Origin of the sequence: Marinobacter sp. (assembly GCF_041690615.1) — a bacterium.
Lineage (GTDB): Bacteria > Pseudomonadota > Gammaproteobacteria > Pseudomonadales > Oleiphilaceae > Marinobacter.
In genome coordinates, this window is record NZ_JAWLGY010000024.1 from 1 (window position 1) to 55,211 (window position 55,211).

A 55,211-nucleotide genomic window follows, 5' to 3' on the forward strand; every position below is an offset into this window, starting at 1 on the left:
AAAAGTGTTCATCTTCGACCAGAATGACTGTTCACGTTAAACCAGAACTGGTGTTCACGTTCGTCCGGAATGGGTGTTCATGATGGGCCGGAATATGCAATCGTTCAACCGCAGATGCGATTGAACAGCTGTTTGTGAATCTGGGGCGCCGTAACTCGGCCACCTGGGTTCTTGAGGGCGATATCAAGGGGTGTTTCGATAACATCAGTCACGACTGGCTCGTTGCCAATGTCCCTTTGGATAGGGCAGTTGTCAGGAAATGGCTGAAGGCAGGATACATGGAGTCCGGCCTGCTGAATCCGACTGAGGCGGGCACCCCGCAAGGGGGCATCATCTCGCCGGTGTTGGCCAATCTGGCTCTTGATGGATTGGAAGAGGTGTTGGAAACCCATTTTGGGAAGAAAAACACCAAAGCCAGCTACAAGACCAAGGTCAACTATGTGCGCTACGCGGATGACTTCGTCATCACTGGTATCTCGAAAGAGTTGCTAGAGGAAGAAGTTCTGCCGCTCGTTGAAGCCTTTATGGCTGAGAGGGGGCTGGAGCTTTCGACGGAGAAAACCGTCGTGACGCATATTGAGGACGGGTTCGACTTCTTGGGTCAGAACATCAGGAAGTACGGGGATAAGCTGCTAATAAAGCCGTCCCACGACAACCTGAGAAGCTTTCTTAAGAAGGTAAGGGGCGTGGTGAAAGGTAACAAAACGGTTCCGGCGTGGATGCTGGTGGATATGCTCAATCCGATAATTCGGGGCTGGGCGAACTACCACAGACACGTTGTGGCTAAGGAAACCTTCAACTACGTGGACTATCGTATCTGGAAGTTGCTATGGCAGTGGTGCAAGCGGCGGCATTTAAACCGTCGTAAGCGCTGGGTGCGGGAGAAGTACTTCAAGCGCGCTGGGAAGCGAAGCTGGGTATTTTCCGACGTATACCCCGGTGGCAAGATCGCCGCACTGCTTTATGCAAACGACACGACGATTCAGCGGCACACGAAGATCAGGGCCGAAGCCAATCCGTATGACCCATCGGATGAACAGTATTTCGAGAAACGCATGGACTACGCGTGGAAAATCTCGGAGTACGGTCGACGGAGAGTGCACAAGCTCTGGATTCGCCAGTTCAAGCGCTGCCCGATGTGTAATCAGCACATTACGTTCGAGACGGGGTGGGACACCCACCACGTTCACGAGCGACATAAAGGTGGCGATGACAAGCTGGAGAATCTCCTGCTGCTGCATCCAAACTGCCACAGGCAGTTACATCAACAAGGCCGCCGGCTCGCTCCTTGGAGTGAGCTTACAAAGGCTTGAGCCGTATGCGGGGAAACTCGCACGTACGGTTCTTAGGGGAGGGGTGGCCAGCAATGGCCATTCCTTACCCGACATTAGCCTGCCCGGCCCCCGAGCATTGCCTTCCTGCAAGGTGGTGCCGCCCCGAAACCCCGCCTGGGACCCTCCCGGCGGGGTTTTTTGTTGATCAGGTTTTCTCATCGTGTTGCAGTTCACGTAGAATGCATCGGGTGGCTTTCAACCTGTGAATCAATATTACAAAGTTGATGCAGGTTGCTGCCATAATTCAGGAAACAGGCAGTTGCCATGGCACCCGGACAACAATGACAGATTCTTCCCCCAGACCCTTCATCAGGCCCGCCAAGGTGATCCTGCTGGTGCTATTGCTGCTACTTGTCTACGCCGCGGCGCTGGTGGCCCTGCTGCCAGCGGGATGGGTGTGGGCCCGGGCTTCCTCCCATATTCAGCTGCCACCGGGCATGTCGGTGCAACAGGTGTCCGGCAAGCTCTGGAACGGAGCCGCCCGTGTCGATGTCCAGCGCAGGCCGGTCCGGGTGGAGTGGCAGTTATCCTGGCCTGACGTGGTGGCGCTACGCCAGCCCGTCGAGCTCACCCTCGAGACAGTTTCATCCCGTGTGGAAGGGAGTCTCATCCTGGACTGGCCCGGCTCGCTGAGGGCGGACCTGACCGGACGCCTGCATATTCCGGAGTTTGCTGACGTGATTCGTCAGAACGGTGGCGCCCTGCTCGAGGGCGATGTGATCATCGACCGGCTGCGGGTTGCGGTCACCGACCAGCAACTGGAGAGCGCCACGGGGCTCGCGCGCTGGCCGGGGGGGAATGTCAGCTGGCCCATGGGTGACCGTCGACAGACTGCGGTTTTCCCGCCCATGCAGGCGACCCTGACCGAGTCGACCAGCGGCTTTCTGCTTCGCATCAGTGAGCAGGGCCAGGCTGACCCTGCCGCTGAGGCCAGCCTGTCACTCACCGGCATGATGGAGATCCGCGTCTACAAGCGTATGGTGGACCTTACGGGTCAATCCTGGTCTGGCGGCGCCCGGCCGGGAGATGTGATCTTCCAGGTGCAGCAGCCGTTGCTGCCGGGGGGGCGTTTCTGATGGCCAGGGTCAGGCGTGACATTGTGCCGGCCTGGGTACCGAGGTGGCTGGGCAATCTGTTGCTGGTGGGGCTGGTGGCTCACCTCGCTATCTTTCTTGCCTGGCTGACCTGGCTGGTTCTTTGGAACGAGCAGCCGGTATCCCCCCTGTACCAGCCCGATGGGGCAGCCACAGGCGGCGGGACTGCGGTAAAGGCACCCCTGGCCAGCTTCGAGTTGTTCGGCCGTCCGGCCAGCGACCAGCCCGTGGCCAGGTCGGTGCGTCAGAGTGCCCCGGAAACCACTCTTCGACTGACGCTGGAGGGCGTGCTGGTGGCGGAGCGGCCGGAGAACTCCGGTGCTATAGTCACTAGCGGGGGTAACGTCACTGCCCATTATCGGGTGGGCGATGTCTTGCCAGGTAATGCCGAACTTGTGGAGGTAGAGCCCGGGCGTATACTGATCCGGCGCCAGGGAGCCTACGAGTCGCTGACATTCGACGATGATTATGACGGGCCAGCGCTGGCCTCGGAGGAGCCGGTGAGCTCTGCCGGTTCTTCCGAAGATTTCCTTGATCAGGCCCAGGCAAGGCTGGATAGCGAAGGTGCGAACGCGTTACTTGCATTCGGTCTTCGACCGGTGGACGATGGCGGCTCTCAGGGCTATGTGTTTGATGGTTCCAACGCCATGTTGAGAGCTGTCAATCTCCGGGAAGGCGATGTGATCACCGCCGTCAACGGCTACCCGCTCGGAGACCTGGAGCAGGACCGTCAACTGCTGGATACACTCCGTTCCGAGCGGCAGTTGCAGGTTGAAGTTGAACGGGATGGCGCCCGTTTCACGGTAACCTATGCGTTGCCGGATTCATGAGGCCGTCAGGGGCTTCACCAGGAAAGACCGGGGACGGCCGTTCCCGAGGATAATCAGAAAGCTGGATGGCTTCTGGATGCCGGACGGCAGGCGTGATTTTTCAGATGCCTTTCAAGGCTTCATCGATACAGGACGCGATCGTTGCATGATTAAGCTCACCACACCTCTCATGCGGGCCCTGGTTCTGGCCCTGTTGCTGCCATTGACGGCCATGGCCCAGGAGTCCGGCGAAGGTACCTGGCGGCTTAACCTGAAGGACGCGGATATCCGCGCCTTTGTGACCCAGGTGGCAGACATCACCGGCTACAGCTTTGTGGTAGACCCCCGGGTCAAGGGCAAGGTGACCGTGCTCTCCAGCGCCCCCATGAACAAGGACGAGATCTATGATCTGTTCCTGGCCGTCCTCCAGGTACATGGTTTTACGGCCATCCCCGGAGAAGAGGTGATCAAGGTTATCCAGCAGGTGGATGCCAAGCAGAATGCCGAGGACCTTACCCGCTTTGAACAGACTCCCAGTGAGCAGCTTGTTACCCGGGTTATCGCGGTCAACAACGCCAATGCCCTTGAGCTTGTACCCATCCTGCGTCCCCTGGTGGCCAAGTACGGACACCTCGCTGGTGTTGCCGCCGCCAACGCCCTGATCGTAAGTGACCATGAGAACAATATTCGCCGTATCGAGAATATTGTCCGTGACCTGGACAGCCCGTCGGAATACGAAGTGGAAGTTATTCAGCTCGACGAGGCCTGGGTGGGGGACATGGTTACCCTGCTGCAGGAGCTTGCACCGGACGAGCTGGGCAGGTCCGGTGGCGGCGGAGAGTCCCCGGCTCGCAAGTTCAGCGTCACCGCTGATGAGCGCAGTAACCGGCTGATTCTCCGGGGTGACAAGAATTTCCGTGACAAGATACGGAACCTGATTCGCCAACTGGATCAGCCATCGGCGTCAGGCGGCACCACCAAGGTCGTCCGGCTCAACCATGGTGACGCGAAGAACCTGACGGAAATCCTCGAAGGGGTGATGGGCGAGGTGGTCCGCGAGGCTGAAGGCGAGGGCGGCAGTGGCGGCGGAAACTCCCGCCGGAACAGCACGGGCTTCTCGGTGTTTGCTGACGAGGGCCTGAACGCGCTGGTACTGCGTGGCGAGCCGTCCATGATGCAGGAGGCGGAGATGATTATCTCCCAGCTGGATGTGCGCCGGGCACAGGTGATGATTGAGGCGGCCATTGTCGAGATCAGCGATCAGCTGGGAAGTGACCTTGGTGTACAGTTTGCCGTGGGGGACGAAGGTGGTTCATCAACACCGGTCATTGGCAGCAATTTCAACAACGTTGGCCGCAGCATCGGCGATGTGATCAGTGCCATTCTCTCGGACAGTGCAATTACACCTGCGGCTGGGGGCATCACCATAGGCGCCGGCCAGCGTGATCGTGATGGTATTACCTGGGGCGTCTTACTGCAGGCACTGTCCACCTCGGCAGCGGCCAATCTGCTGTCCACCCCCAGTATTATCACCCTGGATAACCAGGAATCGGAAATTATCGTGGGCCAGAACGTACCGTTCCGGACCGGCGAGCAGGCCACCGCCGGGGACGGTCTGAGTAACCCGTTTACCACTATTGAGCGCCGGGATATCGGTCTGACCCTGAAGGTGACCCCGAGCATCAGTGACGATGGCCTGGTTCGTCTGGTGGTGGAGCAGACCACCGAGGATGTGGCTGACAGCGTAGAGAATGCCTCGGACATTGTCACCAACAAACGGGAAATCAAGACCACGGTGCTGGCAGACGATGGCGAAACCATCGTACTGGGGGGGCTGATTAACGATAACCTCCGCATCAACAAGAGCAAGGTGCCGCTGCTGGGTGATATCCCGATCCTCGGCAAACTCTTCTCATCCGAGTCAGAGAGCCGGGAGAAACGTAACCTGCTGGTGTTCCTGCGGCCGACCATCATGCTCGACAAGGCCAAGTCCGCTGAGGTCACGGAAGAGAAATACCGGGGCCTGTGGGACATCAATCTCGGCGTCCGGGAGAAGCTCGGACTGCCGGATGAGAAGGACCCGCCTGCTATCGAGAGTATATTCAAGGGCAAGCAGGGAATGGTGGAGGACGACGCCGATGCCCTCGACGAGGCATCCTGAACCTGCTCCCGCCAAGGTGACAGTCTGCACAGAAACGCCATCAGCTTATGCTGATGGCGTTTTTTTTTGAGCGACGGCGATTAAGCGTCGCGTTTCCGAGGTTTTACTTGGCGGGCATGCCTCGCAGCAAGGGCAACGGCGTATCAAGCTGGTCTGCGACGATTCTCAGCAGCTCATACTCCCGGGCTTCTACCTGCCCGTCGTGCTGAACGCACTGGGCACAGGCTTCCAGGATGGCCGGTTTAAGCATGGGTGAGAGCTGGTTCAGGCGCTTGAGGCTGTCGCTCAGTGATGCCACCGTGGCGCGGGGAATCAGCACCGGTTCAGAGGTGCGCTGCCCCATGATGAAACTGCCAATGGCCTGCTGGTGAAGTCTGGCGGCTTCCCTGTTGTTGGCGGTTCCTGCCCGGGCCATGAGGCTGAACAGCAGATTCAGGTCTGTCCCCACCGCTTTGTAGTTACGGTAACGTACCGGCACGACCCTGCCAGCGTCCCATGCCAGGTGACGTTTGAGGAAGCTGTGGAGGGCAAATTCGAACAGGGTAACCCGGCTGTCGGTCTGGGCGAGTTCCCCCACGCGCTTAACCAGGGCCTTGCGTTCGTCGGGATCCAGCTTGCGCAGCGCCGGCATGGCCAGTTCCAGCGCAGGGAGACGTATGGCATCGCTCTCTCGAAGCAGCGTGGGCATGATCTTGCTGATCAGGTCGCTGCGCGGGCGCAGAACAATATGGTCGTCTGTAAAGCTCAGCATGGCGTCTGCGGTTTCCTGCGGCAGATCGCGGGTCAGCAGTGCATAGACCAGCTGTACGGCCCCTGCGCGGGTGTAGAGCAGTTCGCGTACGTTGGCGGGCAGGCGGGCCAGCAGTTGGCTGGCGTACTGTTCCGTCTCCGGTGCCACCGTCCCTGCGTTGGCGGTTATGGCTCCGTAGCCTTTGTCGGTGCTGGTGTCGCCAAACCCGCTGGCTCCCAGGGGGTTGGTTGCGCCCCCCGCGGGCTGGGGGGGGCTGTCGTCGGCAGGCAGGTCACGAAACCGGCTGCGCAGACGGGTAATCAGGCCAGGCTGGATGGCTTCGATACGGTCGTCGATAGGCGGGTGGGAGCCCAGCAGCCGGCTGAAGGCCATTTTGGTGGTTTCACCAAAGCACATGTGGTTCATGTCGTTGGCGTGGCTGGTGCTCTGGAAGTATCCGCTGGTGAGTCCGATCTTGTAGAGGGCTCCGCCGATGCCTTCGGGGTTGCGGGTAAACTGGACCGACGATGCGTCGGCCAGGCGTTCCCGTTCCCGGGAGACCGCAGCCTGGATCAGGCGGCCGAAGAACACCCCCACGTAGCCTATGATCGTTAGTGCAAGGGCCACAATGAGTATGACACCCTGGCCGTTGTTGCGGCCCCGGGAGGTACGAATGTGTGTGCGGCTGCCGGCGCTGTGGAGCAGGAAGGTGCCGATCTGGCCGATGGCGAGTATGCCGGCCAGCAGGGCGATCAGGCGGACGTTAATGCGCATGTCACCGTTAAGTATATGACTGAATTCATGGCCAATGACCCCCTGGAGTTCATCCCGGGTCAGTCGGGTGAGTGCGCCGTGGGTGACCACCATGACTGCTTCGTTGGGGCTATAGCCGGCGACGAAGGCGTTGATGCCGGTTTCATGGTCCATAACGTAGAGCTGGGGTACGGGTACACCGCTGGCGATGGCCATTTCTTCGACGACGTTGCGGTAGCGGCGTTCGTCGGGGTCCTGACTGGAGGGGTCGAGTAGCCGGGCGCCGACCATGTTGGCGACGCGGTCGCCGCCGCCGGCCAGGTCGATCCAGCGAATGGCGGAGGCGCCTGTGATGAGCAGGACGACGACGGTTGCCGTCATGACGCCATGGTAGCTCATCAGCCACTGGTGGAAGGGCAGGCTGGTGGTGTCGCTGCGGGTGACGAAGTAGCCGACGACGCAGACGGCCAGGGCGATGAGGGTGACGGCTATGGTGAACAGGAAGACCAACAATGCGGTGTTGCGTTTGGCGGTGGCCTGGCGTTCGAAGAATCCTTTTTTGGCCATTGATAAGCTCTTGAGTCGTGCGGATCCAGAATGGGAATTCGGGGGAAGGTTTGCGCCGGTGCATGGCCAGCGCCCCGGGCTGAGGTTCCCGGACACGCCGTAGATACGTCCATGTAGGCTCTTCAAAAACGTCCGTGTTTTTGAAGGTCCGGGAACCTCAGCCCGGGCCCCTGTCCTCGAACTTGTGAGTTACCTACTGTCAGAAGCTGACTTTTGGTGCGGTTCGCGCTTCCGGGGACTCCAGCTCCAGCTGGGCCGTGGGTTTGAACGCGAACAGACCCGCCACGATGTTGTTGGGAAACTTCTCCCGGTGGATGTTGTAGCTCATGACACTGTCGTTGTAGGCCTGGCGGGCGAAGGCGACGCGGTTTTCGGTGCTGGAGAGTTCTTCCATCAGCTGCTGGACGGTTTCGTTGGCCTTGAGGTCCGGGTAGTTCTCCGCCACCGCATAGAAGTTCGCCAAGGCCTTGTCCAGAAGGCCTTCAGCCATACCGAGTTTCTTCATCTTGCCCGCCTCGCCGGGGTCGGAGGCGGCGTCTTTCTGGGCGTTGACGGCGCCGTTGCGGGCTTCCATGACCTCTGTGAGGGTGCCCCGTTCGTGGCTCATGTAGGCCTTGGCGGACTCCACCAGGTTGGGGATAAGGTCGTGTCGGCGCTGTAACTGTACGTCGATCTGGGCGAAGCCGTTCTTGAACTGGTTACGGTAGGAGACGAGCTGGTTGTAGATGGCAATGATGTAGATAACTACAACGGCAATGACGGCGAGGCCGATGAGTGTTGAGGTCATAGTGGGTCCGTTCCTGGTTGGCGTCAGCGGTTATATTGCGGATTGTCCACGTTTTCCTCAAGTTTGCCATGGAATTGGGCCACAAATTCCTGAAAAGCTTCCGGTGTCAGCGGGCGGCTGAAATGGTAGCCCTGGGCGATCTGGCAGCCACGCTGGCGCAGGTAGAACTCCTGTTCGTGGGTTTCCACGCCCTCGGCGATCACTGACAGGTTGAGACTTCTACCCAGGTCGATGATGGTGTTGGCAATACGGGTGTCGTCGTCGTTGGTGAGCAGGTCCTGGACAAACTGTTTGTCAATCTTGATGTGCTGGACCGGCATTCGTTTGAGGTAGGTCAGGGAGGAGTAGCCCGTGCCAAAGTCATCGACGGCAATGTTGATACCAGCGCTGTTGAGCTGGCGGAGTTTCTCGACCGCATCTTCCAGGTTTTCCATAAAACCGGTTTCGGTAATTTCCAGTTCCAGTCGGCCTGGCGGAATTTCGTGGCGGCCCAGGGTTGCCAGGACGGTTCCGACGATGTCCGCCCGCCGGAGCTGGACGGCCGACAGGTTGACGGCAATGCGCAGAGGCAGGCCGGCGCCCGCCCAGGCGGCGGCCTGTCGGCAGGCTTCGTCCAGTACCCACTCGCCGATTTCAACGATGGTGCCGTTCAGTTCTGCGATGGGGATGAAATGGTCGGGTGGCACCATGCCCCGTTCCGGGTGGGTCCAGCGCAGCAGGGCCTCTGCGCCAATGATGCGGTTGGTCTGCAGGCTGATCTGCGGCTGATAGACCAGATGGAATTCGCCCCGGTGAAGGGCCTGGGACAGGTCTTTCTCCAGCTGTTTGCGGGCGCGGATTTGCTGGTCAACGCTGGCGATGTAGAAGCGGCTGTGGTTGCTCGCCTCGGCTTTGGCCAGGGTCATGGTATGTTCGGCATGCTGGAGCAGGTGCCCGGCCTCGTTGGCGTCGGCCGGGTACAGGGCAACGCCGATGGTAGCGGTGATATCGAATTTGCTACCTTCGAGTCGGACTGGTTCCCTGAACAGTTGCAGCAGACATTCGGCCAGTTCCGCCGCTTCGTACTGGTCCTCCACCGGGTTGGCGATCACGACAAACTGGTCACCGTTGAGACGGCCGGCCAGGACCCGCTGATGACTGGACTGCTGATTGAGCCGCTCTGCCAGTACCTGCAGAATCCGGTCGCCGGTTTCGTAACCGAGCTGTTCGTTGATGGACTTGAAATCATCGATGCCACAGCAGTAGACCGCCAGGCAGTCCCGGTTTCGGTGACATTCGTCGATGGCCGTGGTCAGGGATGACAGGATGGTTTCCCGGCTGGGCAACCCAGTGAGCTGGTCGTAACGGCTCAGGCGGTTGGCCCGGTTCTCGGCGTCCTGATGCTTGCGCCGGCTTTCCGCGATCGAGGTCAGCAGGTTATTGATAACCCGCACCAGTACGTCCAGTTCGTCCTTGTCATGGCCTTGTGGACGTTGCAGCAGGTTCCGGTCCGGATGCTCCGGGTCAACCCGGAGCAGAGAGTTTACAAGGTTCTGCAGGGGCTTGGTCATCAGCCAGTACATGACCAGGAACAGTATCAGGCCGACACTCGTGGCCCGGGCAACACCCACCAGGAAAGTGAGGGCGGAGCGCTCCACCCAGGCTCGGGCGGCTGGTGCCGTGTCATAGACGACTTCCAGTTCCCCATAGACCACCGGCTTGCTGGTCGGGGCCAGGTCGCTGCGCTGCAGGTCGGTGGTGTAGGTGCGGGTTTCCCCGAAAATCCAGTCGGTGACCGTGCGCCAGGGGGAGTCCGTCAGGGAACGTTGATGGCCCGCCAGGATATCCCCTTCCGGGTGGCGTATGGTGACGCGTTGCAGCTCATCCTGGCCGAACAGCCCGGAGACCACCTGGTCGCCCAGGGCCTCGTCCAGGCTGAAGATGGCCTGGGTGGCGGCGTCCCGGACCAGCTCAATGGTTTGCTGGGCATGGCGGTCAACCTCGGCGGATACCCGGCGTGCGTCCAGGATGACCTGGACCACGCTCAGCAGGATGCCTGCAATAATGGCCGCAGAGAGCACCCAGCGGAGCATACGGGAGCCCAGTCGTCGTTCCAGTTGGAAATCTTCTGTCATCGTCGTCGCATCAGGATGGGATTGCCTGGTTCCGGTGTGTTTTGACACAGCACCCTAATGATTCAGTATGGACCAGATCTCGTTGTTTGCACTGACCAGATAACCATTTTTTCAGAATACGATGGCAGGTGGTGTTTCAATTTGTAAGGCGTGGTGTCGGCTACACATCCCGGCTTCAGGCAAAGAAAAAGCCCGCACAGTGGCGGGCTTCCAAAGCGCCGGTATGGAGGCGCAGATGTGACGTAAACAGGGCCTGATCAGGCCAGGTTTTCGTTCACAAAGTCCCAGTTGACCAGGTTCCAGAAAGCTTCCAGGTAGTTGGGACGACTGTTGCGGTAGTCGATGTAATAGGCGTGCTCCCACACATCAACGGTCAGTACCGGCTTGTCCGGGCCGGTCAGTGGTGTTTCGGCGTTGCTGGTGTTGGCGATAGCAACAGAGCCGTCAGCCTTCTTCACCAGCCAGGTCCAGCCTGAACCGAAGTTGTTGGCGGCCTTGTCGTTGAATTCTTTCTTGAAGTCTTCGAAAGAGCCGAAGGCCTTCTCGATGGCTTCCTTGGCTGCACCGGTGGGCTCGCCACCGCCGTTGGGGCTCAGGCAGTGCCAGTAGAAGGTGTGGTTCCAGACCTGCGCGGCGTTGTTGAACAGCGGGCCGCTGGCACTCTTGATGATGTCTTCCAGGGACTTGTTGGCATCATCGGTACCTTCCACCAGGCCGTTGAGCTTGGTGACATAGGTGTTGTGGTGCTTGCCGTAATGGTATTCCAGAGTTTCTTCGGAGATGTGCGGTTCCAGTGCGTTCTTGGCATACGGAAGTGCGGGAAGTTCAAAAGCCATGAGGTCGTTCTCCCTGGTTTCTCTCAGTATTTCAGGGGTTGGTGATACCCCCGATGAACGTTTATAGCGCGTTGGTGCTGCAGCAATACTGCGTTACAACGGCACTCGTTTGTAACTCTGCAACCATCAAGTATCGGGTCTGCTTGATTTTTTTCAAGGGCAGCCGGGGTAAAACTTTACGCCGGGGTGGCTGCTCCGGATTAGCGATGGTTCAGGTTTCTCCGGCGTTGCGGGTCAGCGAGCAGTCCAGTTCAGGGCTGCCGGGCAGGAACTGGGCAAGGTTGCGCACCCGCCACTTGAGCTCTTCGTAACTGTCAGCCAGTACGTTGACGTGCCCCAGCTTGCGCCCCGGGCGTTCGTCCTTTGCGTACAGGTGCAGATGGGCATAGGGCAGCTCGAGTATGCGTTTGATATCGCCGTGCTCGCCGATGATGTTCACCATACAGCTGAGCCCCCGGGCAGCGGTGTTGCCCAGCGGATGGCCGGAGACTGCACGGATATGGTTCTCAAACTGGCTGGTCATGGCGCCTTCCATGGTCCAGTGGCCGGAATTGTGGACCCGGGGGGCCATTTCATTGGCTACCAGGCCGTCCGCGGTTTCGAAGAGCTCGAGGGCAAGTACGCCCACGTAGTCCAGTTCGTTGAGCAGCGCGCGGATATAACCGTCGGCCTTCTCTTCCAGTCTGGAGCTGAGCCGGGGCGCCGGGGCAATGGAGTACCGGAGAATGCCGTCGTGGTGGACGTTTTCCGCCATGGGATAGAAAGCGACGTCCCCGTCGGTGCCCCGCACGGCGATGATGGAAACCTCCCGGGTAAACTCGACAAACTTCTCCACCATCAGGCGATTATGGCCGATGGTGTTCCAGGCCTGTTCAGCGTCCTCCGGACTGCGCAATACGGCCTGGCCCTTGCCGTCGTAGCCTTCTGTATTGGACTTGGCGACAACCGGGCAGCCAAGCTCTTCGGCGGCCTTACGCAGCGACGCAGCACTATCGGCCATGCGCCACTGGGGAGTGGGGATGCCCAGGTTGCCGAACAGGGTCTTTTCAGCTTCGCGGTTCTGGCATACCTGGAGCGCCCGGGGTACCGGATGGACCGGTTTGCTCTCGGCGATTTTTTCGGCAATCGCCACGGGCAGGTGTTCGAATTCATAGGTGACGACGTCGACCCGGGAGAGGAAGTCGTCAAGGTTCTTGCCTTCCTTGTCGATGATAACGTCACCAACGCCGGCGCTTGGGTTGCCGGACATGTCGTAGAAGACAAAAGTCTTGGCCAGTGGGTAGCCAGCCAGGGCCAGCATTCTTCCCAGTTGGCCTGCGCCTAGTACGCCGATTCTCATTGGTTTCTCCTGGTTACGTTATCGCTTCGGAGTCCGGGCAGGTGGGGCAGGGTTTTCCAGGACACGCTCCTTCCGGCACTTCCATGTGTCGCCTGGGTTCCGCCATCCCTGGCGTGGCACAGTCCTGGAAAACCCTGCCCCACCTGCTCTGTCAACAGTGGAGGTGACGTCGTCAAGACCTTGGATCGGGGTTGTTGAGAACGGCATCCGTCTGGCCAGCCCTGAACGCATCCACCGCTTTACGCACATTCTCGTCAAAACTGCCAATGATCTGGGCAGCCAGCAGGCCGGCGTTGGTGGCGCCGGCATTGCCGATGGCCAGGGTGCCTACCGCGACGCCGCCGGGCATCTGGACGATGGAGAGCAGGGAGTCCAGGCCGTTCAGGGCCTTGGACTGTACCGGTACGCCCAGCACGGGCACCGAGGTCTGGGAGGCGACCATGCCGGGCAGGTGTGCGGCACCACCGGCGCCGGCGATGATGACTTTCAGGCCCCGATCTCCGGCGCTTTTGGCGTAGTCGAACAGCAGGTCCGGTGTGCGGTGGGCGGAAACCACCCGGGTCTCGTAGCTGACGCCCAGTTTGTCGAGCATCAGGGTGGCATGTTCCATGGTGGGCCAGTCCGATTTGGAGCCCATGATGATGCCTACCAGCGGTTGCATAGCGGTGTCCCCGGCGATGAAGGTGTCGGCAGCGGGCAAGCTGGCTGTGGTCCGGTGCGCAGGCTGAATGCGTTGCCGGAGGAAATCCAGGCCCGTCGTCTGGAAAGCCCGCCATTTTAGGATCTGACCGTTCGCCATGCAAACGGATCCGACGGGTTTTGCCGTTGTGGCCCGGTTGGTCAACCCGGCCGGGAGCGGATATGATCACTCGCCATTGACTTGATTTTCTTTTCAGTACCTTTGTAGTAACTGAATCAGGAGTGGTTATGGATTCGATTCGCCCCGATGAAGACGAGCTTCGCGCCCGGGAGCCCATTGCCGGCAAGGGTGGTAAACCGAAGGCAACAGCTCCGCAGGGGGAAGCCAGGCGCTCCGCTGCTGGCGGTGGGAGAAATCCGCCACCGCGGCGCAAGAGCGATGGAACCGGCGGTCCGGGCCGTGGGGTGATCTGGCTGCTGATCTTTCTGCTGGTTGTCGTTGCCGGGGTTGCCGGCTGGTTCGGCTGGCAGATGCAGCAGAAGGTTTCCGCCATGGAGAATCAGCTGGAAGAGGCCGATTACTGGAGCCGGCAAAGCAAGCTGGCGCTGGCAAGATTCGAGGGGGACCTTTCAGAGACCGGTGAAAGCCTGGAAGAAACGGGGTCGTCCATGGAAGAGCGGTTGACCGAGGTTGGCCAGACGCTGGAAGAGGCCAACGATGAGATTCGCAAGCTCTGGGTCCTGGCCAATGAGAAGAACCGGCCCCGGATCGAGTCACTGTCGGAACAGCAGGAAACATTGAGCGGACAGGTAGACACCTTGGCCACCGGCTTGTCCGATACGGAGGCGTCGGTTGCCGCATTGACGGAAGAACTCGATAGCCTCGGCGGCACCGTTGAGCAAACCGGGCAACGCCAGGCCGAGCTGACATCGTCGGTGGAAACCATGGAGCAGGCCATCAATGAGACGAACGAGCGGGTAGCCTCCCTGTCGAATGAGATGGAAGGCGTTGATGAAAAAGTGAGCCAGCAGTTGACCCGGTTCCGCCAGGAACAGTCTCTGACCATCGAGGGGCTGGAGAGTCGCATACAGTCCCTGGAGTCCGGAGATGGCCGGGTGGCTGAGCTCAGTCAGCAGTTGTCAGCCACTCGCAGCCGGCTCAGTGAGGCGGAGCAGACGCTGGAATCGGTGGATGCCTCCCGCGCTCAGCTGACCTCTCGCCTGATCCGCCTTCAGGAGCAGGTCGACCAGCTCAGGGCGCAATAACGGGCTTGGTGTAAATGACGGAATTGACTGGAAATTAAGCGGTTTTTGGGGTGGTTGAAAAATTTCAGGAAAATTTCCCGGAAACATTTGACACCGCGTCAGAAATACTTAAAATGCGCGTCTCACTTGGTTGATGAACACGGCAACGCGCCGCTGACATCAACCCGGTGTCCCGGAAATGGGTGGTTAGCTCAGCTGGGAGAGCATCGCCCTTACAAGGCGAGGGTCGCAGGTTCGATCCCTGCACCACCCACCATTTTCCGGACTGCTGGCTTACCCCGGTCAGCAGTGGTTGGCAAGAAGGCATCGGTCTTTTTGTTGACGATGCGGAGCGGTAGTTCAGCTGGTTAGAATACCGGCCTGTCACGCCGGGGGTCGCGGGTTCGAGTCCCGTCCGCTCCGCCATTTTCCTTCCCGGGTGGTTAGCTCAGCTGGGAGAGCATCGCCCTTACAAGGCGAGGGTCGCAGGTTCGATCCCTGCACCACCCACCATTTTTACCTTCATCGATTTTCCTTTATCTGGCTCCGGGCGGGTTGTCTCGTTCCATGCCAGGCTATTTCTGTTTTTAACGTTTTCTTACAAGATCTCACCATTTCCCTGTTATTAATGACCGAAAAGCGGGCTTTCTTCACAACTTGTCAGGCAAGGATTTTGTAAAATCCTGCAAAATCCCTGACAGGCCGGAGTTGAGTACATGCCGTTTTTCACCCCTGGAGTTTCACGATCCGCCATTGTCGTCGTTCTGGGTGCTTTTTTTCTGGCAGGCTGTGGTGGCTCGGACTCTGGTTCAGGCGCGACATCCGGCGGTAATGACGGGGCCCGTGTGGCTGAAGCAAATAGTTCCGGTGAGGCGGCTGTGTCCCTGAGCTGGCTCGCGCCGGGCCAGCGCGTGAATGGTGAGCAGATCAGTTACCAGACAGATATTGATGGCTACATCGTGCGGTATGGAAAGGACCCGTCGAACCTGAGTCAACAGGCCCAGGTGGACTGCAGGGTGCTCGAGTGCAGTTATAAGGTGGAAGGGCTTGCCTCCGGCACCTGGTACTTCGCTGTACAGACCGTTGATAGCACTGGCCTGATAAGTGCCCCCAGTGCGCCGGTATCCCGTGCCATCTGAGCAGGGCTCAGGTGCCTTCTGAGTGGTCTGCCACCGGCAGCTTGAGGGTAAAGGCCGAGCCTTCGCCCTCCCTGGATTCCACTGCAATCTCCCCCTTGTGTTTCTCGACCACTACGCTCACGAAGGACAGCCCGAGGCCAACGCCGTGCTTGCCTGCCAGCTCGCTGCTTTTTTGTCGCTGGAAGCGGTCGAAGAGCGTCGGCAGTTCCGAGGCTGCAATCCCCGGCCCCTCGTCGGTCACGGTCAGGCAGGCCTGGTGTCCGGCGCGGAACACCTGCATGGTCACTGATGTGCCGGGTTCGGAATACTGAACGGCGTTGGTGAGCAGGTTGATCACCGCCCGCTCCAGCAATTCCGCATTACCCCTCAGCCACAGGTCATCATTGCCCAGCAGCACCAGTTTTATGTTCTTCTCCAGGGCCTGTTCGCTGACGCTGTCGCGGGCGTTCTCCACAATGGCGAGGAACTCGCAGTCGTAGAAACGGGTTTCCGTGAGCTGTTCCGCCCGGGCCAGCTGGACGAATTCTTCCGCGAGATGGTAGCTGCGGCGTGCGAGCTTGCGCAGTTGGTCCAGCTGCTCCACCTGTACTTCCCCGGGACGACGTTTGAGCTGTTCAATCAGGGCCAGCTGGGAAACCAGCGGCGAACGCACGTCATGGGAGATAAAGTCGATGGCCTCGCGGTGCTGGCGTTGCTGCTCCCGCAACTCGGAAATGTCGGAAATGTTGGCAATTATGCCGTTCTGTTGACTGTCCGGCAGCAGGAAAGGGGCAAAGTGGATCAGAAAGTCCCGCCCGTGCAGGTGCAGGTCCACAGTGCGGCTTTGCTGCTGGGTCAGGGTGTCGGCCAGGGTCTCCGCCCAGCCCGGGCTGCGAGGGTCGTGGCCCTGTAGCAGCGTCGCCAGGGACATGCCCTGCAGGCTTGGTTGCGGTTCGTTGAACCAGCGGGGCACATGCCCATTGGCAAACAGGATCAGCCCCAGTGGGTCGGTCACAATGATGCCGTCAGGCATGTGCTCAAAGCTTCGCCAGATAAAGCCCTGGATGTGATTGAGCTTCTGGGTTGCTTCCTGTGCCCGGTTGATCCGGGTCGACAGGTTTTCCCGGGTGACAGCGATCGGCTCCTGTTCCGGTGCCTGCAGGGTCAGTCGTCCCAGGTATCGCTCGGCAGCGGCACCTGCCAGACCAGCGGGCAGGCGCAGGGCAAGGCGGTAACGGTTATCGCCCCGGACGAGGGTCACCCGGCTGATGCCCTGATCGTGGTGCCAGTGGCCTGGTGGGTAATGCCAGCCCGGGTGGTTATCTTCAGGAAGTAGTTTGTGTTGCTCGATAATGCAACCGTCTTCCATAAGCAGCCAGCCATCGGGGGTCAGAAGGGCCTGGAGGTTGGCCAGAATCTGGCGGGGGCTGCGGCTCCAGGTGGCGGGCAGGTGTAACAGGTTGCCCCGCTCAAGCTGATCGATTTGCTGATTCAGGAACCGGTTGGCCAGGGACAGGCGCCGGGCACTCCAAAGGGGAAAGGCTACCACCAGAACCAGCAGCGCATGGGCGATGGGCAGCCAAAGGTTGAACGCCAGTAAGGCCGTTACGGCACTGACCATGATGGCGGTGAACATCAGGCAGGAGAATATAAAGGTGCCACTGGGGCGCAGTCGTGGCAGCACCAGAACCACTACCAGAACCGTGAACAGGGCAAGTCCGGCCGGCCAGAAGCGGGGCGCGACAGCAATCAGTTCGCCCCGCTCGGCTGCTGCCAGGGCGTTGGCGTGGAACTCGACACCCGGCATGGGTTGGGCCAGCCCGGAAAAGGGGGTGGGCAGTACATCGCCAAAACCGGCAGCCGTGGCCCCTACCAGCACTGTCTTGCCATCGAGCCAGTCGTTGGCGGCCGGGTTGTTCAGCAGATCCGCATAGGAGAGTGTTGTATAGGCACCGCTGCGCCCCGCCAGGGGTACACGGCGAAATTCCCGGCGTACATTGATATAAGCCGGCACCTGTTGTTCAGTAAAGTCCTGGGCGGTCCGGGATGGTTTGTCGGCTCCGGCGGCCAGGGTCATGGCTGGCCATAGCCGGTTGCCCAGCCCGTTGAACAGATACAGGCCGCGGGCGATGCCGTCCGAGTCCAGTTCCACATGGGCGTGGCCCAGGGCGAAGGCTGCGTTGGCCAGTACCGGGGTGGGTACCTGCTCCCGGAAAAGGTCTGTCTGGCTGCCCGGGGCAATGTAAAGCGGCAAGGTGACGCCACCATGCTCCTCCATGGCATCGGCCAGTATCGGGTCGTCCGCCGTGGGTTCGGTAAACAGGATATCCATTACGATGCGGCCTGCGCCGGCTGCGGTGAGGTTGCGTATCAGCCGGGCGTGCACCTCCCTTGGCCAGGGCCAGGGGCCGATTTCAGCAAGGCTGTTTTCATCAATGGCGACAATCACCAGGTCGTCGGAGGCGTCTGGCGGGAAGGCTGTTACCAGTGTGTCGTACAGCCAGTTATCGAGCCGCTGGGGCAGCGTGCTCAACTGAAGCAGCAGCAGGATGCCGATGAGGGGCAGGGCCAGCGTCCAGGCTGAATGTCTGGTGGAAAACCAATCCCTCGTCATGGGCCCTGCTGTGGTGCGTGGTGGATTCTGGCACTGCCAGAACCGGGACGTACCCGTCTGACAGTAGGCTTATTCTACATATAATTCTCGGCCAGGGCCCCACCGGCCCGCCATTGGACCTTCGGACACTGCCCGCAGCCGGACAAAATACCTCCTTCCGGGAATCAGGCGCAAGGCAGCGGTAGTGTCATCCACCGTGGCTTCCTTGATCACATCTTCAAAGGAAGGGTCCTCGGACAGCTGCAGCAGATAGCCGGATGCTTGGTCTATGGTCTCCCAGAAGAGGCGTACCTGGCGGTCCACATAGTTGGCGCTGAGAATGCGAACCGGGTCCAGGGTACCGTTGATGGTCAGTTCCCGGGCTTCGCTGGTGGCTACCGAATTTCCGCCAGCCTCTGTTACCACGCGCCAGTAATAACGACCGGCGTCCAGGGGGCGGTTCGGTGTGGCGCTTTCCTCTCGACTCCATTCGCTGCTGGCTGCCAGGTCAGTGAATTCCTGGCTCCTGGCAATTTCTACCCGGGCACGCTCGCTGTCCCCCTGGTAGCGCCAGCGGAACCTGGGGCGATCGGTATCCAGTTTCGCCTCTGTGGCTGGCTCAACCAGCTCGGCGGCCCGGGCGGAAAGGTCTACCTGCAGGGGAACGCTGGCAGGCATGCCCTGGGTGCCGTCGGTCGCAAGGGAGGCAATTTCCAGGTGGTACTCGCCGTTGGCCAGGTCATCCAGTGACAACTCGCTGGCGCTGGTCTGCTCCCTGCGAACCCAGCGTCCCGATTCGGCTTCCACAATGTCGACCTGGTAGCGGTCAGCACCATTGGCCTCCCACTGGACCTTGCCCGGCAGACTGGTCAGGGTTCCGGGCGTACCGCCAACGTCCGGCATTGGTGGAAGCTGGCGAATTCTCAGTTCATTGGAGCCGGTTGTGGCCAGGGTTGCAGCATAGCCTGCCGGAATCTCCCGGGTAGCTCCCGGGCGACCGAAGTCCACACGGCCTTCGGTTACTTGCAGGTGGCTGCCCCTGCTGTCTGTCTGCAAGGCAAAGGCAGTGCCCCTCACCGCGGCAATGGCGGACGGGGTTTCGATCTCGAACCTGGCTCCTTCCTCGATCATGGGGCGCACACGGTTACTGAGGCCTCCCCGCTCCAGCCGCATGCGGGTATCGGTCATGCCGGTGCGCCCGTAACGGGTAAGCCGGTTGAATACCACCGAACTGGAGGGGTTGATACGCACACTTGATCCGTCCGCCAGTTCAACGGAAACCGTGCCGTCACGGGTAATCACGGTATCGCCGGCCCGAATCCGGTCGTCGCTGGTCAGTCGCTGTAGCGGGCCGCCGTCAGAAGGGCGAAGCTGGGCATGGCCGTTGACACCGGTGACCCGGGCCGGTTCCGGTTGCTGACGTAACCAGGCTACCGGGATACGGATGCGATCACCGCTACGCAAATCGCCGGGGGAGGAAACCCCGTTATAACTTGCCAGCTGCCGGCTCGACAGGTTGCGCCGGAGCAGTTCCCGGGCAACCAGGTGGAAGCTTTCCCCATCTTTCAGGGTGTAGTGCCAGTCACTGCGGGCACCGTTCACAGCTGCTGGACTGTGCGTGAGCGAGCCTCGCGCGACGGTCATTTCAGCATGTGCAGAAGCCGGTGCCATTGCCGCCAGCAGTGAGATGGCACACAACAGGGCCAGGACTCGACGAATCGTTTCGGCTACGGAGTGCAACAGCAGCGTCCTGTATCAGGCGGTGGTGGGTTCTTCACCGGCGGTGGCTTCGGTCATGGACTCAAGCCGGTAGCCGCGCTGATAAATGGTCTTGATCCGGAAACCGTTGTCCGGGTTCAGGCCCAGCCTGCGGCGGAGTCGGCTCATATGGGTATCGACCGTGCGGGTGTTGATGTCCCGGGTCAGCCCCCAGACCCGTTCCAGCAACATTTCCCGGGTCAACAGGCGGCCCTGGTTCTGGAACAGGAACAGGGTCAGGTCAAAGTCCTTGTCGGTCAGAGTCAGCAACTCGCCATGCAGGGTGATGGTGCGGCGGCTGGTGTTGATCACGAACGGGCCGTAGTGCAACTCTTCCTTGTCCGCATCCGGGTTGGAGCGGCGGGCGAGGGCGTTGATCCGGGCGATCAGCTCGGCCGGCCGTGCGGGCTTGGCCAGGTAGTCATCGGCGCCGGCATCCAGTGCCTGCACAATATCCTGCTCGCTGTCCCGCTGGGTCAGAAACACCACGGGAACCGGCCAGTTGAGCTGGGCACGGATATCACGAAGCACGTCCAGGCCGGTCATGTCGGGAATCTGCCAGTCAAGAATCATCAGATCGTAGCTGCGGTGCAGTACGGCGCTGATAAAGGCCTGACCGGTGGGGAAACTGTCACAGGGATGACCCTGGTCCGCCAGAATCTGTTGTACATGCTGAGCCTGTTCGTGCTCGTCTTCAAGCAGGGCTATACGCATGGGCTCTCTCCTGGGGTGATGCCAAGCCGCAAGGCGCGGGTGTCATTTAAACGGCCGTTTATGTCACATTATTGTGTCAAATCTTTGCACACACGTCAGTGTCATTGTGTTTGATTTAGGTAACTCTGACGCCGGGTTCCCGGTGGGGTGGGGCAATTACCGGGCCGGTGGCCGCCTGACATCCATCGGGTTGCCGTTGTCGTCATTCACTGTTTGTCGGCAGGAAGGGAAATTACTGCAGCCCCAGAACCATCCGCGATGGCTTTTTCTGCGCACGAGCGGAGCGTAGCAGGCGGGACAGGGCCAGGGTCGCTGGCTGGTGCCGTCCTGGGGTGCGGTGTCTTCCAGGGCGCGGGTGCCGTTGCAGTCCGGGAAGCGGGTACAGGCATGGAAGCGGCCAAACTTGCCCTCGCGTATACGCATGGGCGCACGGCACTTCGGGCAGTGGATGGCATCTGAATCCCCCGAGTGGCTGTTATCCGCGCTGCTTCCGGTGGCCGCCTCCACCGGGCTGCTGGCCGGCTGCCGGATAAACCCGCTGATCTGGCCCTTGAGCTCCTCCAGAAACCGGCGAGGGTCGCCGTCTCCCGCACGGATCTGCTCGAGGGTGGCCTCCCACAGGGCCGTCATGTCCGGCTGGCTGATGGCTTCCGGCAATGCGTGGATCAGGCTCCGGCCTTTCTCTGTGGCACGAATGTGACGCCCTTCCCGGAACAGGTAATCGCGGCGGAAGAGGGTTTCAATGATGGCAGCCCGGGTGGCTTCGGTGCCCAGTCCATCCGTCTCCCGGAGGGTTTTGCGCAGCTGGGGATCGTTGACGAAGCGGGCAATGTTGGTCATGGCCGCCAGCAGCGTGGCATCGGTGAAATGCTGGGGTGGCTGGGTCAGTCGCTCTTTTATGGCACTGTCGATGCAGGTGACATCGTCACCCGGCTCAAGCCGGGGCAGGGGCTTTTTCGGGGCCTCGGCGGAGGTTTTTGAGGCGCGTTGCCGTGGTTCCAGTAGCTTCCAGCCGGGGTCCAGCAGGGCAGTTTCCGTAGCCCGGAAACGATGGTCGCTGATGGCCAGGTCCAGTTTGCCCTCCCGGTGAATCGCTTCGGGCATGAACTGCATCAGGTAGTAGCGGGCTACCAGGTTGTAGACGTTCTGCTCCTGCTGGCTAAGCTGTCCGGCCGGTCTCGACCGCAGGGTGGGGATAATGGCGTGGTGGGCGTCCACTTTGCGATCGTTCCACGCTGCCGAGCGGCGGTTCAGGTCAGCCTCCCCGGCGGCACCGGCCAGGCTGTCGTCCACTTTGCCGATGGCCTGGCAGACTGCGGCGGCCTGCTCCAGGTGCCCTTCCGGCAGATAACGGGAATCGGACCGCGGATAGGTGATCAACTGGTGCTTTTCGTACAGGCTTTGGGCGGTGTCCAGTACCGCCTTGGCACCCATGCCAAGCGCCTTGCCTGCCTCGATCTGCAGGGCAGACAGTGACAGGGGCAGGGGCGCGGTTTCCTTCCGGTCCCGGAAACGGGCGGCGGTAATACGACCAGGCCGGCCTTTCACTGCGTTGGCAATGTCTTCAGCCACCTCACGGTCCAGTAGCCGGTCTTCATCGTCCAGGTATTGCTGGTGGCTTTCCGATGGCAGCCAGCGGGCCTCGAAATCCTGGTCGGGAGGGCCGTCGCCAGCGGGGCGAGCGGTGATCGTCAGCCGGTACCAGGGTTTGGGCTCGAAGTTCGCGATGGTGTCGTCCCGGTGCACCATCAGCCCGAGGACCGGGGTCTGTACCCGGCCCACTGAATAGACTCCGTCAGCGCCCTGCTGGCGGTAACTCAGGGTGTAATAACGGGTAAGGTTGATGCCGTAGAGCCAGTCCGCTCGCTGCCGGGCCAGGGCAGAGTGGGACAGTCGCCGGAATTCCCGGTTGTCCCGTGGTGATGCCAGGGCCTTGCGTACCGCATCCCGGTTCAGGTCGTTGATCAGCACCCGCTGCACCGGGCAACGAACACTGAAATACCGCAGCACTTCATCCACCAGCAGCTGGCCTTCCCGGTCCGGGTCGCCTGCGTGGTAAATGACCTCAGCCTTGCGAACAAGGCTTTCCAGCACCCCGAGCTGTTTCGTCACACTGTCCCTGGGTGCCAGTTGCCACTGGTCCGGAAACACGGGCAGATCCCCCATGCGCCAGGCTTTCCAGCGCGGGTCGTAGCTGGCCGGTTCGGCGGGCTCCAGCAGGTGGCCAATGCACCAACTGACGGTTACCGCCTGTTCGCCCTCGCCACACTTCAGCCAGCCGGGCCCCTTCTGTAAAGGGCCGGGAAGGGCATCGGCAATGGCGCGGCCCAGGCTGGGCTTTTCGGCAATATAGAGGCGCATGGTGTGTGATCGTGTCCGGGTCCGTCAGGGAGAGGCAAGATGGCGCCTGACGGGCCCCCTGTCAAGACGGCATACAGGGTGTAAACTGATGTCAGGTCACAATGATGATTTCATCAACAGGAACAGGCAATTCCAACCGAAAAGGCACCGATATGCGGATACAGCAGTCCATTGAACAGAAACTGGGCGAACGTTTTGAAGGCGGTCACCTGACCGTGGAAAACGAAAGCCATATGCACAGTGTGCCGCCGAACTCCGAAACCCACTTCAAGGTAACGCTTATTTCGGACCAGTTTGAAGGCCAGTCGAAGGTGCGTCGTCACCAGGCGGTCTACCAGGCGCTGGCTGAAGAGATGCGAGGTGGCGTCCATGCCCTGGCCTTGCATCTCTTTACGCCAAAGGAATGGGAAGCCAATGGCGGCCAGGTACCCTCGTCACCCAACTGTATGGGCGGTTCGAAAAGGGAGCAGGCATCATGAGCCAGTTTTTCCAGATTCACCCGGAAAACCCGCAAAAGCGGCTGATCAAGCAGGCGGTAGATATTCTCCGCCAGGGGGGTGTGATCGTCTATCCCACCGACTCCGGCTACGCCATCGGCTGTCATCTGGGGGACAAGCAGGCGGCCGATCGCATCAAACGCATCCGTAAACTGGATGACAAGCACAACTTCACACTGGTATGCCGTGACCTGTCCGATGTGGGTGTTTACGCCAAGGTGGATAACACCCAGTACCGGTTGCTGAAGACGTTCACCCCCGGCCCCTACACCTTCATTCTTGATGCCACCAGTGAGGTGCCGCGCCGACTGCTACACCCCAAGCGCCGCACCATTGGCCTGCGGGTGCCGGACAATGCCATCGTCCAGGCTCTGCTGGGGGAACTGGGCGAACCGATTATGAGCAGCACACTGATCCTGCCGGGCGAAGAAAACCCCATGACCGATCCGGAAGAGATCCGGGATGCGCTGGAACACGAGCTGGACCTGATTATCGACGGTGGCTTCTGTGGCATGGACGCCACCACCGTGGTCAACATGACCGGCCCTGTTCCCGAAGTGACGCGGGTGGGCAAAGGGGACCCGGAACCCTTCCAGGCAGGCTGATCCGGTCTTGCCTCAGGCCCGGGCGTTCAGACGGAAAGCATAATCCCGGGCCGCCTCTGGGGTGCCACCGTCATTACTGCTGAAGGTCTTGCGAATACTGTCGTAGCGGTGCACCAGGTCCTGAAGGCCGTTGAACTGCTGGTTGTCGCTGACCAGGGTATCCAGCACGGTGTTGCTGGTGCCATAGGCGTGGTTCAGTTTCAGGGCGGTGTCTACAAACGCCAGGGTCGGTTCGTTGACGCTAAGGCGCTTTAGTGTGTCCCGGAACTCCCGGCTATTGTTGAGATCCTGCTCGATACGCTGGCGGGGTTGCTCTGGCATGCGTCCCTGTATGCTCACTTCGCCCGTTGCTGTGCGCGACGCAGCGATCTGTGTGGTGGGCTGCATGCCGTATTCGGCAAGCTTGTGCCGCAAGGTTTCCCGCACATAGGCAATATCCTGCCCGACCTGCTGCCGGTAATCTGTCACCGACAGCCGCCCCGTCTTGCTGCGGGGCTGTCCCCCGGTGAGGGTAAAACGGTCGTCATTCTTTCCGCTCTGATCAGCCCCCTGGGGCTTCTCCGTCTTGCCAGAGGCGGCGGGCCGGGCGTCCTCGCTGCGACGGGTCGCCGCCTGCTGGAACTGGGTACCTGCCTTGATCAGGGATGTCAGCAAAGACATGGGAACTTACCTCCGGTCTGAACCGGCCAGAAAATGACGCGGTGCTTTCTCTCTCGTGGCATTAAGCAGGAACCGGGCCAACGGAGTTTCAGATGGCGAATTTCAGGGCTGGCTTTTTTGCGTATCCCATGTTTTGCTTTAGGCGATCCCAATAAAAACAACCCCATAAAAGGCAGTAATACCATGTCATTATTCGATTTGAGTGGGAAGGTCAGCCTGGTCACCGGGGCCGGGCGCGGCATTGGTCGCAGCATCGCCCTGGGGCTGGCAGAAGCCGGCAGTCACCTGGTGTTGTGCAGTCGCAGCCGCGATGAACTGGAAGCGGTTGCGAAAGAAGCCGAGGCCCTTGGTGTGCGCACCCTGGTGGCGCCCTGTGACGTCAGCGACCCGGGCCAGATCTCCGCCACAGTAGACGCCGCCATTGATGAGTTCGGCCAGATTGATGTGCTGATCAACAATGCCGGCCTCACCATCAAGAAGCCAGCCGAAGAACTGCCCCTGGAAGACTGGCAGACCATCATCAACATCAACCTGACCGGGGTTTTCCTGATGGCCCAGGCGGTCGGCCGCCATATGCTCAGCCAGCGCAGCGGCAGTATCATCAATATCTCTTCCATTGCCGGCAAGACCGGGCTAACCGGTTCTTCCGCCTATTGCGCCAGCAAGGGTGGTGTGGACATGCTGACCAAGACCCTGGCCGTGGAGTGGGCGGAACGGGGAGTACGGGTGAATGCCCTGGCACCGGCCTACACGGAAACACCGCTGGTAAAGGCCATCACCGATACCCGGGCAGACTTCGCGGAGCGGGTGGCAGCCCGGACCCCCATGAAGCGTATGGCCCGCCCGGAGGAAATGGTGGGTACGGCTATTTTCCTGGCGGCGGAAGCTTCGTCCTATATTACCGGCGAAACCATCATGGTGGACGGTGGCTGGACCGCCTTCGGCGCCTGACCCGTCTGCCACCAATAACACCGCCTTACAATTACAATCGATTTCAGGAGTCCCCATGAACAACAACCCTGTCGCCCCCGACGCTCCCTGGTTTGCCAGCTATCCCCCCGAGATCCCCCATCAGCCTGAGTTATCCGGCCGTGCTGTCCATCAGATGCTGGCCGATGCCACGAAACAATGGCCCGAGCGGGTCGCGGTCAATTTTATGGGACGGGATCTGTCCTATACCGAGCTGGACAAGCTGGTTTCCCGCATGGCCGCTGGCCTGCAAAAGCTGGGCGTGGGCCCGGGGGTCCATGTTGGTCTGTACCTGCCCAATACTCCCCACGGCATTATCGGTTTTCTGGGTGTGTTGCGGGCGGGCGGCGTGGTGGTGAACTATTCGCCGCTGGATGCCGACCGCATCCTCGAGCACAAGATCGCCGACAGTGAAACTGACATCATGGTGACCCTGGACCTGCAGGCCCTACTGCCCAGAATGACCGGGTTCCTCGGCAATTCCCGGTTGCAGAAACTGGTGGTGGGCTCAGTTGAGGACTTTGCACTGCAGCCGGAGGCACTTCGTGACCATCTGCGCCAGGCCGGTGAACTGGCCGAGCGGCCTGCGGATGAGCGGGTGATGGGCTTTGGTGAACTGCTGGAAAATGACGGTACCTGGCAACGCCACCCGGAGTCGGAGGACCTGGAAGCTCTGGCTGTGCTGCAATATACCGGCGGCACCACCGGTGCACCGAAAGGGGCCATGCTGACCCACGGCAACATTGCCGCTGCGGCGGACCAGCTGGGCACGGCATTGAAAACCACCGTCGCCTCCGGCGAAGAGCGGGTGCTGGCGGTCTTGCCGCCATTCCATATCTATTCCATCGTGGTGAACATGCTGTTCGGCCTGCGCAACGGCGCCACGCTGTATCAGCACCTCAAGTTTGACCCCCATGCCGCACTGGAAACCATCCAGAAAGAGAAAATCACTGTGTTCCCGGCGGTGCCCACCATGCTCTCCGCACTGCTGGCCAGTCCGGAACTGGGCAATTACCGGCTGGATTCCCTCAAGCTGTGTAACTCCGGTGGCGCGCCGCTACCCGTCGAGCTGCAGCAGCGTTTCCAGAAGGCCGCAAGCTGCTCCGTCAAGGAGGGCTGGGGCATGACGGAAACTGCCGCCCTGGGCACGTTCACGCCGGAGGGTATGGTTCCGCCGGCGGGCGCCTGTGGCGTGCCGGTTCCCGGTATTGACCTGAAAATCATTGCCATGGACGGCAGCGACCAGGAAATGCCCCAGGGGGAACGGGGTGAGCTCTGTATAGCAGGCCCCAACGTGATGAAAGGCTACTGGAAGCGGGACGATGCCACAGCCGAATCCATGACCGGCCAGGGTTACTTCCGCACCGGTGATGTGGCCTGGATGGACGAAAAGGGTTTTGTCTACATTGTTGACCGCACCAAGGACATGATCATCTGCAGCGGGTATAACGTGTACCCGCGCAATATTGAAGAAGCCATCTACGAACACCCGGCGGTAGCCGAGGTATCGGTGATCGGGGTACCCGATGAGTACCGGGGCCAGAGCCCCCGGGCCTATATCACGGTGCGGGACGGCGAACCGGAACCCACCCTGGATGAGATGAAGGCATTCCTGAAGCCCCGCCTGGGCAAGCACGAGATGATCCACAGTATGGAAATCCGTGACGAACTGCCGAAAACCCCGGTTGGCAAGCTTTCCAAGAAAGAGCTCTATGCCGAGGTAGGGCGCTAGCGGTATTCGAGGGGGTCCAGGCGGTAGAAATCACAGAGTGCCCGGTATACGCCGGGCTGCTGTTCCTTCAGGTACCCCGGCTGCTGGTAGAACGTCTCCGTGAGGACGGCAAAAAACTCAGCGGGTTCGGTGGCCCCGTATGGGTCCAGCCAGCTTTCCTGATGCTGTTCAATGGATTGTTGCAGTTGCCCGTAGGCCTCGCTCATGGTTTTCTGCCAGCGACGGGCCTGCTCTCCGGATAGTGGCGGAGCACCATCGGCGCTGCCGTCCAGGTAGTCCAGCTGGTGGGCGAATTCATGCAATATCACGTTGTGGTCACTGTTCGGTGCCCGAACAGCATGCTCACAATCGTCCCAGGACAGAACAACCTGGCCGAATGACGAGGCCTCGCCAGCCCGCACCTGTTGTTCCATATCCACCACCATGCCGTTCTGTCGGGGTTCGCTTACATAATAGGCCCCGGGGTAGACCAGGATACTGCGGACCTCGTCGTAGTCGCTGTAGGAACGGGCGAGCACAAGCAGGCAGGCGTGTCCGGCGATGGTGAGCCGCACCCGGTCGTCCACCTCGAACCCGTCGCAGCCGTAGAAGTTCTTCTCGGACAGGAACAATTGCACCCGCTGTTCCAACTCTCGTTTAAGCGGTGCAGGCAAGCGTCGATAGAGGGGCACCTGTGATTTGAGCAGCTTGCGCCAGGCCCGGGGAAACGGCCGTTTCAGTTCCCGCTGCCGCCGCCAGTTCCGGTAGAAAAACAGGTAGAACACCGCCAGTGCAACGGCTGCGACTGAAAACAGGGCAAAGGCGAGGGCAGGGGTCATGGATTCTGGCGGTTCCTTGCATGGCGTCGGTCAGGCTGTTGCTATAGTACAGTAATGTTACCCGGGCGGCCGATACCGGCCGCCAACACTGTAACCCGGAGGTTCCATGAACAAGACCGCACTGGTACCCATTGCAGATGGCAGTGAAGAGATCGAGTCCGTCACTATCATTGATGTGCTCCGGCGCGCGAATGTGGAGGTCACCGTGGCCAGCGTCCATGAGCACAAGACCATCACAGCGTCCCGCCGTACGCGCATTACGGCTGATGCCCTGCTACAGGATTGCGTCGATCACGACTACGACCTGATCGCCTTGCCCGGCGGCATGCCCGGCGCCCAGAATCTGTCGGACTGTGCCTTGCTGATTGACCGCCTGCGCAAGCAGCGGGACGCAGGGTTCTGGTACGCCGCCATCTGTGCAGCCCCGGCGGTGGCACTGGCGCCCCACGGCCTGCTGGACGGGATTGCCGCTACTGGACATGCACGCTTCCGCGAGGCCTTGCCAGACCAGTCACGGGTTGAGGACCGGGTGGTGGTGGATCGCAACTGCATCACCAGTCAGGGCCCGGGCTCTGCCCTGGAGTTTGCCCTGGAACTGGTGGCCCGTGTATGTGGCGAGGATGTCCGTGACCAGGTCGCGGCACCCATGATGCTGCCCTGAGGGGAAGCGCCGCTGCCACAATAAGATTCGGTAATCTTTGCCTCGATTTGCGGCTGTGAATGCTACATTTCCGGGATGACTTCGTAGCACTGATGGCGACGTCAAACGGACGCAACTTCACTTCTCCAAAACGGAGGCAAAGCGATGTCTGACACCTATCAAACCGTCAACCCGGCAACTGAAGAGGTACTGGAAACCTACCAGCTGATGTCCCAGGACGAGGCTGCAAGGGTCATCCAGCAATGTCACGAAGCCTTCGGAACCTGGCGCAAGACCAGTTTCGACCAGCGGGCTGAAGCCTTCCAAAAGGCCGCGAAGCTTATCCGCGAACGCAAGAACGACTACGCCGAACTGATGACCCGGGAAATGGGCAAGACCCTGGCCCAGGGTAAACAGGAGTGCGAGCTGTGTGCCGCCATCTGTGAGTACACCGCCGAGCAGGGCCCCAGGGAACTGGCAGACCAGGAACGGGAACTGAACGGAGGCCGTGCACTGGTGACCTTCCGGCCGGAAGGGGTGATCTATGGCATCCAGCCCTGGAACTTCCCGTTGTATCAGGTAATCCGTTACAGCGCCGCCAACCTGATGGCCGGTAATACCGTGCTCCTCAAACACGCCCCCAACGTCTGGGGCATGGCCCTGGAGGTAGAAAAGCTCTACCGTGACGCCGGCTTCCCCGAGCACGCCTTCCGCACGCTGCTGATTGATCACGACGTGTCCAACCATGTAATCGAGAATCCGCTGGTGCGCGGTGTAACGCTCACCGGCAGCCCCAACGCAGGCCGTGCCGTGGCCCAGCGGGCAGCCAAGGTGCTCAAGAAAACCGTGCTGGAGCTGGGCAGTAATGACGCCTACCTGATCCTTGCGGATGCGGACCTGAAAAAGGCCGTGCAGTACTGCGTGCAGGGCCGGGTCTACAACACCGGCCAGACCTGCGTTGCGGCCAAGCGGTTTATTGTGGAGGACGCCATCTACGATCAGTTCCGGGATGCTTACCTGGAGCAGATGAAGCAGATTACTTTTGGTGACCCCACCCAGAAAGAAACTGTCATGGGACCAATGGCGAGGAAAGATCTGCGTGATGGCCTGCATGAGCAGGTCCGCAAGTCCATTGATAACGGAGCTACCTGCCTGCTTGGTGGTGAGATTCCGGAGGGCAAGGGCTGCTTCTACCCGGCCACGGTGCTGGAAAATGTCGCCCCCGGCCAGCCCGCCTACGACGAGGAATTGTTCGGCCCGGTGGCGTCACTCATTCGCGTGAAAGACGCCGAGGAAGCCATGAAAGTGGCCAACGATTCGCCCTACGGCCTCGGTGGCGGCATCTTCAGCCAGAACGAAGCACGTGCCATTGAAATGGCCCGGGAAGAGTTCGACACCGGCATGGTCAATATCAATGGCTACAACCTGGCCCAGCCAAACCTGCCGTTTGGTGGCGTGAAGGAAAGCGGCTATGGCCGGGAGCATGGCGGCTTCGGCATGCATGAGTTTGTGAATGTGAAGTCGGTGATGATTACCGGGTCCTGATACGGAGCACCGGCCGACACGGTGGGTTTCGCCAGGCGTCGGCCGGTTTCCCGGTTCAGTACTGTGTCATTTGCGGGTGGCGCTTGTGCCACTCGGTAACCTGCTGGAAGGCATGGCCGGCACGCACCAGCATTGCTTCATCCAGGTGTCGGCCAACCAGTTGAAAGCCCACCGGCAGACCTGCATCGGTAAAGCCTCCCGGCAGGGTGATGGAGGGGCTGCCCGACATATTGTAGGGCGCGGTATAGCGCAATGATTCGTTCATGGTCTGAGGGTTACGCAGCAGGCTGTTGTAGCGTTCAATCGTGGGATTGCTGAACGGGTGGACCGGAACCAACAGTAAATCGAATCTCCCGAAGAGTTTGCGAAGATCCCCGGCGAACATGAGCCGGGTGTGATGCATTTTCATCAGGTCGGTGGCGCCCAGGTGCCGGCCAGCCTCGATCAGTCCCGCAAGCACGGGTCCGTATTCGTCCTTGCGTGACGGGTAAGTGGCCTCATGGGCGACAGCCGTCTCCACCGCACAATACCGACCCCAGATGTGCCGCATGGCCGACGTTGTGGCCGGTACCTCGTATTCAGTGAGCTCCGCACCAAGATCGGTCAGAACCTGCCGTGCCTCGCGGATCACCCTGAGTGTTGCGGGGTCACATATTTCATCCATATCCGCAGGGGCTATGCCAATCTTCAGTCCCCGGATACCCTTGTCGATATCCGCCAGGTAATCCGGCACCGGAGCGGGAAGGCTTGTGGGATCCTGGGGATCTTCCCCGGCCATGGCGCCCAGCATGGCGCCGGCATCGGCGGCTGAGCGGGTCATGGGGCCGATATGGTCCAGAGAGTCTGCCAGCGCCAGCACTCCATGGCGGCTGACCCGCCCCCAGGTGGGTTTCAGGCCCGTCAATCCGTTGGCACCGGAAGGGTAGCGGATGGAGCCGCCGGTATCCGTGCCAATGGCCCCGTAGCAAAGCCCTGCTGCCGTAGCGACTCCTGAACCACTGGACGACACGCCGGACCAATACTGCTCGCCCCAGGGATTGAGGGGGGCGGGTATGTCCGGGTGGTGGGCCCCGAAGGCCCCCTCGGTCATCTGCAGTTTGCCAAGCATTACCGCGCCGGCGTCCGCCAGTCGGCGCACGACCGTTGCGTCTTCATCAGGTACATAATCGGAGAGCACCTTTGTGCCCCAGGTGGTACGGATACCTGCCGTCCTGCACAGGTCCTTCAGGCCTACCGGAACGCCGTGCATCGGCCCCCGGAATTCACCTCTGGCCATCTCCTGCTCCGCCTGCCGGGCCTGCGCCAGCGCGTTGTCGGCTGTCACAGTGACAAAGCTGCGCAGCTGAGGGTCCAGCGTCTCGATCCGTTTCAGCATCAGCTCGGTGACCTCAACAGGTGTAATCTCGCGTAACCGGTAAGCTCGTGCCAGCTCGGTAATGGTGGCGAACTCGGGACTGTTCAGGGGCATTGTCTGACCTTCTGCTTGTTGGATTAATGCCGGTCCGGACGGGTCCGGGAGGCGCAAATGTAAATCTTCGTCAAACCGGCTTGAAGGTTACTAACTATCTGCTGATACTCGCGCCCTTTCGAATATCCACAACCTTAAAGGGATGTACACGTGAAAACCAGAAAGCTGTTGATTACTGCCACAACACTGCTGGCCTTTGCCGGGCAGGCGCACGCCGCTGGGGCCGGCAACGGGTATTTTGGACTCTCGTTCGGTCAGGCAAAGGTGAAGGACTTCTGCGACAGTGCGCTCGATTCCTGCGACGATACCGCTTTTACTGGTCGTATCCATGGGGGTATCCAGCTGAACGGTTACACGGATTTTGAGCTTGGTTATCGTTATATGGATGATGTGGATGCCTCTGTCAGCGCTGCCGGAATTACCGTAGCCGCCGAGGCAAAGGGGCATTTTGTGGACGCTACCATGCAGTTGGGCGTTCCCGGTTCAGGCCCGTTCCAGGTTTTCGCCAAGGCTGGCGCCATGTATTGGTTGATTGATTACAGGGTCAGCGCTACCGATGGCTTTTCCCGGATCTCGGATTCCGACAAAGAGGATGGTGTAGCTCTGCGCACGGGTATCGGTGCCCGTTACCACCTCAATGAAGACATCAGCCTCCGGGCAGACTGGGATTATCTCGTTGATGTAGGTAACGATGACATCGGCGAGACCGATATTCAGGTATTCAGTTTTGGGCCTGAAGTCCGCTTCTGATTTGTCCGGTATATCGGCATCGAAAGCAGCGCGGAGGAACCCGTCCGGGAGTTTGCCGGACGGTTAAGGCGCACCGGGCTCGCCCACTGGCAATTTGCGGCGACCCGGCGCGAGGCGGTATCATTAACTCCACAAACTGCTCCCGGCATTTTAAAAAGAAAAGCAGATCAGTAACCGCTGATCTGCTTTTCTTTTTTTGTTTCAGGGGCAGGCTATCCTGATGGTGGGCAAGCGGCCGATGCGTTTCCCTGAATTCCTCCACCGACGTGCTGTTCACAGCCGCCGCCTGCCGCGCGACCGAGCGCAAAGAGGGGAAAGGTTAATGGCACGCAACTTGGTCTTTATCGGCATGCCCGGCAGCGGCAAGAGTACCGTCGGCGTACTTGTCGCCAAGCGACTGGGGATGGGCTTCGTGGATACCGATCTGCTGATACAGCAGGAGGCGGGACGCACCCTGCAGGAAATCGTCGACCAGGACGGCTACCAGGCTTTGCGGAAGATTGAAGAGCAGGTGTTGCTGAACCTCACAGTCGAGAACCACGTCATCAGCACCGGCGGCAGTGCCGTATACAGTGACGCCGCCATGAAACACCTCAAAGCAAGTGGGACGGTGGTCTTCCTGGACATTCCCCTGGATGTTGTCATCGAGCGTATCGGCGACTACAGCCTGCGAGGCATTTCCCGTAGGCCTGATCAATCCCTGTCCGGGCTGTTCGAGGAGCGCTTTGCGCTGTACACCCGCTACGCGGATGTAACCGTCAATGGGGCGGGCCTCACTCACGATGAGGTGTGTGAGACGGTGCTTTCAGCAATAAGCTGAGAGAGTCTTTTCGGAACTGACCCAGATCAGTAAAAAGTTGACGCAAATCTATAAAGTTATCCGCCAAACGGCCGTCAATCTTTACAGTTGCTCACTGATCCCGGGACCCCATGAAAAAACACTATTCCATCCGCTTCCTGTTGCTTGCCGCCCTGGCCCTGGCTTTTACCATCATCCTGGTATTTACCCTGGCTTACAGCTCCTGGTCCCAGCAGGCGCATCTGGAGGAGTTCAGCCACAAGTATGTGGACAACCTGGCGAAGTCCTATTTTGATGGGCTGAACACCATGATGGTGACCGGCACAATCGGCAACAGGGAGGTGCTCCGTAACAAGGTGACGGCTCCCGACGATGTGCTGGATGTTCGGGTGATCCGCAGTGACCAGCTGAACGCCATGTACGGTGCCGGCAACTCCGACGAGCAACGGCGGGAGCCGGAGGATCTGCGGGCGCTGGACGGTGAAAAGGTCGAATTGTACAGCGAGAACGAGCAGGGCCGTGTTTACACCATGATCGAGCCTGTGGTCGCCAGCGAGAACTATCAGGGCGTCAATTGCCTCGGTTGCCACCAGGCGCAGGAAGGGGATGTGCTGGGCGCTATTCGTGTGGACTATTCCCTGGCGGCCAGTGACGCACGCCTGCAGCAGCAGTTGATGGTTAACGGTGGCATCCAGATACTGATCTTTGTAGCGATCTTCCTGCTGACGACGGTTTTTCTCGGGCGGCTGGTGTTTTCCAGGCTTCGAAACCTGCATGACCGCATGGAAGAGATCTCCCGTAACGCCGATCTATCGCTGGAACTGGACGTCACCCGCAACGACGAAATCGGCTCCGTGTCCCGCGCCTTCAACCGCATGGTGAGCAGGATTCGCGAGAGCATGAATACGGTCATGGACAACGCCGCCCGGGTGGAAACCGCTGCCCGCACCATTGCGGCCAAGGCAGAAACCACGGAGCGCGAGGTGCTGGCCCAGAAGGACAACACCGACCAGGTGGCCAGTGCCACCACCGAGATGGCGGCTTCGGCAGTTCAGGTCCGGGAGAATGCGGTTTCGACTGCACGCAAGTCCGCTGATACCACTCGTTCTGCGGAGAATGGCGAGGGCCTGGCGCGCAAGGCCGTGGAAGGTATCGAGTTGCTCAACACAGAAGTCCAGGAAGGCGCCCATCGTATCGGGCAACTGGACCAGCGGACCACGGAAATGGCATCCCGCCTGGAACTGATCTCCGAGATTGCTGATCAGACCAACCTGCTGGCCCTGAACGCGGCCATTGAAGCAGCCAGAGCAGGAGAGCAGGGACGTGGCTTCTCGGTCGTGGCCGATGAAGTGCGAGCGCTGGCCTCGCGTACCCAGGATTCCACCGAGGAAATCCGTCACACCATTGATGGCCTGAAAAAAGAAGTCGTGGAGTGTGTGGGCACCATGCGCCACGCCTCGGAAATGGCTCAGCACCAGGTGGATGCCATTCTGAAGGTGGAAAAGGAACTTCAGACCATCGCCAGTGAGGTGCGGGAGATTACCGGCCTGAATGAACAGATGGAAAATGCCGCCAACGAGCAGAGCGAGGTCTCGGACTCCATCAACCAGAACGTCATCGAGATCAGCCGCTCGGCCGAGCTGACCTCCAGCGATGCCCAGGAAACCGCCCGTATCGCTGGGGACCTGCTGGCCATGGCGGAAACCCTGCGCAAGACCATAGAGCAGTTCCGGTTGTCGCAGTCCTGACGTCTGGCCCGGTCATGCCTCCTGCGTGGCCGGGGCCCCCGGAATCTCTGATCAGAAAGCTGTAGTGGCCAGGTAACCGGTATAACCGATAAAGACGGCCAGGAGCACGGCCCCCTCAAACCGGTTAATCCGGCCAGGTCCACGAAAGCCATACCCCAGCACGAACAACCCGATGGTCAGCAGCGCCATGACCGGCAGATCCCGGGTCAATACTTCGTCGGCGACGGCCATGGGTGAAATCAATCCGGCGATACCCACCACCGCCAGCGTATTGAACAGGTTGGAACCCAGGATATTGCCCAGAGCCAGGTCGTGCTCACCCTTGCGGGCCGCGATGATCGACGACGCCAACTCCGGCAGGGACGTGCCCACGGCCACAATGGTCAGGCCAATGATCAGGTCGCTCACGTCAAAGGCGGTGGCCAGGTCAACCGCCCCCCACACCAGGATCCGGGAGCTGATGATCAGCAACACCAGCCCGGCCACCAGCCAGAACAGCGCCTTGCGGATGGACATGGTATGGGTTTCCAGTTCGGCTGAGACGTCCGTTGCCATGGCATCGGAAGGGGTCCGAAGGCCAGCCCAGATACTCCAGCCCATAAGCACAAAAAATACCCCGATCAAGGCAGCGGCATCCATGCGGCTGAGCTCGCCATCAAGCAATTGCCAGGCAGCAAACAGCGTCACCACCGAAAGGATGGGCAGTTCCTTCCGCATCACCTGGGAGTGCACGGCAATAGGCGCCATCAGCGCAGTGATACCCAGGATCAGCGCAATGTTGGTGATGTTTGAGCCATAGGCGTTACCAAGGGCCAGCCCCGGATTACCCTGCGATGCAGCAAGGGCAGACACCACCATCTCCGGCGCGGATGTGCCAAAGCCCACAACCACCATACCAATCAACAACGGCGGCATGCCGAAATGAGAGGCCGTGGCAGAAGCGCCGCCGACGAAACGGCCGGCACTCCACACCAGCAATGCCAGTCCGGCAATAATAGCAATTAGCGCAATCAGCATGGCTCGGAACTCCTGTGTCCAGTGATGTGGATTGCACGGCATTGCCCGGGTAGATGCAATTACAAAGTTTTACCTATGCCGTACGAGGGCAAGGTTGCAGCCGCCAACCGAGCAGAGGTGATTTCGAGTTGAAGCCCCTGGATAAGGTAGTTCGACAACAATCCGGGCGATATGCAGGAAGCATAGTCAACAGTTGTTGTGATGAGGGACTTGATAGGAGGGATGGTACCCCCGGCAGGACTCGAACCTGCTACCTTCCCCTTAGGAGGGGGACGCTCTATCCAGATGAGCTACGGGGGCGTTTCGCCGGAAAGGCCGGTATAATAACGGGCTGATGCCCATGTCTCAAGGCGGGTACGTTGATCCGCCCGTTCCATTCACGTTTTTTTGCGTCGGAGCACGCAGTGCCACGGTCGCCCACTGTCAGCATTATTATTCCCGTTCTGAACGAGTCTGTCGCCATTGTGCCAACGCTTCAGCGCCTTGCTGCCTTGCGTGAGCAGGGTGCAGAGGTCATTGTGGTGGATGGTGAAAGCACCGACGATACTCGCACTCTGGCGGAGCCTCTTTGCGATCGGCTCATGGTGTCAGAGCGGGGGCGTGGGGCGCAGATGAACCGTGGGGCCGCCGAGGCAACGGGTGAAGTGCTGTTGTTCCTGCATGGCGACACGGTGTTGCCCCCGGAGGCTGGCCGGGCCTTGCAGGCCTTCCTGGCCAGTGACCGGGCCTGGGGGCGCTTTGATGTGCGTCTCAGCGGCAAGCGTCCCGTGTTCCGGGTCGTGGCTTTCATGATGAACCTGCGCTCCCGGCTCACGGGTATTGCGACGGGGGATCAGGGCATCTTCGTGCGCCGTAGGGTATTTGAAGCCCAAGGTGGTTATCGTCTGATACCGCTGATGGAAGATATCGAGCTGTGCGGCCGCCTCAGAGAGGTCTCTCGCCCTTTCTGTATATCGAAGCCCGTAATGACTGACAGCCGCCGCTGGGAGCAACATGGTGCCTGGCGGACCATATGGTTGATGTGGCGGTTGCGGTGGCGGTACTGGCGCGGCGCTGACCCTGCCGAGCTGGCGCTGGCCTATCGCGCCGATGTAAGGCGTAACACACCATCATCCTCGGAGGTCGGGCAGCCATGAAAGCTTCTGTACAGCTGGTTCAGTTCGCCAAGTGGCCGCGGGAAGGGTGGGTGAAGACCCGTCTTGAACCTGCACTGGGTCGCCAGGGTGCCCTGAAAGCCCATATCCAGCTGACGACCACGGTTCTTGAGCAGCTCCAGGCCAGCGGTCATCCGCTGGTGCTGGCGTGGGATGAGGATCTGGAAGCGGCCCCGCCAGAGGCTGGCCCTGTGCAGGCTGTGATGGAAAAGTACCGGGTGCCTTCGACCATTCAGCAGGGGGGCGACCTTGGTGAACGGATGACCCACGCTTTGAGTGAGGGGCTCAGAAGCGCCGGTTCGGCCATGGTGATCGGCAGCGATTGCCCGTCCGTGGATGCGGGGTACATTGAGCAGGCCAGGCAGGCGCTCGACCGTGCCGATGTGGTATTCGGGCCATCGGATGACGGCGGCTATGTGCTTGTGGGCGCCCGTCGCATTCGGTTGGGCATGCTGGCCGGGGTGGCCTGGGGAACAGACCAGGCCCTGGAGCAGAGCATGGCGGCGGTGCAACGGGCCGGCCTGTCGGTGGCGACTCTGGAACCTCGCTGGGACGTGGATGAACCGGCCGACTGGGACCGGTTCATCGCGATGACCGGTCAGTCTTCCACCGGAGCCTGATTGCGCAGCTTTTCGAGGGTCCCTTCCGAGGTTTCCAGTTCTGCACCGGTCGTCACAAGCAAGCTGGCATCACCATCGGCCAGGGCACGGTCGAAGGTCGCCAGCAATTCTTCCTTGCTGACCTCGGCTACAGCGGCAGCAAGCTGGTCCCGGCTGTCAAAGTCCGTGGCCTGACGGTCGATTTCCCGCCAGTAGCGCTCTGATACCGATGACAGGGTGCGCTCCTGTTCCTTCAGCTTGCTGACGACCGCCTGCCGCTCCCGCTCAAGCGCGTCTTCATCCATATCGGCCAGGCGCTCACGGAAGCCGCTGGCGAACTCGGATACAGCCTGGTCGATCTCTTCGGCGCTGGCCTCGGGGGATTGCACCACAAGACCGATGGCCGGGGTTTCCAGCATCTCAAACGGGGTTGCGTAAACCACATAACCAAGCTGCCGGGTGGTCCGCAACTCTTCGTAGAAGGCACCACTGATCACCTGACCCAGAAGCCGGTAACGGGCGCGCTCGGCAAAACTGGTGTCGCTACCCTGGCTGTAACGCAGGTAGCCCGTGTCCGGGTGCGGTACCTGTAACCGTATTTCGGTCTGGCCGTCGGGGAGGTCCCGCACCTGGCTGCGGCTGACCGTCACCGCCTGTGACTCCTGCAGCAGTGTGGTCTTCGCCTGTTGGGCAGTGTTTAAGGCAAAGGCCCGGGTGGCATTACCATGAACCAGCATGACCGCATCGACCTCTCTGGTGAACGCTTCGGCAAACGTCCGGAGATCATCCACGGACATGGCCTCGGCCGCTGCAAGCTTCTCTTCGGTGGTCCAGGCCCCCTGAATCAGCGCATCCTGCACCAGTGAGGCGGCCTGGGACACGGGCTTGTCCTGCAGTCGGTTGCGCAGGCTATCGATCAGTTGCTGACGGGCAATGCGGAAGCGTTGCTCGCTGATGTTCGGGGCGGCCAGGGTCGACATCACCCGGTTCATCAGTACGGGCAGGCGGTCGTGATACCCCCCGGTGCGGATTGTCAGGCCGCGAAGGTGGGGGTAGATGCGGTAGTCCAGGCCGGCCATCTGCGCCGGATAGGCCCAGGGGTTGAGGTCGACTGACACCGCATCCGCCAGCAGGTGGGTCAGCACCTGGCCCCGGGCTGACTCGGTGGTCAGCGGGGAGCGCAGGCTCAGGTATATGTTCGCTTCCGGCCGGCCGAAGCGGGTGTCTTTTGCGTGCCAGAGCTCAAGGTTGTCCAGGGTGGCCAGCTTCTCAGGGTGCTCCATGGACGGCCCTTCCAGCATGCTGAGGTCTTCCGGTATAAACGGATTCTCCTCGGGGAGACCCAGCTGCTGTGCGAGGGCTGCCACCGGTTGACGACCGGAGGGCACCTTGATGTTCTTTTCCAGTCGATAAGGCGTATCGTACCAGGGCGTCCTGGTGGCCTCTTCCGGCAGGGCTTCGCTGCTGCGCAGGGTGATGAGTACGTTATCCGGTGTCAACTCGCTGAGCAGTTCTCGATACTGATCCGGCGTGTATTCTGTCATCATCCAGCGGGCCCTGAGCACGTCTTCTGGTGCCACTTTTTGCATTTCCATGGACAGGCGCATGACCAGGTGAAGCGGTTCGGGACGCTCCTGGTAACGGAAGTCCATCTCCGAAAGCTGCTGGTCTTCCTCAAAGCGGAACCGGTCAATGCCCTGTTGCCGGACCAGTTCGATGTACTCGAAGGTCAGGGCAATGATTTCGTCCTGATGCTTGAGACCATCATCGGTCAGGGTCATGCTGAGTTCCAGGCTGGAATGGTGGCCGGTATCAGTGCCGCTCCCCGCAGACAGGCTTTCCACCCAGCCTTCCCGTTTGAGCACTTCAAACAGGCTGCCCGGGCCCTCGTGACCCAGCAAGCTGGCCACGTAGTGGAGCGGTTTGGTGCGGTAGTGTTCCTGCTGGGACGCAATGGGAAAGATCAGCTGCAGTTTCTTGATATCCTTGATTGTCTGAACCTGAAGATGGGCCGGCATGGCGTCTTTGTCGAACAACGGCTCCGGGTGTGCTTTCACCTCCAGGTTGCGGTTTTCCACCTCGCTGAAGCGGGGGCGGACCATGGCCTCCAGCTTGTCCAGGCTCTGGGGGCCATAAACCACCAGGGTCATCAGGTTGGCGGAGTATTCGTTTTTCCAGAACTCGACCAGGTCTTCCCGCAAAGGGCGCGCTTCGGTGTTGTCGAGGGTGATCAGGTTACCCACGGAGAACTGACTGAAGGCATGGTCGGGGTTGCTGATGGCCTTGCGGACTGAAAAGTAGCGACGCCCATCTTCTTTCAGGGAGGCGCTGTATTCCGAGTGCACCGCGTTGCGCTCCCGGTCCACCAGTTCGGCGGTGAACAGGGGAGCCGCGAACTGCTGGGCGAACCGGTCCAGGGCGGGCTCCAGGTGTGGGGCCTGGATATCGAAGAAATAGTTGGTGTCCTGGAAGGCTGTGAAGGCGTTGTGCGTGCCCCCATGGCTGCGAATGAACTGCTGGTATTCACCCGGGTCCGGATATTTCTCGGTGCCCAGGAACAGCATGTGCTCAAGAAAGTGCGCCAGCCCTTCGCGACCCGCCGGGTCATTACCGCTGCCCACTGCCACGTTGAGCGAAGCTGCGGCCTTGTCCGCATCCGGATCCGAAATCAGCAAAACCTCCAGACCGTTTTCCAGGCTCAGGTATCGGTATTCATTGCTGTCCGCCGGGCTTTTGATCGGCTCCACCCGGTCCGGGGTGGCGGCCTGGGCCGTTGAAATCGCCAGCAGGGCCAGCAGTGCGGCCATCCAGGTGAACATCAGGCGTGCAACAGAATGATTACCCATGCATTGGTTCCTTTACCGGTTTAAACGGGAGTGGCGATGGTACCTGATCAGTGCATCTGACCCTGGTCGCTTGTATTAGGATGCTGGTCCAGGGTGATTCTGGAGAGGGTGGCGGCTTCATCAGCACTGAGTTTGCCTGAGGCAATACGCTCCAGTACCGAGGCCATTACCGCAACGGCCTGGCGCTGCTCGGCGAACTCGGCCTGGAAAGCATCATCGATGGCCTGGTAGACGGCCTGGATCTTGTCTTCCCGGCTGCCGCTCTCAGTGGCGGTGTCGTTGATTGCCCTGAGGCAGGCGCGCGCAATGGAAATGTAGCGATCAGCGTTGTCCTGGCTGGACATTCGTGGTTCTCCTGGCTGAATGACTTTCCGGAGGGATCCGGCGTTTATGGGACCGGGATTATCGCACCTGGTTCCCCCGGTTGCATTGTGCGGGAGTACTGAGACAGGTCAAATCTTTGGTGTGTTCGCGTTTCGCGATGCCGGATGTTGGCATAGAGTAAGGTTGAGGAACGCAATCATTACAACAACGCAGGGCAGGATGATCATGAACTATTTTCTGACGGGAGCTACCGGTTTTATTGGCCGCTTTCTGGTGGCCCGGCTGCTGGCCCGGGGCGGTAAGGTCCATGTGCTGGTGCGGCAGGAGTCCCTCGGCAAGCTGGAGGCACTGCGTGAGCGCTGGGGCGACGGTGCTGAACGGGTTCACCCGGTGGTGGGGGACCTGTCAAAGCCGGGTCTGGGGATTGACGCCCGTACCCGCAAGGCCCTGGCGGCCAAGGTAGACCACTTTTTTCACCTGGCAGCGGTGTATGACATGGCATCCGACGCCGAAGCCCAGCAGCAGGCCAACGTGGACGGTACCCGCCACGCACTGGAGGCGGCGCAAGGCCTCAAGGCCGGTTGCTTCCACCACGTGTCCTCTATTGCCGCTGCAGGCCTGTTCAAGGGCACCTTCCGGGAGGACATGTTTGATGAGGCGACGAACCTGGATCACCCTTATCTGAAGAGCAAACATGACGCCGAGGCTGTGGTGCGTCATGAATGCCAGATTCCGTTTCGGGTCTATCGCCCCGGTATGGTCATCGGCCACTCCCGTACCGGTGAAATGGACAAGGTGGATGGCCCCTACTATTTCTTCAAGATGATCCAGAAGGTGCGCCACGCCCTGCCACAATGGGTGCCCACCATCGGTGTGGAAGGCGGCCGTCTCAATATCGTTCCGGTGGATTATGTCACAGATGCCCTGGATTACCTGGCCCATAAGGAGGGCGAAGATGGCCAGTGTTTTCATCTGGTTGATCCGGACCCTTACAAGGTGGGGGAAATTCTCAACATTTTCTGCGAGGCCGGCCATGCACCCCGGATGGCCATGCGGGTGGACTCGCGTCTGTTCGGGTTCGTGCCGCCGTTTATTCGTCAGTCACTGAAAGGCCTGCCCCCGGTGAAGCGTCTGACCTCGGCGGTGCTCGATGACCTGGGCATTCCCGAGTCTGTGCTCTCGTTTATCAACTATCCGACCCGGTTCGACAACCGGGAAACCGAGCGGGCTCTCAGGGGGAGTGGTATCGAGGTGCCCCGACTGCCGGACTATGCCCCGGTTATCTGGGACTACTGGGAACGGCACCTGGATCCGGACCTTTTTCGGGACCGCAGCCTGCGTGGTGCCGTGGAAGGCAAGGTCTGTGTGGTAACCGGCGCAACCTCCGGCATTGGCCTGTCTACAGCGGAAAAGCTGGCGGACGCTGGTGCCATACTGGTGATCGGGGCGCGAAAGCCGGAAAGGCTGAAGGAGGTGGCTGAGGCACTGCGGGAGCGGGGTGCGGAGGTCCATGCCTACCAGTGTGACTTTGCTGATATGGAAGCCTGTGAACGGTTCGTGGCGGACGTTCTGGCCAACCATGGCGGTGTGGATGTACTGGTAAACAACGCCGGTCGATCCATCCGCCGGTCACTGTCCCATTCCTTTGATCGCTTCCACGACTTCGAGCGCACCATGCAGCTTAACTACTTCGGCGCTGTGCGGCTGATAATGGGGTTCGCACCCGAAATGCTGAAGCGCAAGCGGGGCCATGTGGTGAATATCTCGTCCATTGGCGTACTGACCAACGCGCCCCGTTTCTCCGCCTACGTAGCCTCAAAGTCCGCCCTGGATGCCTTCAGTCGGTGCGCCGCGGCAGAGTGGTCCGACCGCAATGTCACGTTTACCACCATCAACATGCCGCTGGTGAAAACGCCCATGATCGCGCCCACGAAGATCTATGATTCGGTACCCACCCTGACACCGGATGAGGCGGCCGATATGGTTGCCGAAGCTATTATCCATCGGCCAAAGCGCATCGCGACCCGCCTGGGAGTCTTTGCCCAGGTGACTCACGCCGTGGCCCCGAAGCTCGGCGAGATCGTGATGAACACCGGTTATCGCATGTTCCCGGACTCGCCGGCCGCCTCGGGACGCAAGGGTGAGCAGGCGAAGGTGACATCGGAGCAGGTAGCCTTTGCCGCACTGATGCGGGGTATTCACTGGTAAACAGCGGAAGCCGTCTGAGGCTCAGGCGTTGGCGGTGCCGTTCGCTTGCTGGCTGGCGGGTTCCGGTAACGGAAAGCCACCCAGAGCCTTCCAGCGGTTAACGATGCCACAGAACAGATCAGCGGTTTTTTCCGCGTCATAGGCGGCGGAGTGGGCCTCACGGTTGCTGAACTCTATTCCCGCCCTCTTGCAGGCTTCTGCCAGCACCGTGTGGCCGTACGCCAGGCCTGCCAGGGTAGCGGTGTCAAAGGTAGAGAAGGGGTGGAAGGGGTTGCGCTTGATGTCGGCCCGCTCCGCTGCTGCGAACACAAAATTATGGTCAAAGGTGGCATTGTGGCCCACCAGCACGGCCCGCTTGCAGCCATAGGCCTTCACCGCCTTGCGGATGGGCAGGAACACCTCTCGCAGGGCCTCTTTCTCGTGGACAGCTCCGCGGTCTTCTGCCCAGGGGTCGATGCCAGTGAAGTCCAGGGCGGATTGCTCCAGGTTGGCGCCCTCGAACGGGTGCACATGCCGGGCGATGGTCTCACCCCGGTGCAGCCAGCCCTCTTCATCCATAGTGACCAGCACTGCGGCCACTTCCAGCAGGGCATCGGTACGCGGATTGAACCCCCCGGTTTCCACGTCCACCACAACCGGCAGAAAGCCCCGAAAGCGTCGGGCCATGGGGTGGGGTGTCCTGGTTTCTTCAGTCACAAGGTCTCCTGGTCGGAAAAGATTTGATGGAGTGCTCAGGCCAGGCGCCAGCGCAGGGTTTCACCGGCTTTCAGGGGCACGATCCGGCCGTCTGCCAGGGGCAGTGAATCCGGTACCGTCCAGGGCTCCCGGATCAGCGTGATGGTATCAGTGTTGCGCGGCAGGCCGTAAAAATCGGCGCCGTTGAAACTGGCGAAAGCTTCCAGCTTGTCGAGAATGCCCAGGTCTTCAAATATTTCCGCATACAGCTCAATGGCGGCAAAGGCGGAATAACAGCCGGCACAGCCGCATGCGGTTTCCTTGCGGTCCTGGGCGTGGGGTGCCGAGTCGGTGCCAAGGAAGAAACGACGATTACCGCTGATCACAGCGTCCTGCAGGGCCTGCTGATGCAGGTTCCGCTTCAGGACCGGCAGGCAGTACAGGTGGGGCCGGATGCCCCCAACCAGCATATGGTTGCGGTTGTACATAAGGTGCTGGGGGGTGATGGTGGCAGCCAGCCGGTCTTCACTGTGTTCCTTTACGAAGGTGGCGGCGTCCCGTGTGGTGATGTGTTCCATGACCACCCGCAGGTTCCGGTGTTTCTCCATGACCGGGGCAAGCACCTGGTCAATGAACTGTTTCTCCCGATCGAAGATATCCACCTCATCGTGGGTGACTTCGCCATGGACCAGCAGGAGCATGCCGCACTCGGCCATGGCCGCCAGCGCGTCGTCGATCTCGCTGATATCCCGAACCCCTGAGGCGGAGTTGGTGGTCGCTCCTGCCGGATAAAGCTTGGCAGCGGGAATGCCGGCCTGTTTTGCCTCCCGGATGTCGGCGGGGGTGGTTGTTCCGGTGAGGTACAGGGTCATCAGGGGGCTGAACCCGGTGTGCTCACCCCGGGCGGCAAGGATCCGTTCCCTGTATTCAGCCGCATGGCTGGCGGTGGTTACCGGTGGCACCAGGTTGGGCATGATAATGGCACGGCCAAAACGCCGGGCCGTTGCCGGCACCACATCCGCCAGTACATCGCCATCCCGCACATGCAGGTGCCAGTCATCAGGGCGGGTAAGGGTGATCTGATCAGTCATGGTGGCAGCGACTCCTGGCTCGTAAAAACGCCGCGAGTATACCAGACTCCCGGCCTAAAGAATCTGCCCGGCCGGCCGACAACCTTTCTAGGTACTTTCAATCGGACATCCGGAAACGGTTATGGCGACACAGCAGCGGGCAGGGCAAGCCCTGCGATCGATATCAACGGGCAGGCATTTCCGGCGGTCGATACTGGCACTGATGGTCGGTGGTGGACTGCTGTGGGCCAGCGCTGCTGACGCCCGCAATTTTGGCGCCGGTATCGAAAACAGTGACTGGTACCTGTCCGACTCCGTCTTCAGCTGCACCCTCAGCCACGAGGTGCCGGGTTATGGACGTGCCGTATTCAGCCACAAGGCCGGCGAGCAACTGACGTTCTACCTGGAGTCGGACCTGCCCCTGATGCGCCCAGGGCGGGGTCTGCTGGTTGTGGAAGCGCCCACATGGCGCCCCGGGGAAGCGACCCGGCGGCTGGGTCATGTGGACGTGAGCGACAGCCGCAAGACCGTTGAGGTGGGGCAGCGCGAGGCCATGGCCATGGTTGAGGGGCTGCTCTCCGGCATGGCGCCCACTGTTACCCGCCAGGCCCGGCATGACAGTGATCCGGTGCGGGTACGGCTGTCCAATATCAACTTCCGCACGCCGTTTGAAGACTATCGGCGCTGTGTAAGTGGCCTGCTGCCGGTCAATTTCGAGCAGATCCAGCGCTCACGGGTGCCCTTTGCTTCCGGGAGTACCGCATTGTCGGACGGCGACAGACGTATGCTGGACAATATCGCCACCTACGTGTCGGCCGATCAGACCGTGGAGCGGTTGCTGGTTGACGGGCATTCCGACAGCATCGGCAGCCGCATCCAGAACCGGGCTCTGTCGGAACAGCGGGCGCAGGTGGTGGCGGACTATCTGATTAAGGCTGGCGTGCCGGAGTCGATGATCATTGTACGATCCCACGCGGACCAGTTCCCGGTGTCGGGCAGGGCAGCGGACAATCGTCGCACGACGATTCGCCTGGAGCGAGAAGGGGATAACAAGGAGATCCGCCGGGCAGACCGGGGTGCGGGCGCCTATAACGGCTGATCTGTACTGCCGCCGGTAGCGGCGGGGTGTTAGCGCCCCGCCCGCACCAGCTCGCCCACATGGGCGCCGACGCTTTCTGCCAGGGCACGCAGGTGGTAGCCCCCTTCCAGCGTCGACACGATCCTGTCGTTGGCGTATTCGTTCGCAACCTCCGTCAACATCTGGGTCAGCCACAGATAATCGTCGGTTTCCAGGTTCATCTCAGCCATGGGATCCAGCCGGTGGCCGTCGAAACCCGCCGAAATCAGGACCAGCTGTGGCTTGAACTCCTCCAGCCGTTTTCGCCAGCCGGCTTCCACCAGCTTGCGGTACTCTGGTCCCTGGCAGCCACCGGGCACGGGCACATTGACGATGTTTTCCGGTAGCCGGTAGACGTGGGAGTGGGGGTAGAAAGGATGCTGGAAGCTGGAGCACATCAGGATTCGCTCATCCCCCTGCACGATATCCACGGTGCCATTGCCCTGGTGCACGTCGAAATCGATGATGGCAACCCGCTCCAGGTGGTGGAACGTAAGTGCGCGCATGGCCGCCAGGGCGATATTGTTATAGAAACAGAACCCCATGGACCTGGCCCGCTCGGCATGGTGCCCCGGGGGCCTGGCGCAGATAAAGGCGTTGGTCACCTGGCTACTGAGCACCATGTCCACCGCTTCGATATTCGCGCCGGCGGCAAGCCGGGCCGCCCGCAGGGTGTTCGGCATCAGCGCGGTGTCCGGGTCGGTAAACACTCGACCCTTGGTGGGTTGCATCAGGTCCAGCTGATGCAGGTACTTTTCAGGGTGCACCATCAGCAGCTGGTCACGGGTGGCCTCGTCGGGCCGCACCCAGTCGAGTTCCTGGTCAAGGCCGGTATCTTCGATATAACTGATGATCCGGCTCAGGCGCTCCGGTGATTCCGGGTGCTCCGCGCCCATGTTGTGTTTGCCGCAGTCGTCGTGGGAGAAAAACGCTGTTGTCATGGTCTTGTTATGTTCCTGACAAGCCCCCGGGGCGTAAATGGATAGGTTCATGGTAACAGGGATCCAGGCCCTTCGCTGCGTTTCTTTGGTCGTAGTCAGCACCGGAGCGGATTTCGTTTTACATCAAGGGCGCAGCGCCTAAGATAGAGGCTACCCCGTGGCGTTAATGTAAAAGGAGACTGCATTTTGGGCACCCGATATCTGGAAAGCCTGTTCAACCCCTCATCCATCGTGGTGGTGGGCGCCTCCGAGCGTGCGGACAACCTGGGGGGTATGGTTTTACGGAACCTTCTGGGCGGAGGCTATCCGGGCCGGATGCTGGTGATCAACCAGAGTTCCTATGAGTCGGTCCATGGCGTGCCCTGCGTTTCGCGGGTCTCACAGATGGAATTCAGTCCGGAGCTGGCCATCGTCTGCACGCCGCCGGATACGGTGCCCAAGGTCATAAGGCGACTGGGCAAGGCCGGGGTTCGCACCGCCATGGTGATGACCGGCGGCATGTCCCGCGCCCACTCCAAGACAGGGCAGCCCTTGATGTATTCCGTGGGGGAAGCTGCCCGGGAGACGGGCATACGGGTGCTCGGCCCGAACACTATCGGGGTGATGGTTCCGGCACGGAGCCTTAACGCAACCTATGCCCATATGGGGGCACTGCCGGGCAAGGTGGCTTTTGTCGGCCAGTCCGGCAGTGTGGCCAGCGGGGTCATCGACTGGGCATTTGCCCGGGGAGTCGGGTTCTCCTACTTCCTGACCCTCGGGGACTCCATGGACATCGACCACGATGACCTCATCGATTACCTGGCCCAGGACTCCCAGACCCGCGCTATCCTGCTGCATATCGAGAATATCCCCAATCCCCGCCGGTTCATGTCCGCTGTGCGGGTAGCTGCGCGCACCAAGCCGGTTATTGCGGTTAAAAGTGGCCGGGTTCCTGAGTCCGAGTGGTTCCGCCATGAACTACCGGCCGGTCTCAATCGCAGTGATCCCGTCTACGATGCCATGCTTCAGCGGGCCGGTGTCCTGCGGGTGGATGGCCTCGGTCAGATGTTCGATGCCCTGGAAACCCTCACTCGCATGCGTCCTCTCAAGCGGGAATCGCTGGCGGTGATGGCCAACGGGGTCGGTCCGGGGGTGCTGGCGGTTGATCGGCTGGCGGCCCTGGGGGGCGAGCTGGCCACCCTTTCACAACCGTCGGTGGACGCCCTGGCAGAGATCCTGCCGCCCTACTGGACCCGCAAGAACCCCATCGACCTGAACTACGACGCCTCCCCGGAACTCTACGCCAGGGCCATCCGCATCCTGGCGAAAGATCCGGAAGTCTCCAACGTCCTGATCATGTACTCGCCAAGCCTGACGGAAGACAGCCTGCAGATCGCGGACGCCGTAGTACAGGCCATCAAGGGCACGCGCCTGAACGTCTTTACCTGCTGGCTGGGGCAGAGCACCGTCATGGACGCCCGGGACGAGTTCTATCGTGCCGGTGTGCCATCGTTCTTCTCGCCGGAAAAAGCGGTCATGGCATTCATGCAGCACGTTAACCATCAGCGGGTGCAGCGGCTGCTGGGGGAAACCCCGGAAAGCTTCACCGACCACTTTGCCGACCACTCCAATACCCGCCGGATTATCGTCAATGTGAAACGCTCCGGGCGCAATCACCTCACCAACAACGAGGCCCGGCAGATTCTCACTGACTACCACATCAATACCGTACCGACTGTCTATTGCGATGACGTGGAGGAGGTGTTGGAAGCCTTCGCCGTGGAGCGTCGCCCGGTGGACGTCACCCTGATGCACCAACGGGCGTGTCACCCTTTCATGGAGTACCAGTCAGGGCAGGGGCGGTACCGCTCCACCGTGCACGGACTGACCAACGAAAACGACATCATCGATGCCTGTCGCCAGCTAATGGAAGACTACCAGCAGCACTTTCCGGAAAGCGGCTTTCTGGGGTTTGCCGTACAGCGCTCCTACAAACACATTGATGGTATCGCCTTCAGCGTCGGCATCACCCGGGATCCACTGTTCGGACCCCTGGTGGTCTGCGGTGCCGCCGGCGCCCAGATCAACGTCATGACCGATCGTCAGATCGCCTTGCCACCCCTGAACATGGTATTGGCCCGGGAACTGCTGCGGCGCACCTATATGTACCGCCTGCTCAAGGAGTTCAGCACCCATCCTGAACGGGACATCCGGGCTATCTGCGAAGTACTGATCACCCTGTCCCAGATCGTTATCGACCAGCCGGAGATTCGCGGCCTGGAAATCTCGCCACTGATGTTCGACAACGAACGGGTACTGGCTGTGGACGTCGCCATCGACCTGGCCGACGAGCCCGGCAAGCCCATCATCCAGCCGTACCCCAGGGAACTGGAAGAATGGATCGTGCTACCCAAATCCGGCCGCCGGGTCATTATCCGCCCGGTACTGGCCGAAGACGAACCCGCCCACCGGGCCTTCCACGAGCACCAGTCACCGGAATCCATCCGCTACCGGTTCTTCCAGTTCCGCAAGCACTTCTCCCGTGAAGACGTCGCCCAGATGGTCCAGATCGATTACGACCGTGAGATGGTCTTCATCGCCAACGCCCCACGGGAAGATGGCGAAGGTGAGGAAACCCTGGGCACTGTCCGGGTCTGGACCGACGCCGACAACCTGCGCTGCGAGTTCGCGGTCATGGTCCACGACAAGATGAAAGGCGAGGGGTTGGGGGTGGCCCTGATGCAGAAGATGATCGACTACTGTCGCGCCCGGGGCACCATGGAGATGGTCGGCAACGTACTGCCAGAAAACCGCCCGATGCTGCAGCTGGCGGAGCACCTGGGTTTCGATATCCACTACAACCGGGAAGAAGAAGTGATGGATCTGCGCCTGGTGCTCAACGAGCCGGAGAAGGACTGGCAGCGGGAGCGCTTGGCGAAGGCACATCATTAGCGCCGGTTAGTATGGTGCAGGCGTACGGTCGGAGGGGGGCTTTTCAGGACACGCCGTGGATACGTCCCTGTAGGCTCTTCAAAAACGTCCCTGTTTTTGAAGGTCCTGAAAAGCCCCCCTCCGACCATACGCTTCGGACAATGAGCGTGCCTACCGACAGGGCCAGATAGAAGGTCGGGCGCTATCTCAGGGTTAGAAGGGCGTGGGCCGGGTAGCGCGTTCCGGGACCTTCAAAAACAGGGACGTTTTTGAAGAGCCTCCATGGATGGATTCACGGCGTGTCCCGGAACGCGCTACCCGGCCTGCGACCCTGCACCAGACCAGGCAGGCTTACCCCTCGCAGGTCTACTCCGAAACAATAGCCGACCGATCCTCCCCACCCATGGCCTCGAGCATCCCGGGAATCAACCGGGCCAACTCCAGAGTCATCAAAGAGAACGCAGCATCAAATTTCGCAGCCGCATCATCGGAATCCACATCATCCAGCTTCTCCTGAAGCGTCTCCCCGAACTTCAGCCGCCGGATGCCAAATTCCTCGTCCAGCACAAACGACACATTCTCATCCCACGTCAGCGACAGCTTGGTCACCTGCATCCCCGCCGCCAGATGATTCTGGATCTCGTCGGACTTCAGATCCATACCCTTGCAGCGAACCACACCCCCGTCCTCAGAGGGATCCTTCAGCTCGCACTCCATGCCCAGCTCGATAGAGCCCGGCAAATCGATAGACTCATCCAGCCAGCCGGTGAATGTAAAGGCCGGCGCCTGCTCCAGCACCGGCGGCCGCACCGGCAGTGAGCCAAGGCTCTGGCGCAGGGCAGAGGCGACATCTTCCGCCTGCTTCGCAGAACCCGCGTCCACCACCATCACGCCATCGGCCGGTGACAGATAGGCATAGGTACGACGATTGCGGGAGAAGGCCCTGGGCAAAAGCTCCAGCGTTACCTCCTCCTTGATCTCGTCCTTCTCCTTCTTGCGCACCTTGCGTCCCTGTTCCTGTTCGATGGCCTCGGCTTTTTCCTCAACCATCTCCTTGATCACCGGAGCCGGGAGAACTTTCTCTTCCTTGCGCAGGGTCACCAGGTGGTAGCCACCGGCGCTGTGTACCAGCAGCTCACCGTGCTTGCCCAGGGGCGGCACCCAGCCGTGACGGGTGGTCTCCTGGGGGCCGCAGGGTTTGAAAGCGTCAGCGGTCAGTTTTTCTTCCAGCGCTTCCGCACTGATATCAAATGGTTTGGTAAAGCGGAAAACTCGGGCGTTGCGAAACCACATGGAATCGGGTCCTTGCGTTGTTGTTCAGATCAGTCGTTGAGCGGGCGATGCGGGTAGTGGAGTTGCCTGGTTATATCTGCATCACTTCAACCAGCACGGTCTTGATCACAAAACCCACCACGCCGGCGCCCAGCACGGTAAAGAGGGCGATGGTACCAAAACGACCGGCCTGGGACTTCTTCGCCAGGTCCCAGACGATAAAACCCATCCAGCCAATCAGCCCGGTAAGGCAGATGTAGAGGGCAATTTCAGAAAACAGCGCTTCATTCATGCAAGGCTCCGTCAGATTTTTCAAACACAAAAGCAGTCAACACCAGCCCCGGAGGGCTGGTGACAAAAAGAATTCAGTTGGTGCGGAACGGCGGCGTTGTTATTGCGGCTTATTGCTCGTCGCGCAGGAAGGTCCAGTTATCGCCGGAGGACTGCTCCTCACTGAAGCGATAGCCGGCCAGGTCGAAGCCTTTGAGGTCATCGGCCTGGGTGATGCCATTGGTAATGGCGTAACGGCACATCAGTCCACGGGCTTTCTTGGCGTAGAAGCTGATCATCTTGTACTGGCCGTTCTTCCAGTCCTTGAACTGGGGGGTAATGATCCGGGCGTCCAGCTTTTTCTTGCGAACGCTCTTGAAGTACTCGTTGGACGCCAGGTTGACCAACACACCGTCATCGGCCTTGAGTTCCTCGTTCAAGGCATTGGTAATGGTATCGCCCCAGAACTCGTACAGGTCCTTGCCCCGTTTGTTTTCGAATTTTGTGCCCATTTCCAGCCGGTACGGCTGCATCAGGTCCAGGGGGCGCAGGACGCCATAAAGGCCGGACAGGATGCGCAGGTGCTTCTGGGCGAACTCGAATTCCTTCTCGCTGAATTCCTGGGCCGCCAGACCGGCGTAAACGTCACCGTTGAAGGCCAGTACCGCCTGGCGGGAATTTTCCGGGGTGAACGGAGTGTGCCATTGCTGGAAGCGGTCTGCGTTAAGTTGGCCGAGCTTTTCGCTGATGCCCATCAGGTTACTGACCTGGTGAGGCTCCAGGGTTTTCAGCTGGTCAATCAGTTCGCAGGCATCGTCAAGAAAGGCCGGCTGGCTGTGCTTCTTGGTGGCCAGTGGGCTCTCGTAATCCAGGTTCTTGGCAGGGGAGACAACCATTAACATGACAGAAAATCCTCAGTGAAGTTGGCCTGATGACGGTGCGCGTGCCTTCGGGCCCAGGAAGTCCAGCAGGTCTTCCCGGGTGAAGGGCCAGCCCAGTTCAGCTCCGGTATCTTCCCGCCGCAGAACAGGAATGCGGGTGCCGTAGCGCTCCACCAGTACTTCCGACGTGGCGATATCCACCGCTTCCACCGGAATCGGGTGGGGCAACGGTGTATTGACCAGCAGTTGTTCGGCCAGGTCGCACAGTTCGCAATGGCTGGTGGTGAAGAAGGTCAGTTGCATTACTTGTCCTGGGCGTTCAGCTGCTGCCCGGTAAGACCCCGGCTATCCGGTCCCATCAGGTAAAGGTAGCTGGGCATCAGATCTTCCGGAGTCGGGTTGTGCATGGGGTTTTCTGCCGGGTAGGCGTGGGCCCGCATATTGGTCCGCGTGGCGCCCGGGTTCAGGCTGTTGACGCGGATGTTATGGCGCTCGTCGTCCAGCTCGTCTGCCAGCAGCTGGCTGAGGCCTTCCAGGGCAAACTTGGAAACCGCATAGGCGCCCCAGTAGGCCTTAGCCTTGCGCCCGACACCGGAAGACGTAAAGATCACCGAGGCATCCTCTGCCTTGCGCAGCAGCGGAATGGTGGCCCTGGTCAGCAGGAACGGGGCAGTGGCGTTCACATGCATCACCTTGTTCCAGGTTTCCGGGTCGTAGAGTTCCACCGGGCTTTGGGTGCCCAGGATGCCGGCATTATGGAGCAGGCCATCGAGCTGGCCGAAGTTGTCCTCGATGGTCATAGCCATCTCTTCGTAGTCCTTGACCGCAGCGCCCTCCAGGTTCATCGGCACGATGGCCGGCTTGGGGTGGCCGGCTGCCTCGATCTCGTCGTAGACGGATTCCAGCTTGGAAATGGTACGCCCCAGCAGGATCACCGTGGCACCATAGGCCGCGTAGGTCTTTGCAGCAACACGGCCAATGCCATCGCCGGCACCGGTGACCAGGATGATGCGGTCCTTCAGCAAACCCTCGGGGGCCTGGTAGGTATGCATGGGGTTGTCCGCCATAAGAGAGTGTGCTCCTGATTGATATGCTGGATGTTTCAGGCTGCCGCCGACCGCTATTGTAACAGTTTTACCAGCTCGTCGACGGTGTCTACGGTATGGTCGGCTTGCCAGAGATCAACCTCGGCCGGCTGCACAATGTAACCGTAGCGAACGGCAACGGTGACCATGCCGGCGTTGCGGCCGGCCTCGATGTCCCTGACGTGGTCGCCTACGTAGATACCACGACCCGGCGCCGCACCCATGCGCTCGCAGGCCAGGTGCAGACCCTCGGGGGCGGGCTTCCGGTCGTTGACATGGTCGGGGCAGATCAACGCGCTGCAGCGGCCATCCAGGGCCAGCGCCGCCAACAGGGGTTCGGCAAACCGTACCGGTTTGTTGGTCACGATGCCCCAGGGCACACCGGCATCTTCAAGGGCAGCCAGCAACCGGTCCATGCCGGTAAACAGTTCGGTTTCCTCGCAGATCCCGGCTTCATACAGGTCCAGGAAGCGGGCGTGCCGTTCCCGGTAGCCCGGATCGTCCGGTTCAAGGCCGAAGCCCAGACGTATCATGGCCCGGGCACCATCCGAAACATGGGGGCGGATACCCGCAGCGGGCAACGGATCAAGTTGGTGTTCCTGGCGCAAATGGTTGAGGCAACGAATAAAATCCGGCGCCGTGTCAATCAGCGTGCCGTCCAGGTCGAACAGGACCGTTGATGGCGGCTTGGGTAACGGCCTTGCCATGGGGTTATTCTCCCGCCGGTTTGGCAGCGTGCATCAGGTAGTTGACGTCCACATCCCGGGCAAGACGGTACACCTTGGTCAGCGGGTTGTAGGTCATACCGGTAAGATCGTGAATGTCCAGCCCCGCCTGGCGCAGGTGATCCGACATTTCGGACGGACGAATGAACCGTTTCCACTCATGAGTGCCCTTGGGCAACAGGCGCAGTACATACTCGGCACCCACGATCGCAAAAAGGAACGACTTCGGGTTGCGGTTAATGGTGGACACATACAGGTGGCCGCCAGGCTTCAGCAACCGGGCGCAGGCGTGGATCACCGAGGCGGGTTCGGGAACGTGCTCCAGCATTTCCAGGCAGGTGACGATATCGTAATGGCCGTCGTGGTCCGGGTCGGCGGCCAACTCCTCGACGGTGGTCTGGCGATAGTCCACCTCGACACCGGATTCCAGGCCGTGGAGTCGTGCGACGGCCAGGGGCGCCTCACCCATATCAATACCTGTCACCTTTGCGCCCCGGCGAGCCATGCCTTCTGACAGCAGGCCGCCGCCACATCCGACATCCACAACTCGCCGGCCTGCCAGTGGCGTGCGCTCATCGATGTAGTTAAGGCGCAGGGGATTGATGTCGTGCAGGGGGCGGAACTCGCTGGTGGGATCCCACCAGCGGCTGGCGAGGGCCTCGAATTTGGCGATCTCGTTCTGGTCTACGTTGGTTCTGCTCATGGTATCGGACCTGGCTGATTATTCGGAAAAGGAAACGGCCATCAGAATCCTGACCGGTCGGCGCCAGCAATCCGCTGATGCCACTCGCTGACCCGCAGCATGAGGTCAGGCACGTCAATCCGGGTCAGACGGCCATCCTGTACCTGTGGTACGCCGGCAATCCAGCTGTGGCTTACCTGACGGCCATGGTTGCTGTAAACCAGGTGAGAGGCCGGGTCATAGACTGGTTGC

The 55,211-nt window shown here is 60.5% G+C and carries 46 protein-coding genes, 4 tRNA genes and 1 pseudogene; 23 read left to right on the forward strand and 28 right to left on the reverse strand.

Features of this window, described 5'->3' with window-relative positions:
* Positions 1-92 precede the first annotated feature (92 nt).
* The 4 genes from ACESMZ_RS14770 to gspD all read left to right on the forward strand — a co-directional run bounded on the left by ACESMZ_RS14770 (position 93) and on the right by gspD (position 5,398).
* Positions 93-1,313 (forward strand): reverse transcriptase domain-containing protein, encoded by a 1,221-nt coding sequence (locus ACESMZ_RS14770; protein WP_372972876.1) that lies wholly within the window; start codon positions 93-95, stop codon positions 1,311-1,313.
* 302 nt (positions 1,314-1,615) lie between these two features.
* Positions 1,616-2,410: a type II secretion system protein N gene (gene gspN / locus ACESMZ_RS14775; RefSeq protein ID WP_372957827.1), complete on the forward strand. Its 795-nt coding sequence runs from the start codon at positions 1,616-1,618 to the stop codon at positions 2,408-2,410.
* Positions 2,410-3,258: a type II secretion system protein N gene (locus ACESMZ_RS14780; RefSeq protein WP_372957826.1), complete on the forward strand. Its 849-nt coding sequence runs from the start codon at positions 2,410-2,412 to the stop codon at positions 3,256-3,258. The genes gspN and ACESMZ_RS14780 overlap by 1 nt, the downstream gene beginning before the upstream one ends.
* A gap of 145 nt (positions 3,259-3,403) precedes the next feature.
* Complete coding sequence (gspD, locus tag ACESMZ_RS14785) at positions 3,404-5,398, forward strand: type II secretion system secretin GspD (protein ID WP_372957825.1); 1,995 nt, start codon at positions 3,404-3,406, stop codon at positions 5,396-5,398.
* 103 nt (positions 5,399-5,501) lie between these two features.
* Here the strand turns inward: gspD and ACESMZ_RS14790 are convergent, their stop codons facing one another.
* The 6 genes from ACESMZ_RS14790 to purE form a co-directional block, all read right to left on the reverse strand.
* Complete coding sequence (locus ACESMZ_RS14790) at positions 5,502-7,448, reverse strand: M48 family metallopeptidase (protein ID WP_372957824.1); 1,947 nt, start codon at positions 7,446-7,448, stop codon at positions 5,502-5,504.
* 199 nt (positions 7,449-7,647) lie between these two features.
* A complete protein-coding gene (locus ACESMZ_RS14795; RefSeq protein ID WP_372957823.1) occupies positions 7,648-8,235 on the reverse strand; it encodes a LemA family protein in 588 nt (195 codons plus the stop codon).
* Between the two features lie 23 nt (positions 8,236-8,258).
* Positions 8,259-10,349, reverse strand: coding sequence for a putative bifunctional diguanylate cyclase/phosphodiesterase (locus tag ACESMZ_RS14800; RefSeq protein WP_372957822.1), 2,091 nt, complete (start codon positions 10,347-10,349; stop codon positions 8,259-8,261).
* A 257-nt stretch (positions 10,350-10,606) separates the two neighbouring features.
* Positions 10,607-11,185: a superoxide dismutase [Fe] gene (sodB, locus tag ACESMZ_RS14805; RefSeq protein ID WP_091849680.1), complete on the reverse strand. Its 579-nt coding sequence runs from the start codon at positions 11,183-11,185 to the stop codon at positions 10,607-10,609.
* Between the two features lie 211 nt (positions 11,186-11,396).
* Complete coding sequence (locus ACESMZ_RS14810) at positions 11,397-12,524, reverse strand: 5-(carboxyamino)imidazole ribonucleotide synthase (RefSeq protein WP_372957821.1); 1,128 nt, start codon at positions 12,522-12,524, stop codon at positions 11,397-11,399.
* A 172-nt stretch (positions 12,525-12,696) separates the two neighbouring features.
* Complete coding sequence (purE, locus tag ACESMZ_RS14815) at positions 12,697-13,185, reverse strand: 5-(carboxyamino)imidazole ribonucleotide mutase (protein WP_372957820.1); 489 nt, start codon at positions 13,183-13,185, stop codon at positions 12,697-12,699.
* Positions 13,186-13,451: 266 nt separating this feature from the next.
* On the opposite strand from purE, the gene ACESMZ_RS14820 reads away from it, so the two are divergent.
* From ACESMZ_RS14820 to ACESMZ_RS14840, 5 genes are all read left to right on the forward strand, one after another.
* Positions 13,452-14,429, forward strand: a complete 978-nt coding sequence (locus ACESMZ_RS14820; RefSeq protein WP_372957819.1) for a hypothetical protein — start codon at positions 13,452-13,454, stop codon at positions 14,427-14,429.
* A 180-nt stretch (positions 14,430-14,609) separates the two neighbouring features.
* Positions 14,610-14,685 (forward strand) — tRNA-Val (locus ACESMZ_RS14825).
* 72 nt (positions 14,686-14,757) lie between these two features.
* A tRNA-Asp gene (locus tag ACESMZ_RS14830) sits at positions 14,758-14,834 on the forward strand.
* An 11-nt stretch (positions 14,835-14,845) separates the two neighbouring features.
* Positions 14,846-14,921, forward strand: a tRNA-Val gene (locus ACESMZ_RS14835).
* A 332-nt stretch (positions 14,922-15,253) separates the two neighbouring features.
* A complete protein-coding gene (locus ACESMZ_RS14840; protein ID WP_372957818.1) occupies positions 15,254-15,547 on the forward strand; it encodes a fibronectin type III domain-containing protein in 294 nt (97 codons plus the stop codon).
* Between the two features lie 7 nt (positions 15,548-15,554).
* Here ACESMZ_RS14840 and ACESMZ_RS14845 read toward each other — a convergent pair whose 3' ends face one another.
* The 4 genes from ACESMZ_RS14845 to ACESMZ_RS14860 all read right to left on the reverse strand — a co-directional run bounded on the left by ACESMZ_RS14845 (position 15,555) and on the right by ACESMZ_RS14860 (position 22,952).
* Positions 15,555-18,140, reverse strand: a complete 2,586-nt coding sequence (locus ACESMZ_RS14845; RefSeq protein WP_372957817.1) for a CHASE2 domain-containing protein — start codon at positions 18,138-18,140, stop codon at positions 15,555-15,557.
* Between the two features lie 69 nt (positions 18,141-18,209).
* Positions 18,210-19,859, reverse strand: a complete 1,650-nt coding sequence (locus ACESMZ_RS14850) for a FecR domain-containing protein (RefSeq protein WP_372957816.1) — start codon at positions 19,857-19,859, stop codon at positions 18,210-18,212.
* A gap of 15 nt (positions 19,860-19,874) precedes the next feature.
* Positions 19,875-20,591, reverse strand: coding sequence for a response regulator transcription factor (locus ACESMZ_RS14855; protein ID WP_372957815.1), 717 nt, complete (start codon positions 20,589-20,591; stop codon positions 19,875-19,877).
* A gap of 156 nt (positions 20,592-20,747) precedes the next feature.
* Positions 20,748-22,952 carry a DNA topoisomerase 3 gene (locus ACESMZ_RS14860; RefSeq protein WP_372957814.1) on the reverse strand — a complete coding sequence of 735 codons (2,205 nt, stop codon included), beginning with the start codon at positions 22,950-22,952 and terminating at the stop codon, positions 20,748-20,750.
* A 152-nt stretch (positions 22,953-23,104) separates the two neighbouring features.
* Between ACESMZ_RS14860 and ACESMZ_RS14865 the strand changes: the two genes are divergently transcribed.
* Complete coding sequence (locus ACESMZ_RS14865; protein WP_372957813.1) at positions 23,105-23,431, forward strand: BolA family protein; 327 nt, start codon at positions 23,105-23,107, stop codon at positions 23,429-23,431.
* On the forward strand, positions 23,428-24,054 hold the full coding sequence (locus ACESMZ_RS14870; RefSeq protein WP_372957812.1) for an L-threonylcarbamoyladenylate synthase: 627 nt from the start codon (positions 23,428-23,430) through the stop codon (positions 24,052-24,054). The genes ACESMZ_RS14865 and ACESMZ_RS14870 overlap by 4 nt, the downstream gene beginning before the upstream one ends.
* Before the next feature lie 12 nt (positions 24,055-24,066).
* Here the strand turns inward: ACESMZ_RS14870 and ACESMZ_RS14875 are convergent, their stop codons facing one another.
* Positions 24,067-24,714: a hypothetical protein gene (locus ACESMZ_RS14875; protein ID WP_372957811.1), complete on the reverse strand. Its 648-nt coding sequence runs from the start codon at positions 24,712-24,714 to the stop codon at positions 24,067-24,069.
* A gap of 183 nt (positions 24,715-24,897) precedes the next feature.
* Between ACESMZ_RS14875 and ACESMZ_RS14880 the strand changes: the two genes are divergently transcribed.
* Positions 24,898-25,665 (forward strand): SDR family NAD(P)-dependent oxidoreductase, encoded by a 768-nt coding sequence (locus ACESMZ_RS14880; RefSeq protein WP_372957810.1) that lies wholly within the window; start codon positions 24,898-24,900, stop codon positions 25,663-25,665.
* A 55-nt stretch (positions 25,666-25,720) separates the two neighbouring features.
* A complete protein-coding gene (locus ACESMZ_RS14885) occupies positions 25,721-27,415 on the forward strand; it encodes a long-chain-fatty-acid--CoA ligase (RefSeq protein WP_372972868.1) in 1,695 nt (564 codons plus the stop codon).
* Here ACESMZ_RS14885 and ACESMZ_RS14890 read toward each other — a convergent pair.
* A complete protein-coding gene (locus tag ACESMZ_RS14890; protein WP_372972869.1) occupies positions 27,412-28,233 on the reverse strand; it encodes a zinc-dependent peptidase in 822 nt (273 codons plus the stop codon). The two genes, ACESMZ_RS14885 and ACESMZ_RS14890, sit on opposite strands and share 4 nt — an antisense overlap.
* 106 nt (positions 28,234-28,339) lie before the next feature.
* Here ACESMZ_RS14890 and ACESMZ_RS14895 point away from each other — a divergent pair, with 106 nt between their 5' ends.
* A complete protein-coding gene (locus ACESMZ_RS14895; protein ID WP_372957807.1) occupies positions 28,340-28,894 on the forward strand; it encodes a DJ-1 family glyoxalase III in 555 nt (184 codons plus the stop codon).
* A gap of 144 nt (positions 28,895-29,038) precedes the next feature.
* Entirely contained in the window at positions 29,039-30,418 is a 1,380-nt protein-coding gene (locus tag ACESMZ_RS14900) for an NAD-dependent succinate-semialdehyde dehydrogenase (protein ID WP_372957806.1), read from the forward strand.
* Positions 30,419-30,473: 55 nt separating this feature from the next.
* Here the strand turns inward: ACESMZ_RS14900 and ACESMZ_RS14905 are convergent, their stop codons facing one another.
* On the reverse strand, positions 30,474-31,886 hold the full coding sequence (locus ACESMZ_RS14905) for an amidase (protein ID WP_372957805.1): 1,413 nt from the start codon (positions 31,884-31,886) through the stop codon (positions 30,474-30,476).
* A 150-nt stretch (positions 31,887-32,036) separates the two neighbouring features.
* On the opposite strand from ACESMZ_RS14905, the gene ACESMZ_RS14910 reads away from it, so the two are divergent.
* The 3 genes from ACESMZ_RS14910 to ACESMZ_RS14920 all read left to right on the forward strand — a co-directional run bounded on the left by ACESMZ_RS14910 (position 32,037) and on the right by ACESMZ_RS14920 (position 35,183).
* Positions 32,037-32,636: an outer membrane beta-barrel protein gene (locus ACESMZ_RS14910; RefSeq protein ID WP_372957804.1), complete on the forward strand. Its 600-nt coding sequence runs from the start codon at positions 32,037-32,039 to the stop codon at positions 32,634-32,636.
* Positions 32,637-32,958: 322 nt separating this feature from the next.
* Complete coding sequence (locus ACESMZ_RS14915; protein ID WP_372957803.1) at positions 32,959-33,456, forward strand: shikimate kinase; 498 nt, start codon at positions 32,959-32,961, stop codon at positions 33,454-33,456.
* Positions 33,457-33,566: 110 nt separating this feature from the next.
* Entirely contained in the window at positions 33,567-35,183 is a 1,617-nt protein-coding gene (locus ACESMZ_RS14920; RefSeq protein ID WP_372957802.1) for a methyl-accepting chemotaxis protein, read from the forward strand.
* A 51-nt stretch (positions 35,184-35,234) separates the two neighbouring features.
* On the opposite strand, the gene ACESMZ_RS14925 is transcribed toward ACESMZ_RS14920, so the two are convergent.
* Both ACESMZ_RS14925 and ACESMZ_RS14930 read right to left on the reverse strand, forming a co-directional pair.
* On the reverse strand, positions 35,235-36,200 hold the full coding sequence (locus ACESMZ_RS14925; RefSeq protein WP_372957801.1) for a calcium/sodium antiporter: 966 nt from the start codon (positions 36,198-36,200) through the stop codon (positions 35,235-35,237).
* Between the two features lie 223 nt (positions 36,201-36,423).
* Positions 36,424-36,500 (reverse strand) — tRNA-Arg (locus ACESMZ_RS14930).
* A 104-nt stretch (positions 36,501-36,604) separates the two neighbouring features.
* Between ACESMZ_RS14930 and ACESMZ_RS14935 the strand changes: the two genes are divergently transcribed.
* Together ACESMZ_RS14935 and ACESMZ_RS14940 are read left to right on the forward strand one after the other, a co-directional pair.
* Complete coding sequence (locus tag ACESMZ_RS14935; RefSeq protein ID WP_372958281.1) at positions 36,605-37,336, forward strand: TIGR04283 family arsenosugar biosynthesis glycosyltransferase; 732 nt, start codon at positions 36,605-36,607, stop codon at positions 37,334-37,336.
* Complete coding sequence (locus ACESMZ_RS14940) at positions 37,333-37,974, forward strand: TIGR04282 family arsenosugar biosynthesis glycosyltransferase (RefSeq protein ID WP_372958280.1); 642 nt, start codon at positions 37,333-37,335, stop codon at positions 37,972-37,974. Before ACESMZ_RS14935 ends, ACESMZ_RS14940 begins: the two co-directional genes overlap by 4 nt.
* Here the strand turns inward: ACESMZ_RS14940 and ACESMZ_RS14945 are convergent.
* Complete coding sequence (locus tag ACESMZ_RS14945; RefSeq protein ID WP_372972870.1) at positions 37,953-40,799, reverse strand: insulinase family protein; 2,847 nt, start codon at positions 40,797-40,799, stop codon at positions 37,953-37,955. The genes ACESMZ_RS14940 and ACESMZ_RS14945 overlap by 22 nt on opposite strands.
* A gap of 47 nt (positions 40,800-40,846) precedes the next feature.
* A complete protein-coding gene (locus ACESMZ_RS14950; protein WP_372958278.1) occupies positions 40,847-41,143 on the reverse strand; it encodes a hypothetical protein in 297 nt (98 codons plus the stop codon).
* Between the two features lie 205 nt (positions 41,144-41,348).
* Here ACESMZ_RS14950 and ACESMZ_RS14955 point away from each other — a divergent pair, with 205 nt between their 5' ends.
* On the forward strand, positions 41,349-43,331 hold the full coding sequence (locus ACESMZ_RS14955) for an SDR family oxidoreductase (RefSeq protein WP_372972871.1): 1,983 nt from the start codon (positions 41,349-41,351) through the stop codon (positions 43,329-43,331).
* Positions 43,332-43,352: 21 nt separating this feature from the next.
* Here the strand turns inward: ACESMZ_RS14955 and rnt are convergent, their stop codons facing one another.
* Together rnt and pyrC are read right to left on the reverse strand one after the other, a co-directional pair.
* Entirely contained in the window at positions 43,353-43,997 is a 645-nt protein-coding gene (rnt, locus tag ACESMZ_RS14960; RefSeq protein WP_372972877.1) for a ribonuclease T, read from the reverse strand.
* A 65-nt stretch (positions 43,998-44,062) separates the two neighbouring features.
* On the reverse strand, positions 44,063-45,097 hold the full coding sequence (gene pyrC / locus ACESMZ_RS14965) for a dihydroorotase (RefSeq protein WP_372972872.1): 1,035 nt from the start codon (positions 45,095-45,097) through the stop codon (positions 44,063-44,065).
* 121 nt (positions 45,098-45,218) lie between these two features.
* Between pyrC and ACESMZ_RS14970 the strand changes: the two genes are divergently transcribed.
* On the forward strand, positions 45,219-46,175 hold the full coding sequence (locus ACESMZ_RS14970) for a flagellar protein MotY (RefSeq protein ID WP_372972873.1): 957 nt from the start codon (positions 45,219-45,221) through the stop codon (positions 46,173-46,175).
* A gap of 29 nt (positions 46,176-46,204) precedes the next feature.
* Here the strand turns inward: ACESMZ_RS14970 and ACESMZ_RS14975 are convergent, their stop codons facing one another.
* The gene (locus tag ACESMZ_RS14975) at positions 46,205-47,134 is read right to left on the reverse strand and encodes a histone deacetylase family protein (RefSeq protein WP_372972874.1); all 930 of its coding nucleotides are present in this window, start codon (positions 47,132-47,134) and stop codon (positions 46,205-46,207) included.
* Positions 47,135-47,320: 186 nt separating this feature from the next.
* Between ACESMZ_RS14975 and ACESMZ_RS14980 the strand changes: the two genes are divergently transcribed.
* A complete protein-coding gene (locus ACESMZ_RS14980; RefSeq protein WP_372958273.1) occupies positions 47,321-50,065 on the forward strand; it encodes a GNAT family N-acetyltransferase in 2,745 nt (914 codons plus the stop codon).
* Positions 50,066-50,410: 345 nt separating this feature from the next.
* Here ACESMZ_RS14980 and rdgC read toward each other — a convergent pair whose 3' ends face one another.
* The 8 genes and pseudogenes from rdgC to ACESMZ_RS15020 all read right to left on the reverse strand — a co-directional run.
* A complete protein-coding gene (rdgC, locus tag ACESMZ_RS14985; RefSeq protein ID WP_372972875.1) occupies positions 50,411-51,337 on the reverse strand; it encodes a recombination-associated protein RdgC in 927 nt (308 codons plus the stop codon).
* A gap of 70 nt (positions 51,338-51,407) precedes the next feature.
* Positions 51,408-51,608 carry a DUF2788 domain-containing protein gene (locus ACESMZ_RS14990; protein WP_372958271.1) on the reverse strand — a complete coding sequence of 67 codons (201 nt, stop codon included), beginning with the start codon at positions 51,606-51,608 and terminating at the stop codon, positions 51,408-51,410.
* 109 nt (positions 51,609-51,717) lie between these two features.
* Positions 51,718-52,488, reverse strand: coding sequence for a peroxide stress protein YaaA (gene yaaA / locus ACESMZ_RS14995; RefSeq protein WP_372958270.1), 771 nt, complete (start codon positions 52,486-52,488; stop codon positions 51,718-51,720).
* 12 nt (positions 52,489-52,500) lie between these two features.
* Positions 52,501-52,770, reverse strand: a complete 270-nt coding sequence (locus ACESMZ_RS15000) for a glutaredoxin family protein (protein WP_372958269.1) — start codon at positions 52,768-52,770, stop codon at positions 52,501-52,503.
* Complete coding sequence (locus ACESMZ_RS15005; RefSeq protein ID WP_372972878.1) at positions 52,770-53,519, reverse strand: YciK family oxidoreductase; 750 nt, start codon at positions 53,517-53,519, stop codon at positions 52,770-52,772. The genes ACESMZ_RS15000 and ACESMZ_RS15005 overlap by 1 nt, the downstream gene beginning before the upstream one ends.
* 68 nt (positions 53,520-53,587) lie before the next feature.
* Positions 53,588-54,259, reverse strand: a complete 672-nt coding sequence (locus ACESMZ_RS15010; protein WP_372958268.1) for an HAD family hydrolase — start codon at positions 54,257-54,259, stop codon at positions 53,588-53,590.
* Between the two features lie 4 nt (positions 54,260-54,263).
* A complete protein-coding gene (ubiG, locus tag ACESMZ_RS15015; RefSeq protein WP_372958267.1) occupies positions 54,264-54,980 on the reverse strand; it encodes a bifunctional 2-polyprenyl-6-hydroxyphenol methylase/3-demethylubiquinol 3-O-methyltransferase UbiG in 717 nt (238 codons plus the stop codon).
* 41 nt (positions 54,981-55,021) lie between these two features.
* Positions 55,022-55,211 (reverse strand): annotated as a pseudogene (locus ACESMZ_RS15020) (TRZ/ATZ family hydrolase); the annotation flags it as partial.

What these genes read in the sequence shown, in the direction of transcription:
- gspN (WP_372957827.1), top strand. Translation starts at nt 1,616, where the DNA reads ATGACAGATTCTTCCCCCAGACCCTTCATCAGGCCCGCCAAGGTGATC.
- ACESMZ_RS14780 (WP_372957826.1), top strand. Translation starts at nt 2,410, where the DNA reads ATGGCCAGGGTCAGGCGTGACATTGTGCCGGCCTGGGTACCGAGGTGG.
- gspD (WP_372957825.1), top strand. Translation starts at nt 3,404, where the DNA reads ATGATTAAGCTCACCACACCTCTCATGCGGGCCCTGGTTCTGGCCCTG.
- ACESMZ_RS14790 (WP_372957824.1), bottom strand. Translation starts at nt 7,448, where the DNA reads ATGGCCAAAAAAGGATTCTTCGAACGCCAGGCCACCGCCAAACGCAAC.
- ACESMZ_RS14795 (WP_372957823.1), bottom strand. Translation starts at nt 8,235, where the DNA reads ATGACCTCAACACTCATCGGCCTCGCCGTCATTGCCGTTGTAGTTATC.
- ACESMZ_RS14800 (WP_372957822.1), bottom strand. Translation starts at nt 10,349, where the DNA reads ATGACAGAAGATTTCCAACTGGAACGACGACTGGGCTCCCGTATGCTC.
- sodB (WP_091849680.1), bottom strand. Translation starts at nt 11,185, where the DNA reads ATGGCTTTTGAACTTCCCGCACTTCCGTATGCCAAGAACGCACTGGAA.
- ACESMZ_RS14810 (WP_372957821.1), bottom strand. Translation starts at nt 12,524, where the DNA reads ATGAGAATCGGCGTACTAGGCGCAGGCCAACTGGGAAGAATGCTGGCC.
- purE (WP_372957820.1), bottom strand. Translation starts at nt 13,185, where the DNA reads ATGCAACCGCTGGTAGGCATCATCATGGGCTCCAAATCGGACTGGCCC.
- ACESMZ_RS14820 (WP_372957819.1), top strand. Translation starts at nt 13,452, where the DNA reads ATGGATTCGATTCGCCCCGATGAAGACGAGCTTCGCGCCCGGGAGCCC.
- ACESMZ_RS14845 (WP_372957817.1), bottom strand. Translation starts at nt 18,140, where the DNA reads ATGACGAGGGATTGGTTTTCCACCAGACATTCAGCCTGGACGCTGGCC.
- ACESMZ_RS14855 (WP_372957815.1), bottom strand. Translation starts at nt 20,591, where the DNA reads ATGCGTATAGCCCTGCTTGAAGACGAGCACGAACAGGCTCAGCATGTA.
- ACESMZ_RS14860 (WP_372957814.1), bottom strand. Translation starts at nt 22,952, where the DNA reads ATGCGCCTCTATATTGCCGAAAAGCCCAGCCTGGGCCGCGCCATTGCC.
- ACESMZ_RS14865 (WP_372957813.1), top strand. Translation starts at nt 23,105, where the DNA reads ATGCGGATACAGCAGTCCATTGAACAGAAACTGGGCGAACGTTTTGAA.
- ACESMZ_RS14870 (WP_372957812.1), top strand. Translation starts at nt 23,428, where the DNA reads ATGAGCCAGTTTTTCCAGATTCACCCGGAAAACCCGCAAAAGCGGCTG.
- ACESMZ_RS14875 (WP_372957811.1), bottom strand. Translation starts at nt 24,714, where the DNA reads ATGTCTTTGCTGACATCCCTGATCAAGGCAGGTACCCAGTTCCAGCAG.
- ACESMZ_RS14880 (WP_372957810.1), top strand. Translation starts at nt 24,898, where the DNA reads ATGTCATTATTCGATTTGAGTGGGAAGGTCAGCCTGGTCACCGGGGCC.
- ACESMZ_RS14885 (WP_372972868.1), top strand. Translation starts at nt 25,721, where the DNA reads ATGAACAACAACCCTGTCGCCCCCGACGCTCCCTGGTTTGCCAGCTAT.
- ACESMZ_RS14890 (WP_372972869.1), bottom strand. Translation starts at nt 28,233, where the DNA reads ATGACCCCTGCCCTCGCCTTTGCCCTGTTTTCAGTCGCAGCCGTTGCA.
- ACESMZ_RS14895 (WP_372957807.1), top strand. Translation starts at nt 28,340, where the DNA reads ATGAACAAGACCGCACTGGTACCCATTGCAGATGGCAGTGAAGAGATC.
- ACESMZ_RS14900 (WP_372957806.1), top strand. Translation starts at nt 29,039, where the DNA reads ATGTCTGACACCTATCAAACCGTCAACCCGGCAACTGAAGAGGTACTG.
- ACESMZ_RS14905 (WP_372957805.1), bottom strand. Translation starts at nt 31,886, where the DNA reads ATGCCCCTGAACAGTCCCGAGTTCGCCACCATTACCGAGCTGGCACGA.
- ACESMZ_RS14915 (WP_372957803.1), top strand. Translation starts at nt 32,959, where the DNA reads ATGGCACGCAACTTGGTCTTTATCGGCATGCCCGGCAGCGGCAAGAGT.
- ACESMZ_RS14920 (WP_372957802.1), top strand. Translation starts at nt 33,567, where the DNA reads ATGAAAAAACACTATTCCATCCGCTTCCTGTTGCTTGCCGCCCTGGCC.
- ACESMZ_RS14925 (WP_372957801.1), bottom strand. Translation starts at nt 36,200, where the DNA reads ATGCTGATTGCGCTAATTGCTATTATTGCCGGACTGGCATTGCTGGTG.
- ACESMZ_RS14940 (WP_372958280.1), top strand. Translation starts at nt 37,333, where the DNA reads ATGAAAGCTTCTGTACAGCTGGTTCAGTTCGCCAAGTGGCCGCGGGAA.
- ACESMZ_RS14945 (WP_372972870.1), bottom strand. Translation starts at nt 40,799, where the DNA reads ATGGGTAATCATTCTGTTGCACGCCTGATGTTCACCTGGATGGCCGCA.
- ACESMZ_RS14950 (WP_372958278.1), bottom strand. Translation starts at nt 41,143, where the DNA reads ATGTCCAGCCAGGACAACGCTGATCGCTACATTTCCATTGCGCGCGCC.
- ACESMZ_RS14955 (WP_372972871.1), top strand. Translation starts at nt 41,349, where the DNA reads ATGAACTATTTTCTGACGGGAGCTACCGGTTTTATTGGCCGCTTTCTG.
- rnt (WP_372972877.1), bottom strand. Translation starts at nt 43,997, where the DNA reads ATGGCCCGACGCTTTCGGGGCTTTCTGCCGGTTGTGGTGGACGTGGAA.
- pyrC (WP_372972872.1), bottom strand. Translation starts at nt 45,097, where the DNA reads ATGACTGATCAGATCACCCTTACCCGCCCTGATGACTGGCACCTGCAT.
- ACESMZ_RS14970 (WP_372972873.1), top strand. Translation starts at nt 45,219, where the DNA reads ATGGCGACACAGCAGCGGGCAGGGCAAGCCCTGCGATCGATATCAACG.
- ACESMZ_RS14975 (WP_372972874.1), bottom strand. Translation starts at nt 47,134, where the DNA reads ATGACAACAGCGTTTTTCTCCCACGACGACTGCGGCAAACACAACATG.
- rdgC (WP_372972875.1), bottom strand. Translation starts at nt 51,337, where the DNA reads ATGTGGTTTCGCAACGCCCGAGTTTTCCGCTTTACCAAACCATTTGAT.
- ACESMZ_RS14990 (WP_372958271.1), bottom strand. Translation starts at nt 51,608, where the DNA reads ATGAATGAAGCGCTGTTTTCTGAAATTGCCCTCTACATCTGCCTTACC.
- yaaA (WP_372958270.1), bottom strand. Translation starts at nt 52,488, where the DNA reads ATGTTAATGGTTGTCTCCCCTGCCAAGAACCTGGATTACGAGAGCCCA.
- ACESMZ_RS15000 (WP_372958269.1), bottom strand. Translation starts at nt 52,770, where the DNA reads ATGCAACTGACCTTCTTCACCACCAGCCATTGCGAACTGTGCGACCTG.
- ACESMZ_RS15005 (WP_372972878.1), bottom strand. Translation starts at nt 53,519, where the DNA reads ATGCATACCTACCAGGCCCCCGAGGGTTTGCTGAAGGACCGCATCATC.
- ACESMZ_RS15010 (WP_372958268.1), bottom strand. Translation starts at nt 54,259, where the DNA reads ATGGCAAGGCCGTTACCCAAGCCGCCATCAACGGTCCTGTTCGACCTG.
- ubiG (WP_372958267.1), bottom strand. Translation starts at nt 54,980, where the DNA reads ATGAGCAGAACCAACGTAGACCAGAACGAGATCGCCAAATTCGAGGCC.